This window comes from Marinobacter oulmenensis (genome assembly GCF_014201735.1).
GTDB classification, from domain to species: Bacteria; Pseudomonadota; Gammaproteobacteria; order Pseudomonadales; family Oleiphilaceae; genus Marinobacter; species Marinobacter oulmenensis.
Map to the genome: position 1 here is coordinate 57672 of NZ_JACHFE010000009.1, position 57671 is coordinate 115342.

The following is a 57671-nucleotide window of genomic DNA, read 5'->3' on the forward strand; positions in this document are numbered from 1 at the left end:
GTGTATTCCAGCGATAATAATACCGAGTGGATGACGCCAGAGCAGTTGCAGGCGTGGATTGATCAGTACTACAGCGAACTTGGTGAGCTTTGATGTCATCAGACCGTTCACGCCCCTGTTCTGAGAAGCTGGAATGATTCCCTACGGTCGTCATCAGGTTTCATCGGCGGACGTTGACGCCGTGGTGGACGTGCTGGAAAACCAGTTCCTGACCCAGGGAGAACAGGTTCCCCTTTTTGAGCAGGCCTTGTGTGGCTATGCCGGTGCCTCTTATGCCGTGGCGCTCAATAGCGGAACCTCGGCCTTGCATGTTGCCTGTCTGGCTTTGGGGGTCGGGCCCGGTGATACGGTCTGGACCTCAACAAACTCTTTTGTTGCTTCTGCCAACTGCGCCCGGTATTGCGGCGCGGACGTTGGCTTTGTGGATATTGACCCTGTCACCCGGAACATCAGCCTGGAGGCGCTTGCTGCCAAGCTGGACCAGGCCCGGCGGCAGGGGACGCTTCCTAAAGTCCTTGTTGTGGTTCACTACGGTGGGCTTAGCTGTGATATGGAATCCATCAGGCAACTGACGCACGCGGACGGCATTCGCCTGATTGAGGACGCCAGCCACGCGCTGGGAGGGAAGTATCAGGGCAGGGCTGTGGGCGACAGTTCCTGGTCGGATGCGACGATCTTCAGTTTTCATCCGGTCAAATCAATCACCTCGGCTGAGGGCGGGGCGGTGCTCACCCGGGATTCTGAACTGGCCCGGCGGGCCCGTCTTTATGCCAGCCATGGCGTGACCCGTGACACCGACCTGATGGAAGGCGAGTCCGAAGGTCCCTGGTACTATCAGCAGGTGGCGCTGGGCTATAACTACCGCCTCAGCGATCTCCATGCGGCCCTGGGCCGTTCCCAACTGAATCGCGTTGATCATTTCATTCAGGCCCGGGCTGAGCGGGCGCGGCGATATACCGAAGCGCTGGAACATTTGCCGCTGCGTCTCCCTCGGGAGCCCGTGTATGCACGAAGCGCCTGGCATCTTTATCCGGTTGAGCTGATGGAGCATGACCGGGCCCGGGTTTATGACGCGATGATAGCCCGGGGCATTGGCGTGAATGTTCATTACATTCCGATACACCTGCAGCCTTACTATCGTCGCCTCGGGTTCCAGGTTGGGGATTTCCCCGTCGCCGAAGCGTTTTACCAGCGAGTGCTGACGCTGCCTTTATTTCCAGAGCTGTCTGCCGATGAACAGGAACAGGTGATTCACGCGCTGACAGAGAGTCTGAGTTGAATATAGCGATTATTCCCGCCCGGGGCGGAAGCAAGCGTATCCCCCGGAAAAACATCCGCCCCTTTTGTGGCAAGCCGATGCTGGCGTGGTCCATCGAGACGGCCATGGCCAGCGGTTGTTTTGATCGGGTCATCATTAGCACGGATGACCCGGAAATCGCGTCCGTCGCTACGGAATATGGCGCCGAGGTTCCGTTTCTGCGTCCTGCCGAGCTGGCGGACGACTGGGCGGGGACAGCCCCTGTCGTCCGGCACGCGCTGGAGTCCGTGATAGCGGCAGGTGAGAGCCCCCACTATGTCTGTTGTCTGTATGCCACGGCCCCGCTTCTTCAGCCTGAGAGCCTGTCGGCTGGTCTCGAGAGACTCAAAGGTGCCCCGGAAAAACAGTTCGCTTTCTCGGTAACCAGCTTTCCCTTTCCTGTGCAGAGGGCATTGAGTGTGATGCCGGGGGCGCAGGGCGTTGCGCCAATGTTCCCGGAGATGATCGGTCAGCGGTCCCAGGACCTGGAAGAGGCCTTTCATGATGCTGGCCAGTTTTACTGGGGGCGAGCCGACGCCTGGCTCAGCCGGCTGACTATGTTTGACAAGCACAGTATTCCGATCGTACTCCCGCGATACCGGGTCCAGGATATCGATACCGAAGAAGACTGGCTCACTGCGGAACTGGTCTTTCAGGCGCTGGAGCGCCGGGACTGATGGCTCTGGAGGTGCTATTCCGGGCCGATGCCTCGCGGCTCATGGGGACCGGGCACGTGATGCGGTGCCTGACGCTGGCCGATGCACTGGTCCGGAAAGGTTGGCATTGCGGGTTTGTGTGTCGTGAACAGGATGGCGACATGGCGGACTGGATCCGGGCCAGAGGGCATGATCTCTGGTTGTTGCCCCCCTTTGGAACCGGGGGGTCTTCAGACTCTGACTATGATGGCCCGCCTCACGCTGCCTGGCTCGGAGTGCCCTGGCTGCAGGATGCTGAAGAGACCCGTGCCATTGCGGCGGAGGTGGCGCCCCGGTGGCTGGTGGTTGATCACTACGCTCTGGATGCCCGGTGGGAGCGCGTTCTGGCGCCAGAAGTCGGTAGCCTGATGGTTATTGATGATCTGGCCGACCGGGATCATGACTGCCAGTTGCTATTGGACCAGAACCCCGGACGCGTGCCGGAACGCTACTCGGCGTGGGTTCCCGGTGCCTGTGTCACTCTGACCGGAACCCGGTATGCCTTGTTACGGGATGAATTCAGGCAATGGCGCGAGCGTCGTCCGCCGGCGAGCCGGACCGCTCGGGTTGGTCGAATACTGGTGACCCTCGGGGGATCCGATCCCGATAATGTCACCGGGAAAGTGCTTTCGGCTCTCGGTGACTGCCAGTTGCCGGCCGATACCCAGGTGGACGTGGTCATGGGGCCTTCGGCATCGTGCCTGGCGGCTGTGCATGAGCAGGTTCGGGCGTTGCCGTTCAAGGCCACAGTGACTGTCGGTGCGACGAATATGGCCGAACGTATGGCGCTATCCGACCTGGCGATTGGTGCCGCGGGCGCCACAAGCTGGGAAAGGTGTTGCCTGGGCCTGCCATCCCTGGTTGTGGCCATTGCTGATAATCAGCGAGGTGTGCTTCAGACCATGACCGAGCAGGGGCTTGCGGAGGTGGCGGATCTGCCTGATCTTGCGCAGGCGGTGAAGAGCTTTGTGGACTCCATGCAGGCGGATCCCGGGCGTTATTTCAGGATGGTCGAACGTGCAGCCGCTGCGGTGGACGGCCTGGGTGCGGACCGTGTTGCCGACAGGATGATGGCGGAACACCGGGAGGCGGAACATGCTGCGAGGTTTGATTGAGTTGTTTAGCAAGGAGCCGAAGAGATGGAAACGGTAACGATTGATGGTGTCGCCATTGGCCCGGGCCATCCGCCCTATATCGTGGCCGAGCTGTCAGCCAATCACAACGGTTCTCTTGAACGCGCGCTTGCCACCATTGATGAAGCCAAGCGGCGCGGGGCCCATGCTATCAAACTGCAGACCTACACCGCCGACACCATGACCCTCGACAGCGACCGGCCGGAATTCCGGATCACAGGCGGGCTGTGGGATGGCTATCGCCTTTACGACCTGTTTCAGTGGGCGCATACGCCCTTCGAGTGGCATCAGGCCCTGTTCGACCATGCCCGCCAGTTGGGGCTCACCGTGTTTTCAACGCCTTTCGATGAGACGGCTGTTGACCTGCTGGAAGACCTTGACGCTCCGGCCTACAAAATCGCTTCATTCGAGCTTACGGACCTGCCTCTGGTAGCCTACGTTGCGCGGACCGGCAAGCCCATGATCATGTCGACCGGTATGGCCAGTGAGCAGGAGATTGCCGATGCAGTGGCAACGGCCAGAGGCGCTGGCTGCAAGCAACTGGTTCTTTTGCACTGTGTCAGCAGTTACCCGGCTCCTATGGAACAGGCGAACCTGGCTCAGGTCCCGGAGTTGGGCAAGCGGTTTGATGTGGTGCCAGGGCTGTCCGACCACACGCTGGGAACCACGGCTTCGGTGGCAGCCGTGGCGCTGGGCGCGTGTCTGATCGAGAAACACTTTATGCTCAGTCGGGAGGATCAGAGCCCTGACAGCGGGTTTTCCATCGAGCCGGAGGAGCTGGAGCGCCTGTGCCGCGAGACGCGGGATGCCTGGTTGGCGGTTGGAACGCCGGGGTTCGAGAGAGTCTCGGCCGAGGACAGTAACCGGAGCTTTCGCCGTTCCATCTATTTCGTGCGGGACCTCAAGGCCGGGCATCGTATAACGGAGGGCGACGTTCGCCGTATTCGACCAGGGGCCGGACTGCCCCCGCGATACTACGAGGATCTGATGGGGCGGCGCCTGAGTCAGGATGTTACCCGGGGAACACCCACAGACTGGGGGTATTTTGATGACTGACCGGGAGGTGAAGCCGCCCGTCACACTTTCTGGCTATCAGGTCACGCTGCGCGATGTCGCGCGGGACGATCTGGAAATGATCAGAAACTGGCGAAACGATCCCGAAACCCGGCAACATATGCTGTCGCAGGAGACGATCTCCCCTGAGCAGCAAAGCGCCTGGTTTGACCGGCTGCAGTCGGATCCCTGTCAGCGACAATGGCTTATCCTGTATCGCGACAAGCCCATTGGTGTGGCCTCTATCAAGTCGGTGGACGAGGGAGTGCCTCTGGATGCCGCCAGTCGGGTGGAGCCCGGGCTTTACATTGCAGATCTTGCGTATCGGGGCAATATCCTGGCCTTTGCGCCCACGCTTCTGATGAACGATTACTGCTTTGGCCAGCTTGGGGCGAGCGAATTGCAGGCAACCGTCAAGGAGGACAATGAGGCCGCACTGCGTTACAACCGGAAACTGGGGTATCGTGAAGTTGAGCACCAGTCCGGCCTGGTCCGGATCGCGCTTGGTCCTGAAGATTATGAGGTGTCGTCGGCGCCCATCAAGGCCTTTCTGAGCCGTCCCGTGCGCCGCTGATATCGCGAATTGTCATTTAAAAAGGTAACGAATGAGCAGCAACCAGCAAGTACTCGTCGATGGTTTCGCCACGGCTTTGGCCATTCCGGCGGAGCAGGTGACCGATACTCTGGCTTACAACAGCATTCCGCAGTGGGACTCCATCGCTCACATGACACTGGTAGCGGAGCTGGAAAGCCGGTTTGATGTGATGATGGATACCGATGACATCATTGATATGAGCAGTGTTGCCAAGGCGAGAGAGATACTCGGCAAATACGGGGTGACGTTTGACTGATTTCGGGATGGAACTGTCGGATAAACGAATCCTGATCACCGGTGCGTCCGGTGGCATCGGTGCTGCTGTGGCAAGGTTATGCCACCAGGCTGGTGGCACGGTCATTCTGGCGGGCCGGCAGCAGGAGAGGCTGGATGCTTTGGCGTCCGAACTCGGATCACGCGCAGAGGTCATGAATTACGACGTCACGGACGAAAGTGCGGTCAGGTCAGCGTTCCGGGAGTTGCAGTCTGATGGCATGGATGGGCTGGTCAACGGCGCCGGGGTTATGGCGGAAGGCGCCCTGGCGATGACCCGGCTGGCGGATGTCCGGCAACAGTTCGAGGTGAACAGTCTGGCCGCTTTCCTGCATCTGCAGTTGGCCAGCAGGCTGATGATGCGTCACAGGTCGGGCAGTATTGTCAATCTGGCATCCCAGGTGGGCGAGCAGGGCAGCGCCGGCCAGGCCGCCTATGCCATGAGTAAAGGCGCGGTGAGTTCGCTGACGCGTTCGGCGGCGCGGGAACTGGCGAGTTTCAATATACGGGTGAACGCGGTTGCGCCCGGGTTTATTGATACGGCCATGACGGCAGGGTACGAGGACGCAAGGCGGGAGCAGGTGCTTGGTCACACACTCCTCAATCGAGCGGGTACAGCCGACGAAGTGGCCGACATGGTGATATTTCTGCTCTCTCCACGGGCCTCTTATACCACGGGCCAGATCCTGTCGGTCGACGGTGGCTTGCGGCTTTAGGAGACAGCATGTTTTTTGAAAACCTCTCCTCATTTGGCGCACGCACCGCACTGATTGATGATCAGCGGTCGTTGTCCTATCGGCAACTCGATGAGGCGGTTTTGCGTCTCCAGTCGGAACTGCCAGGCTGGAAATCTCTCATCCTGATCCAGGCCGATAATACCCTGGACACGGTGGTGGCATACCTGGCAGCCCTCAGCGGCGGGCACTGTGCGCTGCTGGTGGACCAGGGACTATCGGCGGAATATCTGGAAGCCCTGATATCACTGTATCAGCCCAATGTGTTGATCCGTGAAGCGCTGGTCACGCATTGCCATGATCGCCAGTTGACGCTGGCTGAAAATCTGGCGGTCCTGTTGTCGACTTCCGGTTCAACCGGGTCGCCCAAGCAGGTGGCGCTGTCCTTCGGCAACCTCGACGCCAATGCGGCTTCCATCTGTGATTATCTGCCCATTCGCGCCACGGACACGGCGATCACGACCCTGCCGTTTCAGTATTCCTATGGCCTTTCGATAGTTAACAGTCATCTCCGATCCGGAGCCTGCATTGTGCTCAACAGGGATTCTGTGATCAGCCGGGATTTCTGGGACCGTTTTCGACAGCATGGCGTCACCAGCCTGGCCGGTGTCCCTTTCACCTGGGAGATGCTTCTGCGTCTGCGTTTTACGTCCATGGAACTGCCTTCCCTGCGGTACTGCACCCAGGCTGGCGGCAGGCTGGCGGCGGACAAGGTCGAGACCCTGGCGTCGTGGGCGCAGGAGACGGGGCGGCAGTTCTTTGTCATGTACGGGCAGACAGAAGCGACCGCCCGGATGGCCTACAATGATCACGCTCACATCAAGCCGGGCGCTATAGGGTGCGCCATCCCGGAAGGCGAGTTCCGGCTGTGCCGCGACGATGGCTCGGACATCGGCACACCCGGCGAGGAAGGGGAATTGTACTATCGGGGGCCGAACGTGATGCTGGGATACGCAGAGTCTGTTTCGGACCTGGCTGAATTCCCGCGGATGTCCTGGCTGTCGACCGGGGATCTGGCCTGGTTTGATGACGAAGGGGATTTCCACGTCAGTGGGCGCATTCGTCGTTTCATCAAACTGTTCGGTCAGCGTATTGCTCTGGACGATGTGGAACAGATTCTTTCCGCTAACGGGTACAGGGCCTACGCCGTTGGCTCAGATGAAGGGCTGAAGGTCGCGCTTGTGGCTGACGGTATCGGAGATGTCTCTGAGCACAGGGCATGGCTGGCCAATACCCTCGGGTTGAATGCCTCCGTCGTGACGGTGTTGACGGTTGCCGACCTTCCGACTCATGCCAATGGCAAACCGGATTATCCGGCTGTGGAGCGTCTGTTTGATGAGTGATACCACTTTCGAAGACGGGGAAACTTTTGACAGAGGCCTGGAGGCGCTCTGGTCTGCCGACCCCTATGTTCTGAGTCAGGCGGACAAACAAGCGCTGATCATACCGTTGTTGTCCTGGCTGGATCGGCATCATCGGTCTGCCTGCCCGGAATACGAACGGGTTGCGCGGCAGGGGTTTGATTCGGAACCTGCTTCCGGGCTTGAGGATCTTCCGTATCTCGCGGTACGGCTCTTCAAGCTTCTGTCGCTCAAAAGCGTGGATGATGGTGAGATCTTCAAAACGCTTCAGTCGTCGGGTACGACGGGGCAGTCGCCTGCGCGCGTCTTCCTGGATCGGCGGACCAGCCAGTTACAGTCCAAGGGACTGGTAAAGATTCTCCAGGGCGTTGTCGGCAAGGCCCGTTTGCCCATGCTGATTGTGGACAGCCCGGCCGTGTTGAAGGATCGCAGTCTATACACGGCCCGGGGGGCGGGGATTCAGGGCCTGTCTTTCTTCGGCCGGGATCATACCTACGCCCTGGATGAAACCATGCAGCCTGACTGGGAGGCCATTGACGGGTTTCTGGAGAAATATGCCGGGCAGCCGGTGCTGGTTTTCGGTTTCACCTATATCGTCTGGCTGCACCTGATATTGGCATTGGAGGCGGAGGGACGAAGCCTGGGGCTTGCCGAGGGCGTCCTGCTGCACAGTGGTGGCTGGAAGAAACTGGAAGACCAGAAAGTCGGGCACGATGAATTCAGAAACCGGACACAGCGGTCGTTGGGCGTGCAGCAGGTGACAAATTTCTACGGCATGGCCGAACAGGTCGGGTCCATTTTTGTGGAATGCGAGCAGGGTCACCTCCATGCCCCGGTGTTTGCCGATGTCGTGGTGCGAAGCACAGAGGGCCTTGGCCCTTTGCCGGTGGGCCAGCCTGGCTTGCTGCAGGTCTTGTCGGTGTTGCCATTCAGCTATCCCGGCCACAGCCTGCTTACTGAGGACCGTGGGGTGCTTCTGGGCGAGGATGATTGTCCCTGCGGGCGTAAAGGTCGTTACTTTCAGGTTCTTGGGCGCTTGCCCCGGGCCGAGGTGAGAGGGTGCAGTGACACCCATCAGGGAGGCCTGTGATGGCACTGATGTTATTGGCTGGCCAGCACCCGGACACGCTGGACGACAATAACCTGTCCGGATGTTTTGATCCGGGCCGGCTGGCTTTTTGCCGGGATCTGTCCGGTGCTTTGCTGCGCCATCCGATGGCGAGGCAGCACCCGGAGTTGGTGGCGCTGGGGTTCTGGCTTCGGGACAGTCATCTAAAGCAGCTTGAACAGAGATCTGATGCCGGTTCGCCGGGTGTCGTGCGACGTGCTCTGGGGTTGGTGATGCATTTCGCGCCGGCGAACGTGGACACTCTGTTTGTCTACAGTTGGGTGTGCTCGCTGCTGATGGGCAATGCCAATGTCGTGCGTCTCTCCACTCAGTCCACTGATGTGACCGACATACTTCTGGAGTTATTGAACGAACAGTTTGCGAGGCCGGAGTATCAATCGATCAAGAAACAGAACGCGTTCGTGACCTTTCCCCACGATGACCCGGCGGCCTCGTTCCTCAGCCTGCGTGCCGATGCACGGATCATCTGGGGCGGCGACGACGCTGTTCAGGCGATCCGGCGTTTGCCATGTAAGCCCCGTTGTCGTGATATCCCATTCGCGGATCGCTACTCTGCGGCGGTTATTGACGGTGATCACCTGAGCGCCGCCGATCTCAGCACGCTGGCGGAAAGGTTATGGCGGGACATTCAAAGCTATTCCCAGATGGCCTGTTCGTCACCACGGATCCTGTTCTGGCTTGGCTCGACCGCAAACCGTGAAGCGCTCTGGTCTGCTGTTGGGGCGCTTGCTGATCGTGAAACCTGGCCATCAGGCCGGCAGAATGAACACCTGGTGGTCGCGCAATGGTTACAGGCAACCGGAGCATGCGATGCTCCCGTACGTCTGGGGAGCTTCAACATCCTGCCTCTGTCCGGCGCCATCCCGGAGGCACTGAACCACCACCCCGGGCAAGGGCTGTGCTATCTGGTGGATATCGACGATCTGGAGGAACTGACGGTTCTGGATAGTCGTTGCCAGACCTTGGGTTACTGGGGCATTGAGCGGGAACGGCTGTTAAACCTTATGAATACTGCGCCGATAAGGGGTATGGAGCGTGTTGTTCCTGTCGGGACCGCGCTCGACTTTTCAACCTGGTGGGATGGTATGGATCTGTTTGCTCACTTGTCGTCCTTTACAGTCATTCAGTGAATGTTATCCGGCCTTTTCCTGTTGAACTGAGCCATCTGGTTACTGTGCGTTAAACATTAGACCTTGTCCTGGAGGAGGGGCAGAACGAGTGGCGGCTTTGGATTTTGACGGCATACCGGAGGAGCGAACCATCATCGGCCGGTGGCCGGAAGGCGCCGCGCCTAAGGTTTCGATCGCGTGCATCGCATACAATCACGGCTCTTTCATTGAGCAAACCCTTCACGGATTCCTGGCTCAGAAAACGAGCTTTCCCTATCGCATTTTTTGCTATGACGATTGCTCCACCGACGACACGCGGGCTGTTCTGCGCGCCTACCAGGAGCGCTACCCCAACCTGATTCGGTTAATACTGCCGGAGGAGAACCAGCGATCACAGGGGAGGCGTCCGTATGTGGATTACCTGCACGGGGAGATGGTGGGGGACTACATTACCCGGTGTGAGGGAGACGACTACTGGACTGATCCGGATAAGCTTGAAAAACAGGTGAGTTTCCTGGAAGCCCATCCTGATTTTGTGCTGACGACTCATGATATCCACACCATAGATACGAAAGGGCAGCTCCTGTCCACGACCCACTTGCCTGAATATTACAAACGCGACTTTTCCGCCCGTGAGTTACGATGTGGATGGGCGGGTCCCGTTACACAGTCGGTATTATTCCGTAATGTCCTGAAGGAGTTCCCACCAGAACTTAAGAAGGTTCATCTCGGCGATGTATTTCTGGCTTCAATGTTGGGGCAGTATGGGGCCTCGGCCTATATTAAGGATATCAAGCCCTCTATGTATCGGTTGCACCCGGGCGGTATTTTTTCCCCTCTGCATGAATCGGACAAGCTGGATGAACAAAGTAACTCGTTTTTCTGGCTCTATAAGTATTACAAGCGCATCGGGCATCAGGATGAAGCAAAGGTCTTCAAGTTGAAGCTTCTGGAAAAGCATTTGCGGGAAATCAGTCTAAAGGAGTGGTTTCAGCTTGCGGCTGTCCGGTTTTTTGGGGCCAACCTGAAGCGTCGGATAGACCGCCTGCTTGGCTGACCTTTTGGTCAGCTCCAAACCTTAGGGAAGACCCGGCAGCTCGCATTTTTACCTGTTTCGAAGGCTCAGTTCAGTGCCGCTTTTACGATCTCGGAAATGCGTTTGACCTCAGCAAGTTCCAGATCTGGATATAGTGGCAGGCAAAGGATGCGCCGCGCGACATCGCTGGCTACTGGACATTGGCTTCCGTCACCGAATTCACGGGTTTCGTGAAGGGCCGGACTGAAGTAGCGCCTGGCGTGGATACTGGATGCCTCAAGTGCCGCAATGACGTTTTTGGTACACTCCTCAGAGGGAAGCAGGACAGGGCAATAGGATACATTGTCTTGATCTTCGGGCACCGAAAAAACAAGGTCCTGAGACAGAAGTCTGCGGTATTCCAAGTTGATGGCCTGTCGTCGCTGGATGATCTGATCAATAACGTCCAGGTTGGCCAGGCCGAAGGCAGCGTGGATTTCGCTCATTTTTCCGTTGATGCCCAAGGCGTCCACGTCGCTCCGGTTTGGGGTGGCGTCACCAAAGTTGATGCTCTTCCGAGCTCGTTCGAAGATATCGCGATCCCGGAAGGTAATGGCTCCTCCTTCGACGGTGTGGAACAGCTTTGTCGCATGGAAACTCATTGTTGCGGCGTCGCCCAGCGCCATAAGGCTTCGTCCACCGTGGCGGGCGCCAAAGGTGTGAGAGGCATCGTAGATCAGCTTGAGCCGGTATTCTCGTGCAATTTGCTCGAGTCTGTTGTGGTGGCAAGGGAGGCCGTACACGTTAACGGGTACAATAGCGCTGGTCTTTGGAGAAATGGCAGCCGCAACACAGGACGGGTCCAGGGTCAGGGATTGTCGGTCAATGTCGGCAAACCGGGGGGTGATGCCTTGCCATTTCAGCGCGCTGGCCGTAGCAACGAAGGTAAACGGTGTAGTGATAGCCTCGCCCTGGATGGCGAGGGCCTTGAAAGCCACCTGCAGGGCGATGGTGCCGTTGGCGACCAGCAGGAGGTTTCGAACCGCCAGAAAGTCCTCCAGGCGTTCGGTTAGTTCCGCTACCAGCGGGCCATTGTTGGTCAGCCACGCGCTATCGCACGCCTTATCCAGATAGTGCTGCAGTCTGCGCCGATCGGGAATGAACGGGCGGGTTACTGTAATCATGCTTCTTCCGCCAGGTCTTTTAGATATTGTCCGTAGACAGTGTTCTCCAGACTGCTGGCCGCGGCAAGCAACTGTTCCCGAGTGATCCAGCTTTTCTGAAAGGCAATTTCTTCGAGGCAGGCGATCTTATAGCCCTGGCGCTTTTCTATGGTTTCAACAAACTGTGCAGCTTCCAGCAGGCTTTCATGCGTACCTGTGTCCAGCCAGGCGAATCCCCTGCCAAGAATCTCAATGGTCAGGGCGTTTTGGGCCAGGTAGGCTTTGTTGATTGCTGTGATTTCCAGTTCCCCCCTTATTGACGGTGCAACTTCCCGGGCAACCTCAACAACATCATTGTCATAGAAGTAGAGCCCCGTGATGGCGTAGTGGGATTTTGGCACTGCAGGTTTTTCTTCCAGGGAGATGACCTTTCGGTCCTGATCAAACTCGACCACACCAAATCGCTCTGGATCCTTTACCTGATAGCCGAAAATGGTTGCTCCCGATTGAAGCGCCGCTGCTTTGAGAAGTTTTGGAGAGAACCCCTGACCATAGAAAATATTGTCGCCCAAGATCAGGCAGACCGGAGAATTGCCAATGAAGTCTGCTCCGATTTGGAAAGCCTGGGCAATGCCGGCCGGCCTGGCTTGTTCCGCATAAGTCAGGTTCAGGCCGAATTGTTCCCCTGTGCCCAGCAAGCGTTGAAATGCCGCCTGGTCATCCGGTGTGGTTATGATCAGAATGTCCCTGATACCGGCAAGCATCAGGACCGACAAGGGATAGTAGATCATGGGCTTGTCATAGATAGGCAGCAACTGCTTGGACACGCTTTTGGTAATCGGATGAAGTCGGCTACCTGTGCCCCCTGCGAGAATGATCCCCTTCATTTTCCCTCTCGATCTATGTCCAGAATACCGCCATACATTTCAACGTCTTTGATAATTTGGTGCCATCGGCTGAGTTCCTGATACCAATTTAGCGTGATGGTCTGATCTGTACTCTTGAGTTTACCGGAACTGAGCTTTTCCACGATTTCACGGCATCCTTGTGCCGCATTCATGCGGGCATGCCAGCCCAGCGTTTTTTCAACCTTCCCAAAACTGACCTGGTAGCTTCGGCAATCCGGTTCGCCGTACCACTCGACATCAACTGGAGCATCAATTAACTCAGAGACGGTAGCGGCGATCTCTTTTCCAAGTTTTCCAAGCTGGTAGGTGTTGTCAGTGCTCCCCACATTGAAAATTTCGCCGTTGATCAGTCTGGGGGCCGCGCCGAGCAGGAGCAGCATGAGATCGGTCGTGTCTTGCACATGAACCATTGGCCGGTACTGGGTGCCATCACGCATCAGCGGCAAGCGGCGATTGGCAAACGCGCCATACGTCATGCCGTTAATAGCGAGGTCAAACCGCATTCTAGGACTGAAGCCGAATACTGTGGCCTGTCGCAGTACGGTCACCACAAACCGGTCACTTGCCAGCTTGAGGGTATCACGCTCGGCACATTCATTTGCACGGGCATAGACGGTCAGTGGGTTTGTCGGTGAGGATTCGTCGACGGTCTGGCTTTGAAAGCCATAGATGCTGCAACTGGACGGGAGTATATACCGGTCTACTCCGGCCTCACGGGCGAGTCGAGCTGTTCGCGCGCGCCCTGCGTGGTTGATCTGCCAGGTGGCAGCCTCATACAGTTCCCCGGATGGGTCGTTCGATATGGCAACCAGGTCGATCACAGCGTCAACGTGTCGGAAGTGCTCTTCGGACAAGTGACGGGAATCTTCCCGAATGATCTCAAGGTGTGGAGCCTCGGTCAGTACATCTATGCCAAAAAAGAAACGGTCAACGGCTCGCACGGCGAAACCATTTTCCAGTAGTTTGGGGACTAGAACGCTACCAATATAACCACCAGCGCCGGTGACAAGAACTCGTTTCATGGTTTGACTATGGCTCGTTGTTAACAGGTAGAATGGCTCATTGTTAACAGGTAGAGAGGGTTGATGAGCGTTGCTGCTGGTCTTAAGATGCTCAAAAAGATAAGCAGAGCCCCTTTTGGAACCCGGTCATAATACGAAAAATGACGACTCCTGTCAGGCTTGATAGCTGTAGTAGCTTCAGCCCAAAGGAAAGTCGCTCATCAGCGCCACTGGATAGCTTCATAGCATGTTCTCCAATGCCGATATGTACCTTGCGGGATTTTTCAGGGTGAAACCGCTAAGAATTCTGGGGTGAGGCCAGCAGAGATTAGACTGGCACGGTTTCGATGCTTTCAGTCTTACTCAACGTGGCACCTTGGTGGGGATGATTTCGGCGCTAGCCCGGTCTCCTGCAACAGGACTATCTCGTTTTCACAATAGGACTTTTCGTCCCCGGTCAGGTTAATATTTGGAGGGATAGTTGCATCGGATTAGGAAAACGGGCTGAGACCAGACCATGAAACGACTGGCAAAGCGGCCAACGGAAAGCCCGATTTTGATCTTGGCTTTGGTCCAGGCGGCAACCACCTTCTTGCGAAACGGCCTGGCGAATGCGCTGGACCTGCCAGTTTGCCGGCGTGTGTCGGGCGGCGTCTGGAATCAGTACGAGGTACTCTCCCCGGTGGCTTTGGGCAGCATGCGTGATGACTGCGCAGTGGCCTACTCGCATGCACACCCGGACGCGCTCAATGTCAGGATTCTGAATGCTGCGCTCGACAAGGTTGTTGTCAACGTCCGCGATCCGCGCCAGGTCGTTGTTTCGTTGGTTCACTTTATCGACAATCATGTTGCCGGCAACCCGTCCTATTTTCGGGCCCATGGCTTACCCGATGATTACCTTAATCAACCGTTTGCCTGGAAGCTGGCTTATCACCTTGAGCATACATACCCTATGTTGGTGGACTGGGTCCGCGGATGGACTGATATCGCCGATAGGGGGTGCGGGGATACCCGCTTCCTGGTGATCCAGCATAGCGAAATGAAAGCGGACCGGGTTGCTTTCTTCCGCCGAATTTACCGGTTTTACAATGTCTCCGATGTCGATGAGATTGAGGTGCCACCCGAACACGATGGGAAGAACCACAACTATTTTCGCTCGGGTCGAAACGATGAATGGCGGGATATCTTGTCCAGGCCACAGATTCAGTGGGTCAACGATGGCTTGCCTGAATCGCTGATGGAGCGGTTCCAGTGGGCGCGTTGATCTCTATACAGAGTGAGAACAAATGAATTTTTTTGTTGTTTGTACTCGCGGATGCACCGCGTCCCGTTGGTTGTCGAGAAGTCTGGAAAAACTGGAAGGTTTTGAGTGCTCGCATGGAACCAACAGCCTGACCGACTATGAGTCCAGCGAGTATTCGCGGGACGAGCTGATTGAATGCATCCACCGGGAATGGTTTGAACGCCAGTCCACGTCCGTTGAGGGCTTTCTTCGATCCAACGTAAGAGATAATGCCAAGTGCTATTCTGGCAACGTCCATCGCTATCAGGTGGCCAGGCATGCCGCTCTCTTCGATCAGGCTCCCCATATTCCGGTGGCCAACGTTGTCAGGCATCCGGTGACATGGCTGGATTCCCGCACGGCGTTGTTCCGGTTTCTCATGGAGTTCGTTCCGCATATCGGGCAGCAGTTGCACTACACTATTGTGTCAAATTTCGATGACCTGTGGCCATTCAGCAAGGAGTTCGGGGTTTCACTGACGGATCCGGAGGTGATGGCATTCGTGGCCAGTGTCGGAGCGCTGTATGAGCTCGAAAAAGACGCCCGTCTGATGCATCGCTACCCAACCTTCGCCATGGAGGATGTCTGCGGCGACAGTGGGAGTTTCTCCCGCCTGGTGTCCGTGATTTCCAAGGGTGACCGACTGCCGTCAGAAGACGAACTGGCAGCGATATTCGGTTCAGGTCGCCTGCACCAGCACCGGTCCGCACCGGATCAAACCGAGGGGGAAACCTTTCGGGCGTGGCCAAGCTGGAAGCAGCGGTTGTCTGCGTGCATGTTTGTCAAGACAGGGTTACCCGAGCTTTATCATTCACTGGGGTACGACTGGTCGTTTTTGGATGCGGTTCCGGATTATGCGCAAGCCCCGGCGCTTGTCAGGCCCATGGCACCCTTTGGTCCTTACTGGATCTCCACTGATGACTAGTGGTGACCGGTTCAATGCAGACCATCTGGGACTGTCACTCACTCAGGCGGAACGTCTGTATTTCCAGATGCGTCTGATCCGGGAGTTTGAAACCACGCTGCTGGATCTGTTCTCCCAGAATGCGGTGTTTGGAACCACCCATACCTGTCTGGGGCAGGAGGCCAACGCGGTAGCCATCATGGAGGCGCTCGACCGGAACATCGATACGGTCTGGAGCAACCACCGCTGTCACGGCCATTTCCTCGCCTATTGCGGTAAGGTCGCGGAGCTTTTCGCTGAGATTATGGGACGAGAACTGGGTGTGTGTGCCGGGCGTGGCGGCAGCCAGCACATCTGCTGGCACCGCTTTCACAGCAATGGAGTTCAGGGTGGCATCGTCCCGCTGGCGCTTGGTACGGCCATGGCCGGGAAGGCGGAAGGGGCGGTGACGGTCGTTTTCCTTGGTGATGGTACCCTCGGCCAGGGCGTTGTGTACGAATGCCTTAATCTGGCAGCTTTGTGGCAACTACCGGTACTGTTTGTGCTTGAGGACAATGGGGTAGCCCAGACAACGCCTTCGGAACTGGTCTTTTCAGGGAATGCACAGGCAAGAGCAGAGGCCTTCGGCCTTGAAAGCGCTTACTCGGACACCTCCGAGGTTATGGCCTTGCACGCCACGGCCAGTGACTTGATATCACGCATTCGTAACGGTGGCTCTCCCTGTTTCTGGCACATCCGGTCCGTGCGGCTGGGACCGCACAGCAAAGGTGATGATACCCGCAGCCCCGAGCAGATGGCGGCACTGCAGCAACGAGACCCTGTGAGACTTAACGAACGGCTGGTGGATACGCCCCTACGCCTGGAGCAACGATGCAAGACGATTATCAGGGAGGCCCTGGCGCAGGCCGAGGCCTCCCCCGTAAACGACGGGTCATTGACTGCCTGAACTCGGCTTTAGCGGAAATGATGGCCGCCGATGATCGGATCATGTTCTGGGGGGAGGACATCCTTGACCCATACGGCGGTGCCTTCAAGGTTAGCCGCGGCCTGAGCAAGCGATTTGGCGAACGGGTGCTGACCACCCCCATTAGTGAGGCCGCGATTGTGGGTATTGCCGCGGGCAGGGCTATGCGGGGGCTGCCGACCGTGGTGGAGATCATGTTTGGGGATTTCGTGACATTGTGCGCGGACCAGATTGTTAATCACGCGACCAAGCTGCCTTGGGTCTATAACAACCAGGTGCAGGTTCCCCTGGTCATTCGCACACCCATGGGAGGGTACAGGGGGTATGGGGCGACCCACTCCCAGAGCCTTGAAAAGATGTTCTGTGGTGTTCCAGGGCTTACGGTGCTGGCGGTTAATTCATACACTGATCCGGGAGCATTGCTTCGCGAGGCGTTTGCCCTGGAAACGCCGGTACTGTTTGTCGAGCAGAAAATACTTTACGCGCGCTTCGTGGATGCCTTGCCTGTCGCCCCCGAGAAGCCTGACGTCGCCCTGGTGTGCTATGGCACAATGGTCGAGTTTTCTGTGCAGGCTGCGCACAGGCTGTCCCAGGAGGAAGAGGTCTATTGCAAGGTCGTCCCGGTGCAGCAGATCTGGCCTCTAGACGAGATGTCACTGGTTCGTGAATTGCAGTCAGCCGAGAGAGTCCTGGTCATTGAAGAAGGCACTAACGGCTACGGATTCGGTGGAGAGTGTGCCCGTTTGTTGGCGCGCCTGGGGAAACCCATGGGGTTCGTAGCCGCCAACCCCCACCCCATCCCCAATTCCCGGGTCTATGAGGACCGTGCGCTGCCATCGGTAGATCGAATCGTCGAAAAGGCGATCCAGTTGTTTGAGCAAACCTAAAAGGCGGGAACGTGACGAAAACGATCGATGTGGTCATTCCCAGGGCAAACACCAATGACGACCAGGCCAGAGTGGTTGAGGTGTGCGTCGAAAACGGCCAACGGGTGAGTGAGGGGGATCTACTTTTCACCATTGAGACCACCAAGTCGACGATTGATATTGAAGCCGAAGTCACCGGCACCATTCGGGATCTCTCGTTAGCGGCAGATGGTGTGGTGTCGGTCGGTCAGGTCGTGGCCAGTCTTTGGGTTGAGGGTGTCGGTGAGGCTGCTGGCAGGCCACCGTCGCCGGAGTCTGACGCTTCCGTCACTGGTCAATGGAGGATCACAGCCCGGGCACGAAAACGCGCGAAGCAGTTGGGCGTCAAGCTCGAGGACCTGGAAGCTTCGGGCGTGACTGATGTGGCCTCTGTCGAACGATATTTTGCGCAGCAGCAATTGTCGAAAGCGCCCGATCAGGACCTGCCGCACTTTGACCGAAATGACTATCTATACCGCCTGGCTGGAAGGGAAGCCATCGTTTTTGGTGGTGGAGGCCACTCAGCGGTGGTCATGGATGCGCTGGCCCAGTTGGGCGTGAGTGTCGTGGGAGCGATTGATGATGTCCTTGACCTGGGGACGGAAGTATTGCCCGGCCGGCATGTAGTGGACCGAGTTGCCAGGCTGGCGGACTTTCTCTATTCGCCGGACTCGGAGGTGCCCCGCCTTGCCTTTGTCGGTGTTGGCGGACAGACAGATAACCGGCCACGGGAACGGGTAGTCAACTTGCTCCAGGAAACAGGGTTCGAGTTACCGCCCCTGGTGCATCCCTCTGCAATTATCGGCGAGGCTGTGTCTATAGGCGCAGCAACCTGCGTGCTGGCGGGCTCTGTGATCGGTCCCCGCTGCCGCGTGGGGACCGGCGTGATTGTCAACCAGGCAGCCCAGCTTTGCCATGACGGTCAGGTAGCGGATTTTGCCCATCTCGCGCCCGGAGCGTTGGTGGCTGGGTGGTGTGGTATCGGTCGCAGGACTACCGTCGGTATGGGGGCGACGGTGATGGATCACATTAAGTTGGGTGAGGAGTGCTTGGTCCACAATGGCGCGGCCGTCACCGGCACGCTCGCCGATGGCCAAGAGTTGAGCCGCGGCGGCGAGCGTCGGCGGAGAGTATATGGGGGATAGCTTTGTGACCGGTACCGATGCGACCGTTTCTCCTGGCAGGGTTATCTGGATTACCGGCCTGTCTGGCGCTGGCAAGTCGACCGTGGCGCAGGCGCTGTGTGATCGTCTACTTTGGGCGGGTGTCAGCGTCACCCTGCTTGATGGCGATGAGTTGCGCGAGGTGTTCCAACCTCTGACAGCCCGCGGGGCGGGCTATGATATGGAAGGGCGACGCGCGCTTGCGTTGACCTACGCCCGTCTGTGTCAGCTCATGGCCCGTCAAGGGCAGACCGTCATCATCGCCACCATATCCCTTTTTGAAGAGGTCCACCGGTGGAATCGGGAAAATCTGCCAGGGTATCTGGAGGTTTTCCTCGATGTGCCGTTAAACGAACTGGAGCGGCGCGATCCCAAGTCGATCTATCGGAGCTACCGGTCGGGAGAGCTTACGCAGGTAGCGGGTCTGGATCTGGATGTGGATCTGCCGAAAGCCCCTGATCTTCATGTCACCGAAGAAGACTATCCAGCCGTGGACTCCATTGTCGGTGCCATTATTCGGCACATTGAAGCGAGGTAGGAATGACCGGACTGCTAAAACCGGGTGAGTTTACTGGATTGGCCAAGAACTACTCATTGTACCGTCCAGATTACTGTCCTTCCGTGCTGGATGGGCTTTTGGGGCTGATGGATAAACCGGTTTCAGAGCTGGATGCGGCCGATGTCGGGGCAGGGACCGGCATCTGGTCCCGTCAGGTGTTCAGGCAGGGGGTTCGTTCTCTGACCGCCGTGGAGCCCAATGAGGATATGCGCTTCCATGGAGAGGCTGACTCCCAGGGGCTCCCCATACAGTGGTTGGAGGGCAGTGCCGAAAACGTGCCACTGACTGATAACAGTTGCGACTGGCTGAGTATGGCATCGAGTTTCCACTGGGCCGATTTTGACCGTGCGACGGCGGAGTTTCATCGTGTGCTGCGCCCTGGGGGCCGGTTTGTTGCTATCTGGAACCCGAGGCTGATTGAGGTGAATCCGCTTCTGGTGGAGATCGAGGACTATTTGAAATCCCTGAAACCGGATCTCAAGCGCAAGTCCTCCGGACGCTCCGGCATCACGGAGGGCCTGACCCAGCGACTCTGGGATTCGCCCTACTTTAACGATGTGGTTTATCTGGAAGGTCGTCACGTTATTGAGATGAGCCCGGAAAGCTACATCGGTGTTTGGAAGTCCGTGAACGATTTACGGGTTCAGTTGGGGGAGGCGGGTTTCGCCCGCTTCCTGGCCTTTGTCGAGGAGCGGATCCAGGATGAGACCATGATCTCCGCTACTTACCTGACGCGGGCCTGGTCTGCTCGAAACCGGGGGCAGTAACACAATGACGCTTCGGTTCGGGACCAAGGCCGAGACGTTGGAGCGACTGCGCTCCCGAATCAGAACGGCGTATGTGGCACCGCTGGTGTACTTCACCGTGGACCAATGGCGGCTGGACGCCGCAGCCTGTCGGCGGCGGGTAGTGAGCACACTGGGTGACGAACCCTGGATTGTGCGTTCCAGCAGTCTGTCCGAGGACGGTGAGGGATCTTCGCTGGCGGGAGCCTATCTGTCCGTCAAGGATGTCCGCGCCGATTCTCTGGAGCCGGCGGTGGAGGCGGTCATTCGGTCGTATGGCGAGCCCGACGGGAATGATCAGATACTGATTCAGCCCATGCTGAAAGAGGTCATTCGTGCAGGCGTAGTCTTTAGTCATGATCCGAATACCTGCTCTCCGTACCGGGTCATCAACTGGATGGAGGGAGCCTCTACCGACGCGGTGACTGGTGGTCAGGGAGGCCTGGTCTGGCAGCAAGCGGCGTTGTGCTGTCGGCACACGCCGGATGAACTGCGGCCTGTCATCGTGCTGGTGGAGGAGGTGCTGGCGTTAATGGGCCAGACAGCGGTGGATTGCGAGTTTGCAATCAGCCGTTCCGGGGATGGAGCGGAACTCGTGTGGCTCCTGCAGGCCAGGCCCCTTGCACTCGCAGTCGCGCCCGAGTCCCCTGATCAACAGAAAGAGCGCCTGGAGTGGATCGCCCAGAAGGTGGCCCGTGGGGTGGGTAGGCACCCTCATTTGATTGGGAGCCGGTCCGTATTCGGGGTGATGCCGGACTGGAACCCGGCGGAGATCATTGGTATCCGTCCCAGGCCGCTTGCGCTGTCCCTCTACCGGGAGCTGGTCACCGATTCGATCTGGGCGTACCAACGACACAACTACGGCTACCGTAACCTGCGCAGCTTCCCACTGATTCAGCACTTTTATGGCATGCCCTACGTGGACGTCCGGGTGTCCTTCAATTCTTTCATTCCCGCCGAACTGGACGATGGCCTGGCCGATCGTTTGGTTGACTATTACATTGACCGGCTGGAGGGGGAACCGACCCTGCATGACAAAGTCGAGTTCGAGATTGTCTATTCCTGCTATACGCTGGATTTGCCCGATCGCCTGCAAAAGCTGCGCGCCCACGGCTTTTCACGACCGGACTGTGACGCCCTGGCTAGAAGCCTGAGGACGCTGACCAATCGGGTTCTGGACCCCTCGGATGGGCTCTGGAAAAAGGACGCCGCCAAACTGGAGACCCTGAACCGACGGAGGGAGGCGCTGTACGCATCAGACGCGGATCCGGTCGAACGCATCTACTGGCTTTTGGAAGATGCAAAACGCTATGGCACCCTGCCATTTGCGGGCCTGGCAAGGGCCGGTTTTATCGCTGTCCAGATGCTGCGTTCGCTGGTGACCGTCGGAATCCTGACCCAGCGCGATTACGATACGTTTTTGGCGAGCGTATCGACCGTGAGCGGGCAGATGGCAAGGGACCGCGCGGTGCTGGATCGCGCCACCTTCCTGTCCCGGTACGGGCACCTTAGGCCAGGCACCTACGACATCCAGTCGGCACGTTATGACGAAGCGCCCGAGCGGTATTTCGATTGGTCACAGGATATTGCAGTGCCGCCGCCATCGCAGCCGTTTTCCCTGACCCTTCCCCAAATGCGTCAGCTACGCGAGCTGCTGATTGAGCATGGCCTTGGGATCGAGCCGGTAGAGCTTTTCGATTTCCTTGAGGCGGGCATCGAGTTGCGGGAGTTGGCCAAGTTCCAGTTCAGCCGGAATCTGTCCGACGCTCTTGCGCTTATCGGTCGCTACGGAGAGCAGCTGGGTTTCTCAAGGGACGACATGGCGTTTGTCGATCTGGGGGTATTCCGGGAACTCTATGTTGGTGCCATGGACCCGGTCGGGCTGATTGGGGCCAGTATTTCTCAGGGCCGAAAACGGTATGAGGACACACTGAGAACGTCTTTGCCACCAGTGATTAGCGCTAGTGAGGACGTCTGGGGATTCCAGTGGCCGGATTCTTCCCCGAACTTCATCACCCAGAAGTCGGTGACCGCCCCTGTGAAGGCTGAGGCAGGCCGCGATGCCCTGGAGGGCGTAATCGTGTGCATACCAAATGCGGATCCCGGGTTCGATTGGTTATTTGCCTACCCCATCGCTGGCCTGATCACCGCGTGGGGTGGTGTCAATTCCCATATGGCGATCCGGGCAGGAGAGCAGGGTATACCCGCCATCATCGGGGCGGGGGAAAGCCTGTATCGAAAATGGGCCGGAGCGAGACGGCTGCATATCGACTGCGCCTGCCGGCAGGTCGAGGTGCTGGCATGAAGCCACTGGCGGTAAGTCAGCGGGTGGATGTCGTCACGGCCCGTGGGGAGCGTCGCGATGCGCTGGATCAGCGCTTGGTTGCGTTCCTTCGGCGCGCCGGCTTCCAGCCTTTCCCGGTGCCCAATGGCCTCGCCAACTGTCAGTTTGACGCGCTCTCGGAGTGGCTCAACGCTATCACCCCGGCAGGTATCGTATTGTCTGGCGGTAATGACATCGGCGACTGTCCTGAGCGGGATGACACAGAGAGAACCCTGTGTCTTTACGCAGAACGCCGCCGCCTACCTGTCTTGGGGATTTGTCGTGGCATGCAGTTTCTCGGCGTGCTCAGGGGAGGAACCCTGGTTCCCGTCGAAGGCCATGTAGCGACGCGGCACAGGGTGTCCGGACCCTATAGTGGGGAAGTGAATAGCTACCATAACCTGGGGTTTGTGACATTGCCGGAGGAATTTCATATGTTGGCCCGGGCGGATGACGGTCTGATCGAGGCAATCCGCCACAAGGAAATGCCCTGGGAGGGTTGGATGTGGCACCCGGAGCGGGAGCCTGAATTCCGTCAGGAAGATCTGGCGCGTATTCAAGCGTTGCTCAATCAGCAAGATGTGAGGCAGTCATGAGAGCGATCATTCTCGCGGCGGGGCAGGGAACCCGACTGCGTCCACTCACGGATTCCCGGCCGAAATGCCTGGTGGAACTGGCCGGACAGCCAATGGTTCATTGGCAGTTGGAGGTGCTATCCCAGGCTGGTATTTCGGACGTCCACCTGGTGGGCGGGTATCGCTCGGAGACCCTGACGGATTTGCCGGTCACTCTGCACCATAATGCGCGTTTCGAGCAGACCAACATGGTACACACCCTGTTCTGTGCTTTAGAAGCGATGCAAGGGGACAGCGATTTGCTGATTGCCTATGGCGACATCGTGTATGAACCTCGGGTACTGGCAAAGGTGCTTGCCTGTGATGCCCCGGTTTGCGTGGCGGCGGACAGGGCCTGGCATGACTACTGGTTGGCCCGAATGGATGACCCTCTGTCGGATGCCGAGAGCTTTCGTATGGACGACAACGGCCGGATCACGGAGCTTGGCCGTGTGCCAGGATCCGTGGAAGAGGTCCAGGCCCAATACTTGGGGTTGATCAAGGTTCGAAAAGACCGAGTGCAGGATTTTGTCCAGTTCTGGAAGGGGCTGGAACCGAATGTGAGCTATGCGGGCGAGTGCAGGGACACCATGTACATGACAACCTTTCTGCAACTGCTGATCAACGGTGGGTGGGAGGTGAAGGCCGCGCTTACTGATAACGGCTGGCTCGAGGTTGATGAGCCCTCGGATCTCCAACTGGCGGATTCGACGTTCTGGCGGCCGACGTCCAGGCTTTAGGCGCCGGCCGGGAGCATCGTGATCATCTCATTGTCACTGATGCTTCAGGAATGAAAAAAGGGCCCCTTGTGGAGCCCTTAGACAATTCAAAAACGTTGTTTTTCAGGTCTTACCCCTGCAGCAACTGCAACACCTGCTGCGGCCGGGCATTGGCCTGGGACAACACAGACAGGCCTGCCTGCTGGAGGACCTGGGTCCGGGCCAGTTCTGCCGTTTCAGCGGCAAAATCGGCGTCCCGGATGCGGCTATTGGATGCCGACAGGTTTTCCGAGGTTGTGCTCAGGTTCTGGATGGTGGATTCGAATCGGTTCTGTACCGCACCCAGCTCCGCCCGGAAACCGTTGATGGCGTCGATGGCGTAGTCAACGGCAATCATCGCCCGGTCCGCCCCTTCTTTTGTGGAAACATCCAGGAAATCTGCAGACAGGGTATCCGTATCTTTATCCCCTTCGACGGTGATGTCGATCGGGTTGCCACCTGCATCACCGGTTATCGCCACGTTGAACGAGGTATCGAACTGGGATGAGAAAATGATGTTGGTGTTGCTGGAATCCAGGTTGGCCGAGACACCGGTCCGGTTGGACTCCGCGTTAACCTGAGCAACGATGTCATTAATAGAGGTGGCATCGCGCACTTCTATGCCCACCGATTCGCCGGTATCGGGATTGGTGATGTCCACATCGAAGGTAATGGTGTTACCTTCCTCGAAGTATTCTTCGATGGTTGTGGAGTTGCTGGCCCCGCTCACCGCCATGTTATTGAAAGCCGTGTTGAAGGTCGACGAGTTCAGGGTGTAACCATCGTCAAGGCTGTTTCCGATGGTGAAGCCTGTAGCAGATCCGGAGACCGGCTCAATGGTGAGTCCATTGATGTCCGGGTTGTTGCGGACCTGCTCACGGAACTGGGAGATAAAATCATCCCGGCTCTGAGCATTGTCGATATAGATGCGTCCCACGCCTTCCGGGCTGGCACCACTGCCGATAGAGACTTCAATTTCGCCAGAAACGCCGCCATCAAATGCGGTGGCGGCAAAGTTGCTTGTAGCAGAAGCCGGCCCCAGTGCCAGTTCAGAGAATAGTTGCGTCTGGTCGATGACCGCGCCGATCTGGCTGCCGCGGGTATCCAGGCCACTAACGCCAATGGTTTCCCCGGTGTTGGCACCGACCTGGAAGGTTTGGGTCCGGAAGGTTCCGTCCAGAACCTTCAGTCCGTTAAAGGACGTTTGTGAGGCGATCCTATTAATCTCTTCGAGACGCTGCTGCACTTCCTGGTTCAGTGCATCACGGTCCGAGTTGCTGTTCGTGGCGTTGGCAGACTGGACCGCCAGTTCCCGGATTCGCTGCAGGTTATTGGCAACTTCGTCCAGAGCCCCCTCAGCCGTCTGGGAAAGGGAGATGCCGTCATTGGCATTCCGTTGCGCCATCTGTAGACCCGTAATCTGGGACTGGAACCGTTCGGAGATGGCCAGCCCGGCCGCGTCATCCTTGGCAGAATTGATCCTGAGGCCGGAAGAAAGACGCTGAAGGGCAACGTTAGCGTCTCCCTGTGAGGCATTCAGGTTCCGTTGTGCATTCAGGGATGCGATGTTGGTGTTGATGATTTGAGGCATTGCCTTTCCTCCTGCGTCATGGCGCGAGCTGTTCGAATTGCTGTTGCCATCCGAATTCACGTTTGAGCAAGCTAAAGCGAAAGGTGTGCCACTATTTGTTTTTTATATTTAAAAGCAGTGACTTAAGTTTGTTTTTTCTGGTTTGGTGTCGGTTGATGGTGTTTTCGGGCGTCAAAATTCCGCTGTGGCGGTAAATGTTTGCCGCCTGCCGGCCGATGAATGGCAAGCGGGGGCTGTGGCAGAATAGGCCGTTGTTACCAAAAATGGGAGAAACTGGATGGGTAAGAAAAGACAGGACGCCGATGGCACTGACCAGACGGAACAACTGATGCGCCGAATGCAGGCGAACCTCAGTTATTTCCAGAAGAACCATCCAGCCGTGTATCAGATGTTGGCCACCATCAACCTCGAGAACGTGGAGCTCGTAGTCACTCCGGGCCAGAACGACGTGGATATGATCGCCTACGGGAAATCCTGCTACCGTGGGCTGGCCAGGGAATTTTCCCTGGACGAAGCGAAGGGGGTCTTAAGGGAAAACCCGGAGGAACGCCGGATCCAGACGTTTGCTCCCCCAAGTGCGGACAACTATCGCAAGAAGACCTTCGTCAACAGGCTTCTGCAGGATACGATTCTCGCCAGCCCTATCGGTGGCCGGGCTTTTACCGGCTACATTCGTGGGAACTTCTTTCCTTCCATTGTGTTTCTTGGGGTGGGGCTGGGCTACCACATTGACTGGCTGACGAAAAACGCTCCGATTATTAATGGGATCGTAATTGAGCGAGAACCGGAGAAATTTGCCGTCAGCCTATACACCGTGGACTGGGCGGCAATCTGCTCCAGGTTCGCTCGCAAGGGGCGCTCGCTGACCTTCGCGATTGGGAAGGCCGACAGTCAGGAAGAGGTGCGTGAGCTTGTGTCCCGGTCAATGACCAAGGACGTGCCCTTCTATCCGTTCTTCTCTACCTATTACAACCATCTGGCTGATGTGGAAATTGCGCGCGGTGTGCTGGATACCGCGAAAGACCTATCCGTGGTCTCCACGAACTGGATCGACTATGACAACGAACTGATACGCCTTAAAAACACGTCCCACAACTTTAACGCCGGGGGCGCCTATGTAGCCCGGGCCCCCGGCAAGGTCATCAATAAGCCGGTTATTGTCGTTGGTAGTGGGCCGTCAATAGACAAACGCATCGACGATATCAAAAAGATAAGAGACCAGGTCACGGTTATTAGTGCCGGGACAGGTCTTGGCGGCCTACTGGGCGCAGGTATCATTCCTGATTTTCAGGTTGAGCTTGATCCCGGCCATGTTGTGTATCGTTTCCACTCTGCGTTCGACCAGGAGCTTTTAAAGCAGATTACTCTGCTGGCTGTGAATGAGGTTAACCCGAAAGTGCCCACGCTTTTTGGTGACACGTTCTATTTCTTCAAGTTTGATAACGGGTTGCCCTATGCGCTGGGTCTGGAAAAATCGACGTTCAATGGTTGCAACCCTACGGTAACCAACGCGGCACTGGCGATTTCTCATGCTATGGGAGTTCGGGAAGTCTATCTGTTCGGGACCGATTACGGGTTTGAAAGTGAAGACCATGATCATGCCGACCACTCCATTTACGGCCGTAAAAACGAGTCCGATATAGCCCAGAGGATACGAGAGAACGCTAAAAACCCGGCGAAAAGCATCAACAGGAAAAAGACATTCGAGGTTCCTGCCGTTAATGGCGGTACGGTGCTGACCCGCGGTGACTACTACTCGGCGAAACGCTCCGTCGAGGACCTGATCCACAGTCTGAAAGTCGGGAATCGCCCGTTTGATGTGTTTAACTGCGCTGAAGGGGCGGTTATTGCGGGAGTGGAATGGTTGCCGAGCGAGGATTTACAGGCACGCTTCGACTGTTTGGGCGAAGTGGCCGGTTCGACCGGTTTCGACCACGACATGATCAAAGAAGTTTCAGAGACTCTCCCCGAAAGCTTGCTTGAGCAGGTCCTGCCTGGACTTCATCGTGAACTGTCCAGAATGTGTAACCAGTTTGAACGGCTGCTGCGGAGTGCCCGGCTTAACGGGCGCCGTGACCTCTGCGAGGTTGTCAATGAGATCCGGCAACAGGTGTCCGAGATCCGGCCTCCGAAAGGAGAGGCTGCGAGTAGGGCCTTCGTATATGCACATCAGTTGCTTTCGGGGAGTGTAAAGCATTTTCTCTATGTGGGGCTTTGTCATGGGATGGCCTGTGAGAACAAGGAACTGAATGCGTTTCTCCAGAAATGGAAAGAGAACTTTAAGGCGTTTCTGGTTGAACTTCCGGCTCATTTTGAGCGTGTCATGTTCAGTAAGCTGCCGGTAAGCGAGGATCCATGGGCGTTGCGGACACTCTATAATCCGGACCCCGAGTTTACTGGAGAGATGCCGCTGGACTCCCGCGGGGCCAAATAGCGGCTGTTACGCGCTGTTACATTTTTTCTGGAATAAACTCTAAAGATACCCGAGGGGGCGCCGTTAAGTCAGATAACAGGGCGCGGCACCCCCTCTCCGAAACCGGGGCGCAGGCCTTCACCAAGCAAAACTCGTAGTTTTTAAGGAGAAGCACTATGGCTCTCGGTATCAATACAAACGTCGCATCAATCTCTGCTCAGAACCAGCTGAACAAGTCTCAGTCCATGAACGACCAGGCGCTTCAACGTCTGTCTTCCGGCCTGCGCATCAACTCAGCAAAAGATGACGCTGCTGGTCTGGCTATCTCCACTCGTTTTCAGGCCCAGATCACCGGTCAGAACGTTGCAACCCGTAACGCCAACGACGGTATCTCTCTGGCCCAGACCACTGAAGGCGCGCTGGACGAAATCACCAACAACCTTCAGCGAATCCGTGAGCTGGCTGTGCAGGCAGCGAACGCTTCCAACAGCTCATCTGACCGTGCTGCACTGAATGATGAAGTTGAGCAGCGTGTGGCTGAGATTGACCGCATCGCCGCCCAGACTTCCTTCAACGGCCAGAAAGTACTGGACGGTAACTTCGGCAAGCAGACCTTCCAGGTAGGTGCCAACGCCGGCGAAACCATCAGTGTCGACCTCAGTGATGGTTCACGCTCTTCTCAGATTGGCGACGTTGTTTCTTCTGCGCAGTCTGTCAGCGCGTTTGGTGCAGCTACTGATGCCAGTGGTTTTGCCGCCTTCAGTGTTGGCGGTTCCGATCCGGTTGTGGTGACGTTCGAAGCCATGGATGATGCGATTGGTACCGGCGCAACGGCTACCGAGCAGGCTCAATATGTGGCAGACCAAATCAATGGTGCAGGCATTGGGGGGCTTTACGCGGAGGTTGACGACAGCGACAACGTCAAGATTACCGCTTCAGGCGATTACATTCAGGAGCTGGACGCCGCCAATGCGTCTGCTGCAAGCACCGCCGTTGAGACCGCTATTGAGTCTGAAACATACAATATGACACTGGAAGACGATGGCTCTGGCAGCCTGGACGACCTGAGCGTCAACACCGTATCTGATGCAAACAACGCCATCATGCGGATTGACTCAGCCCTGGGCAGCGTCAACGAAATTCGGAGTCAGCTGGGTGCGGTTCAGAACCGGTTTGAGTCTACAATCAATAACTTGCAGACTTCCGTAGAGAACCTCAGCGCCTCCAATAGCCGAATCCTGGACGCTGACTTTGCCTCCGAGACCGCCAAGCTGGCCAAGTCTCAGGTGCTGCAGCAGGCCGGTATCTCCGTACTGGCCCAGGCTAACGCCCGGCCGCAGCAGGTTCTGTCCCTCCTGCAGTAAGGGGCACGCGGTAATAGCCGGAACCTCAGGGTTCCGGCTTTCCGCCGTTAGAGTAGCGAGGTAAAGCTATGAATGACGTTAACCTGAACAATCCGGACCTACGGCTGATCCGCTCCGGCGGTCAGTCTCCGGCGAGGGCACTGTCGTCATCTCAGGCCGAAGGCAGGATTGCCTCCGACCCTGCAGCTTCATCTCCGGGAGCCCGCCAGGTTGAGAGTCCCCGTGCGGCCAGCGAAACATCCAGGGCCGAACAACTGAAAGATCGCAGTGAGGATCAGAGGGAAGACCTTGGTGAAGCGGTGAGTCAACTGAATGATTTCGTGCAGAACGTGCAGCGGGACCTTCAGTTTGAGGTGGATAACGAGCTGGGGCAGACTATCGTTAAGGTAGTGGATCAGCAGACCCAGGAAGTGATTCGCCAGATTCCGGATGAAGTGGCTTTGAGGTTGGCAGAAAAATTGCAGCAGGATGAACCGCTGACGTTGTTCAACATTAAAGTGTAAAAGCTTGCCGCTTGAGCGGTTATGTTATCAACGGTATTTCAGCACCGCCGCCTCCTCGGGAGCCGGCGGTGTTTCTGGTTTTGGGGATAGGTACGGATTTTTACGGACGGCGGTAAAGTTTTGCCGCTTCCTGTCGTTAAACGGGTTAGTAAAGAGATTCGCCCCCTTGAGGAGGCTTGGTTATGGCAGGTATTTCATCGTTGGGAATCGGGTCCGGGGTTTTGAATTCGGATCTTGTGGACCAGTTGGTCGCTGCCGAGCGCAAACCGACGGAAGAGCGGCTGGCGGGCAAGACGCAGAAAGCCGAGGCGATGCTGTCCGCCTATGGACAGCTACGTAGCGCCGTAACGGAACTTCGGCTACCGATGCGTCAACTGAGTTCTGCCGATAACCTCAAGGCCTTCTCTGCCTCCTCCTCCAATGAAGACATCGGCGTATCGGTGGATAGCTCCAGGGCCAGCCGGGGCACTTATACCGTCGATGTCACCAGTTTGGCGTCAGCTCAGGCACTGGCCTCCCGTGATGTGTTTGCTGACCGGGACTCCACAAGTGTCGGTCAGGGTACGCTCGAACTGTCTGTGGGTGACAAGGTCACCAGCATCACCATTGACTCGAGTAACGACACGCTACAGGGCCTGGCCAATGCGATTAACGAGGCTAATGCAGGTGTGTCTGCCGGTGTCATTGACACAGGGAATGGGTTCCAGCTTGTCATGTCAGCGGATGAAACAGGGACCGCCAATGCGGTCAGTATCTCTGTTACTGATGACGATGGTGGTACCAATACGGATAACCTGGGCCTGTCCCGTTTTGCTTTCAATAGCGGTATGGATGCGGATTCCGGGCTGACAGAAACCATCGCCGCCAGTGACGCGGTGATGGAGATCAACGGTATTCAGGTCACCCGGTCCAGTAATACCTTTGAGAATGTGATTGATGGTCTGACGTTTGATATCACCGCGGAAGGAACCTCGACGGTCAAGGTGACTCAGGATTTTGGTGCGGTGAGCGATCGGGTTCAGAGCTTTGTTGAACAGTTCAACGCTCTTCAGTCCACCATTGATGGCCTGGCTGGTTACGATGCCGAGTCCGGTGTTGGCGGATTGCTGACGGGTGATTCCACCGTCCGCAACATCCAGAATGAGTTGCGAAGCATTTTGACCCGTGTGGTGCCGGGCATGGAAAATGCCAGGGTTCGCAGTCTTGCTGATGTGGGGATCACGACCGACTGGGAGACCGGTGGGCTTGAGTTTGACCGCGCCCAGTTTGAAAAGATGCTCAAAGCATACCCGGACGATGTGACCGCACTGTTCGCCGAGCAAGGGCGAACCAGCGATGGTCAGGTGGAATTTGTTCGCAGTGGCCTGGATACCGAAGCGGGTACATACGATATCAATGTTACCCAGGCCGCCACTCGTGGTCAGCTTACGGCCGGTGCTGCCCTTGGCGATGACTTCTCAATCAGTGATGCCAATGACGAGCTCTCGCTCAAGGTCAATGGCAACCTGTCAGTCGACCTGAAACTGACGCAGGGAACCAATATTTCCCAGCAGGCATTGCTGGATGATATTCAGGCGCAACTGGATGGCAATAATGCATTGAATGCGGCAGGCGTCTCAGTCCAGGCAGCGCTTGATGATGACGGCAATCTGACGTTTACCTCCTCCCGGTACGGTTCTGAATCGAGTGTGGTGCTGGAATCGGCGGAAGACGCAGCTACGTTTGGATTGGGGAGTAATACCAGCACTGACGGCGTAGATATAGCCGGTACGATTGATGGTCGCGTCGCAAGAGGGGATGGCCAGGTTCTGTTCCTGAATTCCGGTGAGGGCGGCGCTTCCGGCCTGCAGGTCCGGATTCTTGGAGACCAGACGGGGGATCGGGGTTCCATTACCTTCGTTGAAGGGGTTGGTGAGCGCACGGTTGATACGGTAACCCGAATGGTTGGTAGCGAGGGTGTGTTTTCCTCGCGGACCGAGAGTCTGAACCGTGATCTGGAGGAAATCCAGGAAAACCAGGCCCGGCTTGAAGAGCGTATCGCGGCTTATCGTGAGCGGTTGGTCAGTCAGTTCAGTTCAGCGGACTCGTTGATCTCACAGCTTAACAGCACACGGGATTATGTCAGTCAGCAACTGGCATCATTGGCACCGAGCAACAGCGAATAAAGTTATCAGCTTTCCGGGCCGGCGAGTTCGGGGACAAAGAAAACCGGTAACACGGTAAAAGAGGTTAGTTATGAACGGATTGCAGGCATATCAGCGTGTTAATACCCAGACCAGCATCACCGATGCGGATCCGCACAAGCTGATTCAGCTTCTGTATAACGGTGCCATTGAGCGCATTAATATGGCCAAGGCCCGGATGCAGGCGAAGGATTATGCGGGCAAGGCCCAACTGATCAACAAAGCCATCGAAATCATCGGCGGCCTGCGTGCCTTCCTCGATTTCGAAAAGGGGGGTGAGTTGTCGCCACGGCTGGAAGCGCTTTACGACTACATGGAGCGCACCCTGCTGGATGCCAGCGTCAAGAACGATGTCGCCAAGCTGGATGAGGTTCTGGACCTGCTGCGTTCGGTCAAGGAAGGCTGGGACGGCATCCGTGAGGAAGCGGTTAACAGCCAGGCCCAGCAGGCAGCTGTTTAATCCTTCTGTTTCTCACTCTCCTGCCGCCTGCGCAGGAGGGTGAGGGGATTCCCCCGATAGCCAATCCCCCCGTACTCCCGTACAATACCGCCCTTATTTTCAATACATCCATTCTGTTCAGTCTGGAGCAAGGGCATGTCTGATATCAAAAAGGTGGTTCTGGCCTATTCCGGTGGCCTGGATACTTCCGTCATCGTACGGTGGTTGCAGGATACCTACGATTGTGAGGTGGTGACCTTCACCGCTGACATCGGCCAGGGTGAGGAAGTGGAGCCGGCGCGGGCGAAAGCCGAGGCGCTGGGTGTCAAGGAAATCTACATCGAGGACCTGCGCGAGGAATACGTTCGCGACTATGTATTCCCGATGTTCCGCGCCAATGCCATCTATGAGGGCGAGTACCTGCTGGGTACCTCTATTGCCCGCCCGCTGATCTCCCGCCGACTGATCGAGATTGCCAACGAAACCGGCGCTGACGCTATTTCCCACGGCGCCACCGGCAAGGGTAACGACCAGGTCCGTTTCGAGCTGGGTGCCTACGCACTGAAGCCGGGTGTCAAGGTGATTGCGCCGTGGCGTGAGTGGGACCTGAACTCCCGCGAAAAGCTCATGGCCTACTGTGATGAGCGCAATATCCCGGTGGAGAAAAAGAAAGGCAAGAGCCCGTACTCCATGGATGCCAACCTGCTGCACATCTCCTACGAGGGCATCAACCTGGAGGATCCCTGGGCCGAAGCCGAGGAAGACATGTGGCGCTGGAGTGTCTCTCCGGAGCAGGCGCCGGATGAGCCCACCTACATTGAGCTCTCCTACAAAAAAGGCGACATCGTGGCCGTTGATGGCCAGGACATGAAGCCTCACGAGGTGCTGGAACACCTGAACAAGGTGGCCGGAGCCAACGGTATTGGCCGGATCGATATTGTCGAGAACCGTTACGTGGGCATGAAGTCCCGTGGCTGTTACGAAACGCCGGGCGGCACCATCATGCTGCGTGCACACAGGGCTATTGAGTCCATCACCCTGGACCGGGAAGTGGCCCACCTGAAGGACAGCATCATGCCGCGCTACGCCGAGGTGATCTACAACGGTTACTGGTGGTCACCGGAGCGTGAGGCTCTGCAGGCGCTGATTGATACCACCCAGGAATACGTGAATGGCACCGTTCGGCTGAAACTGTACAAGGGCAACGTTGAAGTGGTTGGCCGTAAGTCTGACGATTCGCTGTTTGACGAGAAGATCGCCACTTTCGAGGAAGATGAAGGTGCGTACGATCAGAAAGACGCGGAAGGCTTCATCAAGCTCAACGCCCTGCGCCTTCGGATTGCGGCGAGCAAGGGCCGCAAGCTTTAAACCGCAAAGGCTATAACCCCCCTTTCCTCAGGAAAGGGGGCGCTTTATGAAACGCCCGGCAGATGCTGGGCGTTTCTGTTTTAATCATGCGATACTGCCCCGCATTGCGACGGGCTCTTCTGGAGATTGAACGACCATGCCTTCCTTCGACATCGTATCCGAAACCGACATGCACGAAGTCACCAACGCGGTGGACCAGGCCAAGCGGGACCTGGGCAATCGCTGGGATTTCAAGAACGTGGACGCCGACTTCGAGTTGAGCGACAAGACCATCACGGTCAGCGCTGAGCAGGAGTTCCAGCTGGAACAGCTTAAAGAAATGCTGCGGATGGCCTTCGCCAAACGCCAGATTGACCCACGTGCCCTGGCTGAGGAAGGCGACAGCAAGGCCGGCAAACTGATCAAGCAGCATTACACCCTCAAGCAGGGCATCGAAACCGACATGGCCAAGAAAATCGTGAAGATGATCAAGGACCAGAAGATGAAGGTTCAGGCCAGCATCCAGGGCGACAAGGTGCGGGTAACTGGCAAAAAGCGCGACGACCTGCAGCAGGCCATCGCCATGCTGAGAGAAGCCGAGCTGGATATTCCGCTGCAGTTCAACAACTTCCGCGATTAATTCCGGAGGCCTGATATTTTCTCCCCTGACCGCCTGGCCCTGTTGAAAGAGACGCTCTACGTCTACACCCGGTGGCAGGTGATTGCCCTGCTGTTTCTGGGGTTCTCCGCCGGGCTGCCGTTTCTTCTGGTGTTCTCCACGCTCAATGCCCGGCTGGCCGACGTCGGCGTGGAGACGGCCACCATCGGATTTTTCAGTTGGCTGGGTATTACCTACTCGATCAAGGTGTTCTGGGCGCCCGTTGTCGATCGACTGAAACTCCCGGTCCTGGACCGACTGTTTGGCAAGCGGCGCAGCTGGATCCTGCTGGCGCAGTCGGGTATTGCCACCGGGCTTTACCTGATGGCGACGGTGGATCCGGTCAGCGCGACGGAAACCCTCGCGCTCTGTGGTCTGTTGGTGGCGTTTTCTTCCGCGACTCAGGATGTGGCTATTGATGCCTATCGAATCGAGATTGCCGAAGAGCGGCTGCAGGCGGCGTTGGCGGCCACCTATATTTTTGGCTACCGCCTGGCGTTGCTGGTAGCTGGCGCCGGGGCCTTGTACCTGGCCGAGTATTTCTCCTGGACGGTGTCCTATCAGGTGATGGCTGCGTTGGTCGGAGTCGGGGCACTGACGGTTCTGGTGTCGCGGGAACCCGCGGTGAATCACTTTGCCGCCGCCAGTGATATTGCCGAAAAAGTGAAAGCCGAAGCTGACCGGCGGGCTCACCTTCCACCTGCTCTGGCCCGGTTTGCGGGCTGGTTCTATGCTGCCATTGCCGGGCCCTTCCTGGATTTTTTCCGCCGGTATCGGGAGCTGGCCATTAACATTCTGGTGCTGGTGGCGGTCTATCGGATATCCGACATTGCGATGGGTGTGATGGCCAACCCCTTCTATCTGGATTTCATGGGCTTCTCCAAAACCCAGGTTGCCAATGTCACCAAAATCTTCGGCTTCTTCATGACCATCGCCGGCTCGTTACTGGGTGGCGTGCTGGTGGTGCGTTACGGGGTGCGCAAGATCCTGCTGGCCGGCGCCATCATGACGGCCGCTACCAACCTGTTGTTCGTTGTTCTGGCCCAGTACCCACCGGATGTGGCGACGCTTGCGGTGGTGGTCAGCGCCGATAATCTATCCGGCGGCATTGCCAATGTCGCGCTGATTGCCTGGCTCTCCAGTATGACCAGCGCTTCGTTCACCGCTACGCAGTACGCGCTGTTCAGCTCACTGATGACCTTGCCGGGCAAATTCCTGGGTGGCTTTTCGGGGATTGTCGTGGCCGATTTTGGCTACGCCGAGTTTTTTGCTCTTGCCGGTTTGATGGGCGTTCCCGCAATCCTGCTCGTACTGTTCATGATGAAGCACGGCGCCCGGCTGGATGCCCTGGCGCCGCCCAAAGATGACGATGCACTGGTCAGGACGAACAGCTGATGTTCAGGTGCTTGCCCCATTCCGGGGGCAGCGCCGCGTAGTGTTCGAACTCTGGCTGTTCGTCAAACGGCTTCTCAAGTACAGCAATTAGTTCTTTCATTGGGCCGTAGTCGCCGTTGGCCGCTTCCATGATGACCTGCTGGGCCAGGTAGTTGCGCAGGATGTACTTCGGGTTTACCCCGCGCATGGCGTATTCGCGCTCGTCGTGGGCGCGGTTTTCCCGGGTCAGTCTTTCCTCATAACGTTCAAGCCACTCGTCCGCGACGCTGCGGTCGATGAACAGATCCCGCACGGGTGATGTGCCGTGGCGATGGAGGTTGGACAGGGCCCGGAAGAACCGGGTGTAGTCCACGCTGTGTTCATGCAGCATGGTCAGGGTATCCATGATCAGCCGCAGGTCATTGTCCTCCGGCTCCGCCAGGCCCAGCTTGTCCCGCATGTTCTGTTCGAACCGCTGGTTGTAGGCCGCTTCGTACTGCTTCAGTCCTTCCCGGACTTTGTCCTCACCCATTGCCGGTAACAGGGCGTTGGCCAGGTACTGGCAGTTGGTGAAGCCCACCTGGGGTTGGCGGTTGTAGGCGTAGCGGCCTTCGTGATCGCTATGATTGCAGACAAATCCGGCGTCGAAATCGTCCAGGAAAGCATAGGGGCCGTAGTCGAAGGTATCGCCGATGATGGACATGTTGTCGCTGTTCATCACTCCGTGGCAGAAGCCGACGGTCTGCCAGTCGGCAATCAGCCGGGCGGTGCGCTCAACGACTTCTGCAAACCAGCGCTGGTGTCGCTGTTCCCGGGGTAGCTCAATCAGGTGAGGGTAGTGCAGGGCGATGACGTGTTCGATGAGGGTTTCGATGGCGTTCGGGCCCTCATGGTAAGCGGCGAACTCGAAATGCCCGAAACGGATATGACTGTGAGCCACTCTCATGAGCGTGGCCGCGGTTTCAATGGATTCCCGCCGGACCGGGTCTGTGGCACTGACCATAAACAGGGCGCGGGTGGTGGCAATGCCCAGGCCGTTCATGGCTTCGGAACACAGGTATTCGCGGATCGTGGAGCGCAGAACGGCCCGGCCATCGCCGAAGCGGGAATAGGGCGTTGTGCCGGCCCCCTTCAAGTGCCAGTCCCATCGGGTGCCGTCCGGTCCGACGGTTTCCCAGAGCAGCAGCCCCCGGCCGTCACCCAGCTCCGGGTTGTACATGCCAAACTGGTGTCCGGTGTATTTCATGGCAACCGGTTCCATGCCTTCAAGCAGTTCTCTGCCGGCGCCGACACCGGCCCAGTCCTGTTCGTTGCGGACATGAAATCCCATGGTGTCGGCCAGCTTGTGATTGAAGCAGACGACCCGGGCACCACTCACGGGCTTTGGTGGCTGGACGGTGTAGAAGCTGTCCGGCAACTCCAGGTACCGATGTTCTATCCTGAATGTGTCGGGGGTCATACTCTGGCCTGTTTCTTGAATCATACTGTAGTAACTCAGGTTGAAGGGCAGGCTGGTCAAATGCAACCACGTCTCATTGTTTTCACGGATCTGGATGGCACCCTTCTGGATCATCACAGCTACAGTTGGCGGGCGGCTATGCCGGCTGTATCCCGGCTGTGTGGCCATGGCATTCCGCTGATACTGAACTCCAGCAAAACTGCGGCAGAGATATCGGAATTGCAGCGAACGATGGGGCTAAGAGCCCCGTTTATTGTCGAGAATGGTGCAGCGGTGGTGATTCCCCAGGGATGTCTGGGCAATGACGACGACGAAGTGGTTCATTTCGGTGCCAGCCACGAGGAAGTTATTCGCTCACTTTTGGTGCGCAGAGAGGCGGGCGCTCATTTTCGGTGCTTTCACGATATGTCGGTTGACGAACTCGTACAACTGACCGGCCTTTCCGCCCACGGGGCCGAGCAGGCGAAACAGCGGCTCGGGACAGAGCCGCTGCTATGGGAAGGATCCGATGAGGAACTGGTCGATTTCCGGACCGCGCTGAAGGGGGATGGCCTCCGACTGGTGCAGGGTGGTCGGTTCCTGCACGCCATGGGGCGCTTTGACAAGGCAGACGGTGCCCGTTTCCTGCTTGAACGATACCGCGAACATTATGGCGATACACCACTGGTGTCCATCGCCCTGGGTGACAGCCCGAATGACCAGCGTATGCTGGAAGAAGCGGACATCCCGGTGGTCATCCGGGGCGTCAACAGCGACCAGCTTGAACTGCCGGCTTCAAGCCGGCCCATGCGTTCGCTCAAGCCCGGCCCCGAGGGCTGGAATGAATGTGTACTGAACCTGTTGTTCGAGTACGGCTACTGACAAAGGAGAGCCGCCATGGGCGACTTTTACCAGAACGGCATCATAACCACCCTGCACAACCTGGTCCGGCGCCCCGTCGGGGATCTGGAACAGGACCTGATGAAATTCCGCAAGTCCCGCCCCATGTCGCTGGTGCTGCCCTCCCTGTTTTCCGAACTGGAAGGGCCGGCTTTGAAAAACATCGTTCAGGAGCTGGCCCAGGTGCCTTACCTGGATGAGGTCGTGATCGGGCTCGATAAAGCCAACGAGCGCGAATACCGCTATGCGCTGGAGTACTTCTCCGAGCTTCCCCAGCCGTTCCGTGTGCTCTGGAATGACGGACCACGACTGCGCAAACTGGACATGACCCTTCGGGAGCAGGGGCTGGCTCCGACGGAAATGGGGAAAGGGCGTAATGTCTGGTACTGCTTCGGTTATGTCCTGGCTTCCGGGGTGAGTGAGTCGGTGGCCCTGCACGATTGCGACATCGTGACCTATTCCAGAGACCTGTTGGCCCGGCTGATCTACCCGGTGGCCCATCCCGGGTTCAACTATCAGTTCTGCAAGGGTTATTACGCGCGCGTGGCGGACCAGAAAATGAACGGCCGGGTCAGCCGGCTGCTGGTAACGCCCCTGATCCGGGCCCTGAAGAAAGTCTGCGGCCCCAGTGACTTCCTCGATTATCTGGACAGCTACCGTTACCCGCTGGCCGGTGAATTCTCCTTTCGGACCGACGTGATCAACGACCTGCGGATTCCCAGCGACTGGGGGCTGGAGATCGGCGTGCTTTCCGAGATGAAGCGCAACTACGCCACCAATCGTCTGTGCCAGGTCGACATTGCCGATGTATACGACCACAAGCATCAGGATCTGTCGCCGGCGGATGCCTCCAAGGGCCTGTCCAAAATGAGCGTGGACATCTCCAAGGCCCTGTTCAGGAAACTGGCCACCAATGGTGAGGTGTTCTCCAATGAGAAATTCCGCACCCTCAAGGCAACCTACTTCCGCATGGCCCTGGATTTCGTCGAGACTTACGAGAACGATGCCATCATGAACGGCCTGTCCTTTGATCGGCATAAAGAGGAAAAGGCGGTGGAACTCTTTGCCCAGAACGTCATGAGGGCCGGCGCCTACTTTCTCGAACATCCGATGGATACGCCCTTTATCCCCAGTTGGAATCGCGTGACCAGTGCCTTACCGGATATCCGGGAGCAACTGCTGGAGGCCGTAGAACTGGACAACGAGGAATACCGCCCATGACCCGCACGCTGCATGACAAGCTTCAGGCCATGCTGGATGTCGTGTATCCGGCCCTGGATTGCGACTATCTCGCCGGCAGAATCCTCGACAGGTTGGACCTGGCGCCCGATGCGGAGACGCCCCCGGCGCATCAGAATCTCTGGAATGAAGCCGATGTCCTTCTGATCACCTACGCCGATACGGTTCAGCAGGCCGGGGAAAAGCCGCTGGTTACCCTCAAGCGCTTTCTGGATGACTGCCTGCGGGACACCTTGTCGATGGTGCATGTTCTGCCGTTTTTTCCGTACAGCTCGGACGATGGCTTTGCCGTCATGGATTACATGGCGGTCAACGAATCCCATGGGGACTGGGATGACATCCGGGCCATTGCCCGGGACTACACGCTGATGTCGGACCTTGTGATCAATCATGTCTCATCCCGTAGTCGGTGGTTTGAGAACTTTCGCAAGCGGGTGAATCCGGGCAGGGACTATTTTTTTGAGGCGGACCCGAAAACCGATGTGAGCATGGTCGTTCGGCCACGGACATCGCCGCTGTTGACGCCTGTTCAAACCGAGGACGGCGAACGCTGGGTCTGGTGTACCTTCAGTGAAGACCAGGTGGACCTGAACTTCGCCAACCCGGAGGTGCTTCTGGAGTTTGTGGGCATTATCCGCCATTACATGGATTGTGGGGTCCGAATCTTCCGGATGGATGCGGTGGCCTTCCTCTGGAAGGAAATTGGCACCTCCTGTATCCATCTGCAACAGACCCATGAGCTGATCAAGATCCTCCGGTTGCTGATCGAGGAGTACGCCCCGGGCGCCATGGTGATTACGGAAACCAACGTGCCCAACCGGGAAAACCTGACCTACTTCGGTAACGCCAACGAAGCCCATGCCATCTACAATTTTTCCCTGCCGCCGCTGCTGTTGAACACGCTGGTCACCGGCAACTGCCGTCACCTGAAAACCTGGCTGATGAGCATGCCTCCGGCACAGATGGGGACCACTTATCTGAACTTCATCGCGTCCCATGATGGCATCGGACTGCGTCCCACGGACGGTCTGCTGACCGAGGACGAGAAACAGCGTCTGATCAATACCATGGAATCCTTTGGCGGTCGGGTCTCCTACCGGCGTGCGCCCGACGGGCGGGATCAGGCTTATGAAATCAACATCACACTCTGGGATGCCCTCAAGGGCACGGCAGAAGGTGGTTCCGACCACTGGCAGTTGCAGCGTTTCCTCTGTGCCCATACCGTCATGCTCGCCCTGGAAGGGATCCCGGCGTTTTACATTCACAGTCTGCTCGGGACCGAGAATGATCAGGTCCGGGTGGAGCACACCGGCCGTTTGCGTTCCATTAACCGCAGTCAGTGGCAGATCGATACCCTGGAATCGACGCTGGATGATCCGCTCAGCCACCACGGCAAGGTGTTCCATGAGCTTAAACGGCTGATTGGCATTCGTCGTGACCAGCCAGCGTTCCACCCCAATGCCACGCAGTTTACCCTGCATCTGGGTCTGCAGATTTTCGGGTTCTGGCGCCAGAGCATGCGGCGGGAACAGTCCATTTTCTGTATTCACAACATCAGCGGCGAGGTGCAGCAGGTGGCACTCGGGGATATCAACCTAATTGGCACCGATCAGTGGCGGGACCTGATTTCCGGACTGCAGATTGATGACCTATCCGGTGTGCTTACGCTAAAGCCTTACCAATGCATCTGGTTGACGAATACACCGGAATAGCCCCCTGACCGCCTCCGCCCGGAGGGTGTAAACTGGACCGAAATTCCTGACGGAGGCATTCATGCAATATCTGCACACCATGATTCGGGTCAGTAATCTCGATGAGACGCTGCATTTTTTCTGTGACCTGCTGGGCATGGTGGAGATCAGCCGAAAAAGCAGTGACAAGGGGCGCTTCACCCTCGTTTTCCTGGCTGCGCCGGAGGATGAGGCTCGTGCCCGGGAAGATAGGGCGCCCATGATCGAGTTGACCTACAACTGGGATCCGGAAGAGTACACGGGTGGCCGCAACTTCGGGCACCTGGCCTACCGGGTGGACGACATCTATGCCCTGTGCGAAAAACTCCAGGCCAATGGAGTGACCATTAATCGCCCGCCTCGGGACGGTCACATGGCGTTTGTCCGCACCCCGGACAACATTTCCATCGAACTGCTCCAGAAAGGGGATGCCCTCGAACCGAGGGAGCCCTGGGTGAGCATGGAGAATACCGGGACCTGGTAATGCCAAAAGCTCTGCCACCGGCAAATAGCATTGCCGGGGTGGGGCTTTCGTTCTAGAATCCGCTCAGTCAAAGACGCCTCTGAATGGCGAGCGTTCAGGGCTCATTACCCACGGCATCAGGACGATGTCCCTTCGAAGACTCATGGATGAGGAGTAGTTCATGGAAGACTGGCAGGCATGTCTGGCGCCGGAGTGCCAGGCTGCGCTCCGGCAGGCGCGTGAGAGCGTGTTGCATCGGGGTGGCGCGGTGGTGACGGTAGAGGACTTTCTGCTGGCCCTGCTTGATACCGCCCCGGGAATCATCCCTTTTCTGCGCAGCGAGTCGGTGGATATCGACGAGCTGGTTCGTACCATCCAGGGCGAGCAGCCGTTGGTCACCGAGGTACACAACGAAGGGCAGCTGTCCTCCCAGTTGCTGTACTGGATCTCCCGGGCCAGAGAGATTACCGGCGCCGAGTGGCTTAACTGGCTGAACATGCTCAGAACCCTGGCCTGCTGCTGTGAACGCTTGCAGGACAAAGCCTATGTGGCGGTTCTGGAACTGGTGCAGTCCTGGCCAGAGAAACCCGCTAGTATGTTACCGGAAGCCCCGGACACTGTTCCGATCGCATTGACCGACCCCGCCTGGTTGATGCTCGCTGAAGATCTGGCCGTGACACTGACCAGTGATCCCTCGGTTCTGGTCTGGGTCACTGGCCCGGAAGGCAGTGGCAAGACCAGTTGGCTTCAGGTGCTGCGTTCTGCCCCCGGTTTTGACAGCGTGTCAGTCAATCCCCGTCATGACACGTCCGTTCGCGACTGCGTTGCCCGCTATGTGGAGTCTGGTGAAGGCGTTGGTCACTGGCCGGTACTGGTGCTGGACCAGGTATCGCCTTCGGACCTGCTGGAATTGATGGTGTGGCCTGGCAGTGCCATTGCCCGGCTGCTCGCTCAATGGGGTGGCCCGGTGCTGGCGCTGGGGCGGCATGGTTTTGCCCGGGAAGCGGATTATCTTCGACTGGCCCGGATGACCGGGCGGCAGCCTGAAATCATTCCATTGCCTTCCAGCAGCCGGATGCAGTGCCGGTCCATTCTGAGTCTGCATCAACCCGTGATTGAAAAGCGCTGGAATCTGCAACTGCGCCCGGACCTGCTGGATCATGTGGCGGCAGTGGCTCGAGACCGCGGAATGACGCCCGGTATCATGCTGAAATGGCTGTGCCGGGCGGCGGCGCGGCATGGATGGCTGGTGGTGCATGGCACCTCCCAGAGCCAGATGCTGGAGGCTCGTCATCGTGAAGCCGATCGTCAGGCACTGGTCGCCCTGGCCCGGGGTGCTACCGTTCAGCACGAGCCCCTGTCGGAACGGCGCCCGGAGCAACTGGAAGGTCAGCGGACAGAAGAGCCGGACACCCTGTCTCTGGCGGATCTGGAGGAGGAACTCCAGCGACTGCTTGCAGCGGGCCCCCACCCGGTCCACTATGACGGCTTTGACGATCAGGAGCAGGGAGATACCTCGGGTGCAGGATCTGGAAATCTATATTCGTGATCTGGAGTCAGGTGATGTCTCAGGCTGGCTATCCGGCCAGCTGGACCATCTGGAGCTGAATGACAGTGACCTGAATGGGGTTGTGAAGGGGGCAGGCCGGTATGGCAGCGAGCGTCTGCGTATCACTCTCTACCCGGGCGCGTTTGGTAAGCGCTTCACGTCGGTTGTGCTGGAGGGCGAACGGTTGCCGTGGCATAGCGATCTGGAATGTGCGCGGAGCGCCTGGCGTGTGCTGGACCGTGAAGTGCGTTGCAGTCCGGGGGACTGGCAGGAGGGTGATCCGGTCGAGGATGAAAAATGGTGGCGCTTGGACCACCGGGGGGAACAGAAAGTGGTCTGGAACTGAGCTGGATCTGATCTCCTAAGTGTTGCAAGTGATTAAATTTGAGATCTGGTTGGTTTGGCTATCTTTGTAGGTCGATATACTATGGCTTGGCGGCCAAGGCAGGCTGTCTGAGAACAAAACTCTAAGGATGGAAAGTGCTCATGGAAGAGTCAGGTACGCTCCCTCATTCTCTCTCGGACATTTTCAACACCGAACTCTCTCAGTCCCAGCGCCTGCTGCGCCTGTCGGTCGGCGCGCCGTTGTTGCCCCACCGCCTCATAGGCGAACAGCGCGTCAGCGAACCCTTTCGCTACACTCTGGACTGCTTCTCCCAGCAGGGCGATATTGAACTCAAAACTCTGATGGCCCAGCCGGCCCGCCTGTCGGTTTTACAGGCCGATGGCGGCTACCGCCACCTGCACGGGCTGGTCTCCGAAGCCGCCCTACTGGGTGAAGACGGCGGCGTGACCTACTACCAGCTCACCCTGGTGCCCTGGCTCGAGATGCTCAAGCTCGGGCGCAACAGCCGCATCTTCCAGAACCGCTCGGTGGTGGACATCCTCAGCCAGGTCTTTGACGGCCACGACCTGGCCCGGGGCGGCTACCGCTTCGACCTGCGAAGAGAGTACCCGGCCCGCAGCTACTGCGTGCAGTACCGGGAAAGCGACTTCCAGTTCGTCAGCCGCCTGATGGAAGAAGAAGGCCTGTGGTACTACTTCGAGCACTCCGGTAATGGGAGCGGCGAAGACAATGAAGATCAGGAATCGAACCACTTCGACGGCCACCGCCTGGTCATCACCGACGACGTCGACACCACCGCCCCGGTCCAGCCCCGGGTTATCCGCTTCCACCGCCAGGCCGCTACCGAACAAGAAGATGCCCTCACCCAGTGGGGCGGCGTACGCCAGCAGCAGCCCACCCGCGTCAGTATCGGCACCTTCGACTACAAACAACCGTCCCTGACCAAACGCACCGGCCTGAGCACCCTGCATGACCAGGGCAACCTGCCGGACGCCGAAGTCTACGACTACGCCGGCGAATACTATTACTACGGCCACGACCGCGGCGAACGCCTGAGTGCCAACCGCCTCGAAGCCCACGAATCCCAGGCCAAACGCTTCCGGGGTGCCGGCGGTGTCCGGCAACTCGACGCCGGGCGCTGGTTCGAACTCAGCCAGCACCCCCGCCACGACACCGGTGGCGAAGCCGAACGCCAGTTCCTGATACTCGGCGTCACCGTCCACGCCGAGAACGCCCTGCCGGTCTCGGCCCACCTGAACACCTTACCCGGCAGCCTCAAGCCCCAAATCGACGCCGCCAAGCGGGCCCAGGGCCTGGATAACGACAGCCCGGACGACATCAACAACGCCGGCAGCGGCCACTTCCTGGTGGAACTGCAGGCCCAACGCCGCACCCAGCCCTACCGTTCGCCCATACTCCACAAACGCCCGGTGATCGGCGGCCCCCAGACCGCCACCGTGGTCGGCCCCGAAGGCGAAGAAATTCACACCGACGCCCTCAACCGCGTCCGTGTACAGTTCCACTGGGACCGCCAGGGCCAGCACAACGAACAGGCCGGCGTCTGGCTACGGGTGGCCCAGCCCAACGCCGGCCCCGGCTGGGGTGGCGTGTTCGTGCCCCGCATCGGCCAGGAAGTCATCGTCGACTTCCTCGAAGGCGACGCCGACCGCCCCCTGATCACCGGCCGGGTCTACAACGGCGAACAGCAACCCGACTGGCACAGCCACGGCCTGCTCTCCGGGTTCAAAAGCAAAACCTACAAGGGCAGCCAGTACAACGAACTGGTCTTTGACGACGCCACCGACCAGGAACGGGTGCGCCTGAACTCCGAAAACGAAAAGAGCCAGCTCAACCTGGGCTACCTGATCCACCAGAACGGCAACCACCGGGGCGGCTTCCGGGGCACCGGCTTTGAACTGCGCACCGACGCCTACGGCGCCATCCGGGCCAACGAAGGCCTGTACCTGACCAGTTGGGGCCAGATCGGTGCCAGCGGCGACCAACTTGATCTTACTCCAGCCCGACAGCAGATCCAGAGCGCCTGGCAACTGAGCGACAGCCTCAGCCAGAGTGCAGCTGACCACAACGCCGAGGCCCTAAACGCCACCGCCTACCTCAAACAGGCCGGAGACGACGCCGACGACACCTACGGCACCAGCGAACAACTCACCGACAGCGACCAGAGCAGCGCCGCCGGCGCCAGCGACAGCGGCGGACGGGGTGAAGCGGCCAGAATGAAAGCCCCCTGGCTGCACATGGCCTCACCGGCGGGCATCACAATGAGCACCCCGGAATCCAGCCACCTGGCCCAGGGCAAATCCCTGAGCGTGGCCTCGGGCGAAGACGTCAACATCGCCACCGGCAAAAGCCTGGTGGCTTCCATCTCCGAAGCCCTGTCGCTGTTCGTGCAAAAGGCCGGCATCAAGCTGTTTGCGGCCCGGGGCAAGGTGCAGGTACAGGCCCAATCCGACAACCTGGAAACCACCGCCCGCAAAGACCTGAACATCACCTCCAGCGAGGACAAAATCGACCTGGCCGCCGCCAAGGAAATCCTGCTGGTCAGCGGCGGCGCCTATGTGCGGATCAAGGATGGCAATATCGAGCTTCATGCCCCGGGCAAGGTGAACGTGAAAGGGGCGATGAAGAGCTTTGGCGGGCCGACCCAGTTGAGCGTTTCAATGCCTCAAATGCCTGAAAGCATCTGTGTCGAATGTCTGTTGAAAAACCTTTCAAACGGAACGCCTGTTGTCAGCGTAGGTTGAACCCCATGCAGCTAATAGATCAGTACCCTCCTGACTGGGAAGCTCAGACTATATCGTCAATCAAGCACTGGCTTGGCTCTGGCGATGATGCAAATGTCTATTTATTAGTCGATGCGGCTTTTCGATATAACACCGCACTTGCGATGGTCAGATCTCTATTTAACAACACGCAATGGCTGTCACTCTATCAGGACGCCCCCAACACCAGTGAACGGGTATTGGCGGTCTCTCCGCTGCTGCTGCGTATTACCGAGGACAAACTCCAGACTGTTCAGCAGTTGCGGAAAGAAACCGAGGGTAATCCAATGCTCAGCATGATTGTTTCAAAAGAATCGATGGAAGGTCTTTGGCAAAGGCTGGCTGCCTTTCGTTTTATCACAATCCAAAAAGAGCGTTATCTGCTACGCCTGTCCGATAACCGAAGGCTTCCGCAGGTTATGGCCATGCTTACACCAGCCCAAAAAGCCCATTTAACCGGAGGTATGTTGAATTGGAGCTATGTTGCGCGGGATGGCTTATGGTACACATTGGATCTGGGACCACACACTGAAACACCCACTCCTCCCTTACCCGGCTCTCTCGAACTCAACGAACATCAGGTGTCGACCTTGCTCGATATGAACCGGATTGATGCCCTCGCTGATGGTCTTCGACGTAACGAGCCAGCAATCTTCCAGAGTTTTGATAAACCCTCAGAGCTTTATGGCTGGATCGAAGAGACACTGGACAAAACAGCATTACCTGTTGACACCTACGCCCAGCAGTTAGAGTGTTGTCGGCAGGCCGCCTATCGGCCAGGACACCATCATGAAACCTGAAGCCTTGCCGCTATCCCGTCGTTATTATCCAGAGACAAGGAACTGTTCATCCCATACCCAGAGACAACAAGGAGTGTGTCCCAATGCATTTTAACCTACGCCGGATCTTTGCAATGGTGGCCATCCTCGTTCTCTCTGGTTGTGGCCCAAGCGAGAGCGGGAACGCCGTCACTCTGAACGTTACAGGTGTTGACTATGCTGGCAAGGGTATCAGTGCCTTCGCGGTTGAAGATCCCAGCAACCCCGAAAACCGGGGCACCGGCATGTCCATCACCCCGTACAGTGCCGGTGGTATCCAGTGCTGTTATCAGGTTCCCGAAAAATGGCACGAAGGCATGACCGTCAACGTCATTGTCCGCTATCCGCTGGAGGGCGAAACCACCGACGAACGTTCGGCCAACCTTGCCAAACGCCAGGCCGAGGGCACCGTCAAACACACCATTTCCGTTAACATTCCGGAATACGAGACACCCGCCCGCGGCACACTGTGGGTGCAGTTCCTGCCCGAGAAACAGGCGAAGGTGGTCGTCAGCGACCTGGACCCACCCCATGAAGATTTTCCCGGCGACGTAAAAGGGTGGCCGGAGCCTTCGGATGAATACCGAAGAAAAATCATAGACAGGGATCTTCAACTGGTAAGAGAACGACTCGGTCGCAATCAAGAAGCTTTAGATGAACTGAGCGAAAACCCCATAGAAACTCGGAAGACTTACTGGGGAGTATTCAAGCGAACAAGAACCAAAGACTTGGATCAGTATTCTGGGCCCGAAGACCCTCAATTCCACGAACTGCTCCAAAACTACCTCGTGCGTTACATTGAAAACGACAAAAAGGAGATTCGTATTCTTGAGGAGGCCAGACCATGAACTCAACACTGGCCAAAACAATAAGTGAAGGATATAGAAACCCTGCTAACAGAAGCTCCTTCTTTTCACATTTAGAAATTAAGGATTTAGATAATCTCTATGAGCAAAGAGAAACGACCTCTTCTGCCCTATCCCCCTGCGACACCAACCTCTTCATCGGCACCTTCTTTGATGGTACCGGCAACAATTACGGCGACAGCATCAGCCGCAATGATCACAGCGAGTCCAATGTTGCCAGACTCTACAATACCTTCCCTGGCATGAGCGTGCCTGGCGTACTGCCACCAGAGACCGACTGGCAGGCCAACCTGGCCGACTACGATAACTTTTTCCGTATCTACACACCTGGTGTCGGCACGGCATTCAGTCAGGTCGGAGATTCCGGAGAAGGTTTTTTCGACAAGACTCTCGGAGGTGGCACGGGGCGTCTGGGGGAAGTGCGCATTCTTTGGGGATTGGCCCAGGTCATCAATGCCGTACACCGTTACTTCCTCAAATCGATGCTGATCGACAACCAGGAAGTCCAGCGAGTGAGCGACTCAGGCAACCTGGATGCGAGCGCCCTGCAAAGTGATCCGCTGGCCCGGACTTCCTATAACAAGTACGGGATTCAACAACAGCAACAGACGATTCCGCTGACCCTCGCAAGCTGGCTCAGGCGGCTACACCGTGCCATTGCCAATCATATGAGTGATGGATTCAGCGCGCCTGCCAACAAAGAGCCCGGCATCGTCAAAAACGTGTATCTGTCTGCGTTCGGGTTTTCCCGTGGCGCCGCCGAAGCCCGAACCTTCTCCAACTGGCTGGTCAAGCTCTGTGAACTGGATGCCAGTCTGACCGGAAAGGCGAGCCAGGGGCTAACCCTCGGAGGCTTCCCGGCGACCTTCGATTTTCTGGGCATCTTCGATACGGTGGCATCAGTCGGCATCGCCAACATGGTGCCCACCGCTGATGGTCATGGCGCCTGGGCAGACGCCGAGATTTCACTGGCCATTCCACCGAATGTAGCCCAGTGCGTTCATCTGGTTTCTGCGCATGAGAACCGCCAGTCCTTCCCGCTGGACTCCATATACAATGATCATTCCATTGCCAGCAATGGCGAGGAAATCGTCTTCCCCGGTGTGCATTCGGACATCGGCGGGGGCTACAGTCCCGGCGAACAGGGCAAAGGCACCGATAACATCGGGCGGGATATGATCTCCCGTATTCCGCTGGCAGTGATGTACCGGAAAGCCCGCTTGGCGGGTGTTCCGCTGAAACTGGAACAGGCGTTATCTGACGATCAGGACGGCTTTAAAATCGCCCCGGAGACCATCCGAGACTTCAACGCCTACATCAACCAATGCCAGGTGAAGTCCGGCGAAACCGGGACTATTGTCCGTGAACATTGGCGCCGGGCCATAGAATGGCGTCTGAACAACCATCGGGCCGGAGGTGTGACTACTCTGAGAAGCTATCGGCTTGCCTCCCAGTACGACCGGAACAACCTTGCCTCCGGTTATCGCAAGTTCCAGGAGGAACTGGAGCGGTTTTCGGAGTGGCAGGAAATACGCGAAAAACGCCGTCGTTACAGTAGAGGGAACCCGGGAGACGAGGCTGACTGGATCATTCTGAAAACCGGCGGCGATCCCTCCGCCGCCAAGGATTGGCGACGAATCGATGAATTCTACCCTGAACTTGGCACGCCACCCGAGCCCGTTGCAGTAATGATGGATGAATACGTCCACGACTCAATCGCCGGCTTCCTGCCGGAGTGGGCAGGAGAAGCGGAGGTGATCGCTTATCTCCGGGAGTTGGTGGCCAAGAAGCATATTCTGGATGACAGCATCTTCTGGGAGGATAAACGGGGTATTCATCTGACCGATGAGGAACGCGAACGAGCCGAGTACTATGAGCGCACCGGACGCATCCCTCCGATGTCAGACCTGGACGTCGGCGAGCACTACCTGCTCGGTGGTGGCTACCTGCGCTTCCGGCTGATCTATGCCGGGGCGGATGACCAGATACTCACACGCCTGCAACTGAAAACCGGGAAAGCCAGCCCCCAACTGGCATTCGCCGGCGGCAGGGGCTCAGAGAGCGCCGCACGACCCAGTGCCTAGCGGATGATCCAGTTCACTACACTACACGATTGGCCGGCCGCCAGATATCTTCAGTCAGCAGCGCAGAATTGTGTTGGAACTTTCGGGGTATCGGTGGCTAGGAGGTATTTCACTCCTAGCCTAGTCGTTGGACTATTGGGGCAGGAAGCGACGATCAGTCGCTCAGTATGGACACGTTGTTGGCCTGCAGGCCTTTCTCCGCCTCCACCACATCGAAGCGCACCAGTTGTCCCTGGCGCAGCACACGACGGCCGCGGCCGCGAATGGCACGGAAGTGCACGAAGACCTCGTCGCCCCCGTCGCGGACGATAAAGCCAAAGCCTTTCTTGACATTGAACCACTTGACGGTGCCCTCTTCATCACCCTCAGGGGAGTCATCGTCCAGATCGTCGTCCTCGGGCTGGTTATTGCGTGGTTGACGATTCTGGCGAGGTGCCTGGTTACGGCTCTGGTTACTGGAGGCTGCTGTCTGTTTGCCAGCCACGAGGATGGACAGGACACCGACGATGGCAAAAATGACCACGGCAAAGACATAGGCCGCGATACCGCTGCCACTGCCCAGTGCCTCAAGGGGCTCGCCAAGGGCCAGCAGGCGAAGGGCGTCCGGCGTGGATGTAAGCAGAACGCCGAGGACAAGAGGTGCCGGAATTGCGATCAGGACGGAAACAAGGATCGCCTTGGCTGGATTACGCATTGGATGAATAGTCTCCATGGTTTGACGCTAACGATAAACAGCCGGACATCAGGTAACATGGGCGTCCGGCCGGTGATGACCTCCGGGCAACAAGGATGCCCGGCGGCAAAAGGCGGCATGATACCAGATTGCATAAAGGGCTGACCAAACCCCATGAGTAAAAAGACGCTTGAAGACAGGCTGGCAGAACTGGAAACCCGGTTGGCGTTCCAGGATGACGTCATCCATACGCTCAGTGAGCAGGTGGCGCAGCAGGAGTTGGACATCCGGGAGTTGTGGCACGCCAAGCAATTGCTGCACAAGCAGTTGAAGGACATTTCCCCGTCCAATGTAAAAAAAGAGGAGGATGAAACACCTCCTCCTCATTACTGAACGTTTTATTCCCCTCACGGGATGAGGGGGAAGCCGTGGCTAAGCCAACAGGTTCACCAGGATGCGCTCATAGATCTCTGAAAGCGTGTCCAGGTCCTCGGCTTTCACGCACTCGTCCACTTTGTGGATGGTGGCATTCAGGGGGCCGAGTTCGACCACCTGTGCGCCGGTGGGCGCGATGAATCGGCCATCGGACGTCCCGCCGGACGTGGACAGCTCCGTCTCCCGGCCGGTTACCGTGCGGATGGCATCCTGACTGGCTGACACCAAAGCCCCCTTGTCGGTCAGGAAAGGGCGGCCGCTCAGATGCCATTGCAGGTCGTACTTCAGATTGTGGCGATCCAGTATGGCCACAACCCGTTCCTCAAGGCTTTCCGCCGTGTTTTCCGTGCAGTAGCGGAAATTGAAATGCACCAGGCACTCGCCGGGAATCACATTGCTGCCCATGCCGGACTCAATCCGCGTCACCTGAAAGGTTGTGGGCGGGAAAAAGTCATTGCCGCTGTCCCAGAATTCCCGGGCCAGGGCATCCAGGGCAGGTGCCACGAGATGCACCGGGTTCTCAGCCAGGTGCGGGTAGGCCACATGGCCCTGAGTACCATGGACCGTGAGGTAGCCGTGCAGGGAGCCGCGTCGACCGTTCTTGATGGTGTCGCCCACTTCGTGAGTTGATGACGGTTCACCGATCAGGCACCAGTCGATCTTCTCATTGCGCGCCTCCAGGGTCTCCACCACCCTGACTGTGCCGTCCTTTGCCGGGCCTTCTTCATCGCTGGTAATCAGCAGGGCAATGGAGCCCCGTGGCTGGTGTTTGGCCAGAAAGCGCTCGCAGGCGGTGATAAAGGCCGCCAGGCTGCCTTTCATGTCTGCTGCGCCCCGGCCATAGAGGTAGCCGTCGCGGAACGTGGGGTCAAACGGCGGATGCGCCCAGTTGCCCTCGGGACCGGTGGGCACCACGTCGGTGTGGCCGGCGAAGGCCAGTACCGGCCCCTCGGAGCCCTTTCGGGCCCAGAGGTTGTCGACGTCACCGAACCGCAGGTTCTCACCGTTAAAGCCCAGGGGGGCCAGGCGAGACATCATCAGCTCCTGGCAGCCCGCATCGTCCGGTGTTACCGAACGCCGGCTGATCAGATCACGGGCAAGTTCCAGGGTCGGGGATAGGGTCATGGGCGTCATCAGTTGTTGGCGTGCAGTTCGTCGTTCAGTTCAATGGCAGTCTTGTTGGTTTTGCATTCCACCGCACCTGTCTGGCTGTTGCGACGGAACAGCAGGTCGTCCTTGCCAGCCAGATCGCGGGCCTTGACCAGTTCCACCAGCTGATTGTGGTCGTCCAGCAGGGCGACCTTGGTGCCGGCGGTCAGGTACAGGCCGGCTTCCACGGTGCAACGATCTCCGAGAGGAATGCCGATGCCGGCGTTGGCGCCGAGCAGGCAGTTTTCACCCACGGATATGATGATGTTGCCGCCACCGGACAGGGTGCCCATGGTGGAGCAGCCACCGCCCAGGTCGGAGCCCTTGCCGATCAGGACGCCGGCTGAAATACGGCCTTCGATCATGGAGGTGCCTTCGGTGCCGGCGTTGAAGTTAATGAAGCCCTCGTGCATCACGGTTGTCCCTTCGCCCACATAGGCGCCCAGGCGGACACGGGCAGTATCGGCGATGCGCACGCCCTTGGGCACGACGTAATCGGTCATCTGCGGGAACTTGTCCACGGATTTGACTTCCAGCGTGCGGCCCTCAATCCGTGCCTGCAGTTGGCGCTCGGACAATTCGTTCAGGTCGATGGCGCCTTCGCTGGTCCACGCCAGGTTCGGCAGCAGGCCGAAAATGCCGTCCAGCTTGAGGCCGTGGGGCTTGGCCTGTCGGTGGGAGATCAGGTGCAGCTTGAGGTAAACCTCCGGCGTACTGGAGGCGGTATCGTCCGTGGCCAGGATGGTCACCACGACCGGGCGCTTGCTGCCTGCAGCAGCCTCTGCCAGACGGGCCTGGTCGGTTTCGCCAACCTGGCGCAGGCTGGTGGCCAGTTGGTTCAGTTGATCGGCGGAGGCGCTGATGGCCTGGTTGCCACCCTGGTATCCGACGGTGCTTTCAAGCACGTCAACCAGTGCCTTGTCCGGGGTCATGACAGGCTGCTGGTAAAAGACTTCCAGCCATTCGCCCTGATTATTCTGGGTGCCGATACCAATGCCGAATGCAAAACTCATCGGGTGCTTGCTCCTGTTCAAGTTGAATCTGAAATTGGATGTGACGGGCGTGTTCAGTGGGTCCACTTTGCCCATGTGTCTGCGTTAAAGCCCACGGAGATGGCGTTGTCTGCGCGTTCGACAACTGGCCGCTTGATGATGGAGGGATTCTCCAGCATGACCTGGTGTGCCGTGTCTGCGTCCATGCTATCACGCACCTCCTCCGGCAGTTTGCGCCAGGTGGTTCCGCGCCGGTTAACGAGAGTTTCCCAGCCAACGGCCTGTTCCCACTGACGGAGCTGGTCGTCGCTCAGACCGTCTTTTTTGAAATCGTGGAATTCATAGTCAATGCCGTTTTCTTCCAGCCACTTCCGGGCTTTTTTCACGGTGTCGCAGTTTCTGATGCCGTACAGTTTCATGGGCCGTTTTTCTGCTCTCAGGCGTTTTGGGATTTAACGAAAGTCACGATGCGTCTTGCGGCTTCCACGCATTCCTCCAGTGGTGCAACCAGGGCCATGCGGACGCGGTTTTCGCCGGGATTGTGGCCGTCCACCGTTCTTGAAAGGTAGCGGCCGGGCAGTACGTGTACGTTCTGTTGGGCGGACAGTTCACGGGCGAAGGTCTCGTCGCTCATCGGTGTTTCCGGCCAGAGGTAGAAGCCGGCGTCCGGGTAATCCACATTCATGACTTCCCGCAGGATGGGCACCACGGCTTCGAATTTGTCGCGGTAGGCCGCGCGGTTCTCCCGGACGTGGTCTTCGTCGTTCCAGGCGGCAATGCTGGCCAGTTGATTGTGGACCGGCATGGCGCAGCCGTGGTAGGTCCGGTATTTCAGGTAACCGGCGAGCAGGTCCGCGTCCCCGGCCACAAAGCCGGAACGCAGTCCCGGCAGATTGCTGCGTTTGGACAGGCTGTGGAATACCAGGCAGCGCCGGAAATCGTACCGGCCGATAGCTGCGCAGGTCTGCAACAGTCCCTCCGGAGGCTGGCTCTCATCCGGGTAAAGCTCCGAATAGCATTCATCGGAGGCAATGATGAAGTCGTGCCTGTCCGCGAGTTCGATCACCCGGGTCAGTGTTTCCCGGGGAATGACCGCGCCACTCGGATTGCCCGGTGAGCACAGGAACAGAATCTGACAATCCTGCCAGATGCTGTCTGGAACCGCGTCAAAGTCCGGGATGAAACCGTTATCGGCATCGCAGGACAGATAGACCGGATCGGCGCCGGCCAGGAACGCCGCGCCTTCATAGATCTGGTAGAACGGATTGGGGCTGACCACCTTGGCGGCTGGCCTGCTGTTGTCCACCAGTGCCTGTACCAGTGCAAAAATGGCCTCCCGCGTGCCGTTGACCGGAACCACGTGGCGTGCCGGGTCAAGGGTGCCCGGCGTCAGACTGAAGCGACGGCTTGCCCAGCCGGCAATGGCTTCTCTAAGTTCGTCAGTACCCCGGGTTGTGGGATAGTTGGCGAGCTTGTCCAGGTTGTCAGCAATGACCTGTTTTACGAAAGCCGGTGACGGATGTTTCGGCTCACCAATACCCAGTGATATGGGCGCCAGATGTTCCGGTTCCTGGATGCCAGCCTTGAGTCTGGCCAGCTTTTCGAACGGGTAGGGATGGAGTCGGTCCAGGTTCCGGTTCATTGAATATCGTCCAGCATTTTGCAGAGGTCCTGTTGCAGATCCCGGCAGATACCCGGATCCCGAAGCTGTCCACCGTGCTCGTCGGTGATAAAGAATACGTCCTCGACGCGTTCCCCCAGCGTGGCGATTTTTGCGTTAGTGAGCCTGACCCGATGCTCCAGCAGAACCTGGCCGATGCGTGCCAGAAGACCCGGGCGGTCGGGGGTGACCACTTCCATGACCGTCCGCTGGTTGACCGTGTCGTTGGAGAAGGTGACTTCCGTCGGGAAGGCAAAGTGTTTGAGCTGCCTCGGGGTGCGCCGGTGAATGATGTCCGGGTAGTCATCCGGATCATCCAGTTCCTCGATGAGCCGGCTCCTGACGCGCTCCTTGCGGTCAGGGTCGACGCCCAGGGGCTGTCCCTGTTCGTCCAGAACCACGTAGGAACTGATGGAGTAGGGGCCGTCCTCGGTTGCGCTGATCCGGGCATCCACGATGTTGAGGTTAAGCTGTTCAAGCACCGCGGTTGTGGCTGCAAACAGCGCAACCCGGTCTTTCATATAGATGATGATCTGGGAGTAGCCGTCGGTCGGGCCGCCCCGGGTATCGCGAATCAGGACCAGCGGGTCCGGGTCATCGCCGTGGCGGATGATGGCCGCTGTCTGCCAGGCGATGTCCACGGTGGAATCCTGCAGAAAGTATTCGTCATCCACGGTATTCCAGACCCGGTCAATCTGCTCATCGGTCATATTCTGGGCAAGCAGGATTTCCCTCGCCTCTTCTCTTGTCGCCCGGATCCAGTCCTGACGGTTGACGGGGGTATCGGTGCCCCGGCGCAGTGCCCGCTTGGTCTCGATATAGAGCTGGCGTAGAAGCGACGCTCGCCAAGTGTTCCAGAGCTTCGGGTTGGTGGCGCTGATGTCGCAGACGGTCAGGATATACAGGTAATCCAGGTGTGCCTGACTGGGTACGGCGCGAGCGAAGGCCTGGATGATGTCCGGATCAGAGATGTCCTTGCGCTGGGCGGTCATGGACATCAGCAGGTGGTTTTCCACCAGCCAGGACACCAGTTGGGTGTCGCGCTCACTCAGGTGATGGCGCTGGCAGAACGCCTCGGCGTCAATGGCGCCCAGTTCCGAATGGTCTCCGCCCCGGCCTTTGGCGACGTCGTGGTACAGGCCGGCAATGAACAGGGTTTCCAGTTTCGGCAGGCGGTGTATCAGCCGGGACGCCAGCGGGTACTCGGGGCTGGCCTCACCACTGTTCAGCCGCACCATGTTTCGGATCACCCGCATGGTGTGGGCGTCCACCGTAAAAATATGGAACAGGTCGTGCTGCATCTGGCCGATAATCTGCCCGAATTCCGGCAGATAGCGCCCCAGAACATTGTACTTCTTCATTGCAGACAGGCTCTGGTCCAGCGCGTGGGGCGTGCGTAGCAGTTCCATAAACAGGGTGGTGACCGCCAGATCCGAGCGGAAGGCGTCATCGATGAGGTGGCGGTGCGCCCGCAGCGAACGGATCGTGGTTGCCCGGATCCCCTTGATCTCGGGGTGCTGGGCCATCAGCACGAAGATTTCCATGATCGCGTAGGGCGCGTAGGCAAAGACCTGGTTGTTGACCGCTTCAATGTAGCGATTGCGGATCTGGAAGCGCTTGTTCAGCGGTCGGATTTCGTCTTCATCGCCGGCACCTAGGATGGCTTCGTCGTAGTACTGCAGGATGACATCCGTCAGCTCTGCCAGGGCGAGGACGCTGCGGTAGTACTGCTGCATCATCAACTCGACTGCCAGGCGCTCATCCTCATCCCGGTAACCCAGCATATCGGCCAGGGCCCGCTGGTGGTCGAACAGCAGGCGGTTTTCGTTGCGGTCGGCGATCAGTTGCAGACCGTAGCGCAGGCGCCAGAGGAAAGTTTCGCCCCGGTGCAGGATGTCATGTTCTTCCTGGGTCAGGATGCTGAAGCTGGTAAGGTCGGCAATGTTCTGCAGGCCGAAATGGCGTTTGGTGATCCAGCCGATGGTCTGGATGTCACGCAGTGCCCCCGGCGACCCTTTAACGTTGGGCTCCAGGTTGTATTCGGTGTCACCGTACTTGCGGTGACGCTGCTGCTGTTCGTCCCGTTTGGCCAGGAAGTAATCGTGATCCGACATGACCTCGTCGGAATAGACTTTCCCGCCGAGCTCCGCACGCAGGGCGTCCGGGCCGGCAATCGTCCGGGTTTCCAGCAGGTTGGTCAGAATGGTGATGTCGTCCCGGGCTGCTGCAATGGATTCGGCCAGGCTGCGCACGCTGTGACCAATATCCAGCTTGAGGTCCCACAGAAGGGTGACAAAGGCTCTCAGGTCTTCCTGCCAGGCTTCCTCTATACCGTTACGGGTGAGAATCAGCAGGTCGATATCGGAATGTGGGTGCAGTTCGCCGCGGCCATAGCCCCCCACGGCGACCAGAGCGACATCAGGGGAGTTGGCGAAAGGATAGCGATTCCAGACCAGCCGAAGAACCGTATCGACAGTGTCTGCCCGGGCCTGCACCAGCGCTCGGACATCTGCGCCCTGGCGGAAGGCCTCGGCATCGGCGTTGTAGCTTTCCCGGAGCAATTCCCGCGCGGCCAGAACCGGGGAAACGTCGTTGCTGATCCGGGATTCCAGCTCGCTTCGGTCCACTTAGAAAGACTCTTCCGATCGTTTGGTCAGCACTTCATAGCCGTCGGCAGTGACCAGAATGGTGTGTTCCCACTGGGCCGACAGTTTGTGGTCCTTGGTCACCGCGGTCCAGCCATCGCCGAGCACCTTGGTCTGGTATTTGCCCTGGTTGATCATCGGCTCAATGGTGAAAGTCATGCCTTCCTTGAGTTCGAAGCCGGTGCCTGCCTTGCCGTAGTGCATGACCTGGGGGTCCTCATGGAAGCCCTTGCCGATGCCATGCCCGCAGAAGTCCCGGACCACGGAATAGCGATGTTTTTCGGCGTGCTCCTGGATTACGTGGCCAAT

53 protein-coding genes (2 of these 53 cut by a window edge) are annotated in these 57671 nt (G+C 58.0%); 41 read left to right on the forward strand and 12 right to left on the reverse strand.

The window, feature by feature from the left end:
- The 12 genes from pseB to HNR38_RS15205 all read left to right on the forward strand — a co-directional run.
- A protein-coding gene (gene pseB / locus HNR38_RS15150) for a UDP-N-acetylglucosamine 4,6-dehydratase (inverting) (RefSeq protein ID WP_183705834.1) crosses the window boundary here: on the forward strand, positions 1-93 show its 3' portion. 906 nt of this gene lie to the left of the window's left edge; only the last 93 of its 999 coding nucleotides appear in the window; its start codon lies off the left edge, out of view; the stop codon is at positions 91-93.
- Between the two features lie 40 nt (positions 94-133).
- Positions 134-1279 carry a UDP-4-amino-4,6-dideoxy-N-acetyl-beta-L-altrosamine transaminase gene (gene pseC / locus HNR38_RS15155; protein WP_183705836.1) on the forward strand — a complete coding sequence of 382 codons (1146 nt, stop codon included), beginning with the start codon at positions 134-136 and terminating at the stop codon, positions 1277-1279.
- Complete coding sequence (gene pseF, locus HNR38_RS15160) at positions 1276-1974, forward strand: pseudaminic acid cytidylyltransferase (RefSeq protein WP_183705839.1); 699 nt, start codon at positions 1276-1278, stop codon at positions 1972-1974. The genes pseC and pseF overlap by 4 nt, the downstream gene beginning before the upstream one ends.
- Positions 1974-3107: a UDP-2,4-diacetamido-2,4,6-trideoxy-beta-L-altropyranose hydrolase gene (gene pseG, locus HNR38_RS15165; RefSeq protein WP_246362739.1), complete on the forward strand. Its 1134-nt coding sequence runs from the start codon at positions 1974-1976 to the stop codon at positions 3105-3107. Before pseF ends, pseG begins: the two co-directional genes overlap by 1 nt.
- Before the next feature lie 24 nt (positions 3108-3131).
- Positions 3132-4181, forward strand: a complete 1050-nt coding sequence (gene pseI, locus HNR38_RS15170) for a pseudaminic acid synthase (RefSeq protein ID WP_183705841.1) — start codon at positions 3132-3134, stop codon at positions 4179-4181.
- Positions 4174-4752: a GNAT family N-acetyltransferase gene (locus HNR38_RS15175; protein ID WP_183705843.1), complete on the forward strand. Its 579-nt coding sequence runs from the start codon at positions 4174-4176 to the stop codon at positions 4750-4752. The genes pseI and HNR38_RS15175 overlap by 8 nt, the downstream gene beginning before the upstream one ends.
- 31 nt (positions 4753-4783) lie before the next feature.
- Complete coding sequence (locus tag HNR38_RS15180; protein WP_221275852.1) at positions 4784-5029, forward strand: acyl carrier protein; 246 nt, start codon at positions 4784-4786, stop codon at positions 5027-5029.
- Entirely contained in the window at positions 5022-5762 is a 741-nt protein-coding gene (locus HNR38_RS15185; protein ID WP_183705845.1) for an SDR family NAD(P)-dependent oxidoreductase, read from the forward strand. The genes HNR38_RS15180 and HNR38_RS15185 overlap by 8 nt, the downstream gene beginning before the upstream one ends.
- Before the next feature lie 8 nt (positions 5763-5770).
- Positions 5771-7123: an AMP-binding protein gene (locus HNR38_RS15190; RefSeq protein ID WP_183705847.1), complete on the forward strand. Its 1353-nt coding sequence runs from the start codon at positions 5771-5773 to the stop codon at positions 7121-7123.
- Positions 7116-8231 (forward strand): LuxE/PaaK family acyltransferase, encoded by a 1116-nt coding sequence (locus HNR38_RS15195; protein WP_221275853.1) that lies wholly within the window; start codon positions 7116-7118, stop codon positions 8229-8231. The genes HNR38_RS15190 and HNR38_RS15195 overlap by 8 nt, the downstream gene beginning before the upstream one ends.
- The gene (locus tag HNR38_RS15200) at positions 8231-9400 is read left to right on the forward strand and encodes an acyl-CoA reductase (RefSeq protein WP_183705849.1); all 1170 of its coding nucleotides are present in this window, start codon (positions 8231-8233) and stop codon (positions 9398-9400) included. The genes HNR38_RS15195 and HNR38_RS15200 overlap by 1 nt, the downstream gene beginning before the upstream one ends.
- 88 nt (positions 9401-9488) lie before the next feature.
- Positions 9489-10436: a glycosyltransferase gene (locus HNR38_RS15205; protein ID WP_183705851.1), complete on the forward strand. Its 948-nt coding sequence runs from the start codon at positions 9489-9491 to the stop codon at positions 10434-10436.
- Positions 10437-10501: 65 nt separating this feature from the next.
- Here the strand turns inward: HNR38_RS15205 and HNR38_RS15210 are convergent, their stop codons facing one another.
- Genes HNR38_RS15210 through HNR38_RS15220 form a run of 3 tightly spaced genes read right to left on the reverse strand, consistent with a single transcriptional unit; the run spans position 10502 to position 13487 of the window.
- The gene (locus HNR38_RS15210) at positions 10502-11578 is read right to left on the reverse strand and encodes a DegT/DnrJ/EryC1/StrS family aminotransferase (RefSeq protein WP_183705853.1); all 1077 of its coding nucleotides are present in this window, start codon (positions 11576-11578) and stop codon (positions 10502-10504) included.
- Positions 11575-12444 carry a glucose-1-phosphate thymidylyltransferase RfbA gene (rfbA, locus tag HNR38_RS15215; RefSeq protein ID WP_183705855.1) on the reverse strand — a complete coding sequence of 290 codons (870 nt, stop codon included), beginning with the start codon at positions 12442-12444 and terminating at the stop codon, positions 11575-11577. Before rfbA ends, HNR38_RS15210 begins: the two co-directional genes overlap by 4 nt.
- The gene (locus tag HNR38_RS15220) at positions 12441-13487 is read right to left on the reverse strand and encodes an NAD-dependent epimerase/dehydratase family protein (RefSeq protein ID WP_183705857.1); all 1047 of its coding nucleotides are present in this window, start codon (positions 13485-13487) and stop codon (positions 12441-12443) included. The genes rfbA and HNR38_RS15220 overlap by 4 nt, the downstream gene beginning before the upstream one ends.
- Positions 13488-13983: 496 nt before the next feature.
- Between HNR38_RS15220 and HNR38_RS15225 the strand changes: the two genes are divergently transcribed.
- The 10 genes from HNR38_RS15225 to HNR38_RS15270 all read left to right on the forward strand — a co-directional run bounded on the left by HNR38_RS15225 (position 13984) and on the right by HNR38_RS15270 (position 23705).
- The gene (locus HNR38_RS15225) at positions 13984-14730 is read left to right on the forward strand and encodes a sulfotransferase domain-containing protein (RefSeq protein ID WP_183705859.1); all 747 of its coding nucleotides are present in this window, start codon (positions 13984-13986) and stop codon (positions 14728-14730) included.
- Positions 14731-14800: 70 nt separating this feature from the next.
- Positions 14801-15673, forward strand: a complete 873-nt coding sequence (locus tag HNR38_RS15230) for a hypothetical protein (RefSeq protein ID WP_183705861.1) — start codon at positions 14801-14803, stop codon at positions 15671-15673.
- Positions 15666-16598 carry a thiamine pyrophosphate-dependent dehydrogenase E1 component subunit alpha gene (locus HNR38_RS15235; protein ID WP_183705863.1) on the forward strand — a complete coding sequence of 311 codons (933 nt, stop codon included), beginning with the start codon at positions 15666-15668 and terminating at the stop codon, positions 16596-16598. The genes HNR38_RS15230 and HNR38_RS15235 overlap by 8 nt, the downstream gene beginning before the upstream one ends.
- Complete coding sequence (locus HNR38_RS15240) at positions 16523-17503, forward strand: alpha-ketoacid dehydrogenase subunit beta (protein ID WP_183705865.1); 981 nt, start codon at positions 16523-16525, stop codon at positions 17501-17503. The genes HNR38_RS15235 and HNR38_RS15240 overlap by 76 nt, the downstream gene beginning before the upstream one ends.
- An 11-nt stretch (positions 17504-17514) precedes the next feature.
- Entirely contained in the window at positions 17515-18666 is a 1152-nt protein-coding gene (locus HNR38_RS17580; protein WP_183705867.1) for a biotin/lipoyl-containing protein, read from the forward strand.
- Positions 18656-19222: an adenylyl-sulfate kinase gene (locus HNR38_RS15250; protein WP_183705869.1), complete on the forward strand. Its 567-nt coding sequence runs from the start codon at positions 18656-18658 to the stop codon at positions 19220-19222. Before HNR38_RS17580 ends, HNR38_RS15250 begins: the two co-directional genes overlap by 11 nt.
- Before the next feature lie 107 nt (positions 19223-19329).
- Positions 19330-20010 (forward strand): class I SAM-dependent methyltransferase, encoded by a 681-nt coding sequence (locus HNR38_RS15255; protein ID WP_221275854.1) that lies wholly within the window; start codon positions 19330-19332, stop codon positions 20008-20010.
- 4 nt (positions 20011-20014) lie between these two features.
- Positions 20015-22333, forward strand: a complete 2319-nt coding sequence (locus HNR38_RS15260) for a PEP-utilizing enzyme (protein ID WP_183705874.1) — start codon at positions 20015-20017, stop codon at positions 22331-22333.
- Positions 22330-22947 carry a gamma-glutamyl-gamma-aminobutyrate hydrolase family protein gene (locus HNR38_RS15265; RefSeq protein ID WP_183705876.1) on the forward strand — a complete coding sequence of 206 codons (618 nt, stop codon included), beginning with the start codon at positions 22330-22332 and terminating at the stop codon, positions 22945-22947. The genes HNR38_RS15260 and HNR38_RS15265 overlap by 4 nt, the downstream gene beginning before the upstream one ends.
- Positions 22944-23705, forward strand: coding sequence for a phosphocholine cytidylyltransferase family protein (locus HNR38_RS15270; RefSeq protein WP_183705878.1), 762 nt, complete (start codon positions 22944-22946; stop codon positions 23703-23705). The genes HNR38_RS15265 and HNR38_RS15270 overlap by 4 nt, the downstream gene beginning before the upstream one ends.
- Positions 23706-23814: 109 nt before the next feature.
- Here the strand turns inward: HNR38_RS15270 and HNR38_RS15275 are convergent, their stop codons facing one another.
- Positions 23815-25314, reverse strand: a complete 1500-nt coding sequence (locus tag HNR38_RS15275; protein WP_183705880.1) for a flagellin N-terminal helical domain-containing protein — start codon at positions 25312-25314, stop codon at positions 23815-23817.
- A 277-nt stretch (positions 25315-25591) separates the two neighbouring features.
- On the opposite strand from HNR38_RS15275, the gene HNR38_RS15280 reads away from it, so the two are divergent.
- The 8 genes from HNR38_RS15280 to HNR38_RS15315 all read left to right on the forward strand — a co-directional run bounded on the left by HNR38_RS15280 (position 25592) and on the right by HNR38_RS15315 (position 35616).
- The gene (locus HNR38_RS15280) at positions 25592-27748 is read left to right on the forward strand and encodes a motility associated factor glycosyltransferase family protein (RefSeq protein WP_183705883.1); all 2157 of its coding nucleotides are present in this window, start codon (positions 25592-25594) and stop codon (positions 27746-27748) included.
- A gap of 155 nt (positions 27749-27903) precedes the next feature.
- Positions 27904-29091, forward strand: coding sequence for a flagellin (locus HNR38_RS15285; RefSeq protein WP_183705885.1), 1188 nt, complete (start codon positions 27904-27906; stop codon positions 29089-29091).
- Positions 29092-29159: 68 nt separating this feature from the next.
- Positions 29160-29594, forward strand: a complete 435-nt coding sequence (locus HNR38_RS15290) for a flagellar protein FlaG (RefSeq protein ID WP_183705887.1) — start codon at positions 29160-29162, stop codon at positions 29592-29594.
- Positions 29595-29776: 182 nt separating this feature from the next.
- Positions 29777-31759 (forward strand): flagellar filament capping protein FliD, encoded by a 1983-nt coding sequence (gene fliD, locus HNR38_RS15295; protein ID WP_183705889.1) that lies wholly within the window; start codon positions 29777-29779, stop codon positions 31757-31759.
- Positions 31760-31829: 70 nt separating this feature from the next.
- Positions 31830-32237 carry a flagellar export chaperone FliS gene (gene fliS, locus HNR38_RS15300; protein ID WP_183705891.1) on the forward strand — a complete coding sequence of 136 codons (408 nt, stop codon included), beginning with the start codon at positions 31830-31832 and terminating at the stop codon, positions 32235-32237.
- A 135-nt stretch (positions 32238-32372) separates the two neighbouring features.
- Positions 32373-33584 (forward strand): argininosuccinate synthase, encoded by a 1212-nt coding sequence (locus HNR38_RS15305; RefSeq protein WP_183705894.1) that lies wholly within the window; start codon positions 32373-32375, stop codon positions 33582-33584.
- Positions 33585-33720: 136 nt separating this feature from the next.
- On the forward strand, positions 33721-34203 hold the full coding sequence (locus HNR38_RS15310) for a YajQ family cyclic di-GMP-binding protein (RefSeq protein WP_183705896.1): 483 nt from the start codon (positions 33721-33723) through the stop codon (positions 34201-34203).
- Positions 34204-34245: 42 nt separating this feature from the next.
- Complete coding sequence (locus tag HNR38_RS15315; RefSeq protein WP_379919286.1) at positions 34246-35616, forward strand: AmpG family muropeptide MFS transporter; 1371 nt, start codon at positions 34246-34248, stop codon at positions 35614-35616.
- On the opposite strand, the gene HNR38_RS15320 is transcribed toward HNR38_RS15315, so the two are convergent.
- Positions 35600-37054, reverse strand: coding sequence for a protein adenylyltransferase SelO (locus HNR38_RS15320; protein WP_183705898.1), 1455 nt, complete (start codon positions 37052-37054; stop codon positions 35600-35602). The two genes, HNR38_RS15315 and HNR38_RS15320, sit on opposite strands and share 17 nt — an antisense overlap.
- Before the next feature lie 60 nt (positions 37055-37114).
- On the opposite strand from HNR38_RS15320, the gene HNR38_RS15325 reads away from it, so the two are divergent.
- The 10 genes from HNR38_RS15325 to HNR38_RS15370 all read left to right on the forward strand — a co-directional run bounded on the left by HNR38_RS15325 (position 37115) and on the right by HNR38_RS15370 (position 49808).
- Positions 37115-37915 carry an HAD-IIB family hydrolase gene (locus tag HNR38_RS15325; protein ID WP_183705900.1) on the forward strand — a complete coding sequence of 267 codons (801 nt, stop codon included), beginning with the start codon at positions 37115-37117 and terminating at the stop codon, positions 37913-37915.
- Positions 37916-37930: 15 nt separating this feature from the next.
- Positions 37931-39154 carry a glycosyltransferase family protein gene (locus HNR38_RS15330; protein WP_183705902.1) on the forward strand — a complete coding sequence of 408 codons (1224 nt, stop codon included), beginning with the start codon at positions 37931-37933 and terminating at the stop codon, positions 39152-39154.
- Positions 39151-40884 carry a sugar phosphorylase gene (locus HNR38_RS15335; protein WP_183705904.1) on the forward strand — a complete coding sequence of 578 codons (1734 nt, stop codon included), beginning with the start codon at positions 39151-39153 and terminating at the stop codon, positions 40882-40884. The genes HNR38_RS15330 and HNR38_RS15335 overlap by 4 nt, the downstream gene beginning before the upstream one ends.
- 61 nt (positions 40885-40945) lie before the next feature.
- Positions 40946-41386: a VOC family protein gene (locus tag HNR38_RS15340; protein WP_183705907.1), complete on the forward strand. Its 441-nt coding sequence runs from the start codon at positions 40946-40948 to the stop codon at positions 41384-41386.
- A 160-nt stretch (positions 41387-41546) separates the two neighbouring features.
- A complete protein-coding gene (locus tag HNR38_RS15345) occupies positions 41547-42914 on the forward strand; it encodes a hypothetical protein (protein WP_183705909.1) in 1368 nt (455 codons plus the stop codon).
- Complete coding sequence (locus tag HNR38_RS15350) at positions 42886-43260, forward strand: hypothetical protein (RefSeq protein ID WP_183705911.1); 375 nt, start codon at positions 42886-42888, stop codon at positions 43258-43260. Before HNR38_RS15345 ends, HNR38_RS15350 begins: the two co-directional genes overlap by 29 nt.
- 140 nt (positions 43261-43400) lie before the next feature.
- Positions 43401-46022, forward strand: coding sequence for a type VI secretion system Vgr family protein (locus HNR38_RS15355; protein WP_183705914.1), 2622 nt, complete (start codon positions 43401-43403; stop codon positions 46020-46022).
- Between the two features lie 5 nt (positions 46023-46027).
- Positions 46028-46840 carry a DUF4123 domain-containing protein gene (locus HNR38_RS15360; RefSeq protein ID WP_183705917.1) on the forward strand — a complete coding sequence of 271 codons (813 nt, stop codon included), beginning with the start codon at positions 46028-46030 and terminating at the stop codon, positions 46838-46840.
- An 83-nt stretch (positions 46841-46923) separates the two neighbouring features.
- Positions 46924-47706 carry a DUF3304 domain-containing protein gene (locus HNR38_RS15365; protein ID WP_183705919.1) on the forward strand — a complete coding sequence of 261 codons (783 nt, stop codon included), beginning with the start codon at positions 46924-46926 and terminating at the stop codon, positions 47704-47706.
- A gap of 260 nt (positions 47707-47966) precedes the next feature.
- Positions 47967-49808: a T6SS phospholipase effector Tle1-like catalytic domain-containing protein gene (locus HNR38_RS15370; RefSeq protein ID WP_343068344.1), complete on the forward strand. Its 1842-nt coding sequence runs from the start codon at positions 47967-47969 to the stop codon at positions 49806-49808.
- Positions 49809-49962: 154 nt separating this feature from the next.
- Here the strand turns inward: HNR38_RS15370 and HNR38_RS17535 are convergent, their stop codons facing one another.
- Positions 49963-50502, reverse strand: a complete 540-nt coding sequence (locus HNR38_RS17535; protein WP_183705923.1) for a cold-shock protein — start codon at positions 50500-50502, stop codon at positions 49963-49965.
- A 153-nt stretch (positions 50503-50655) separates the two neighbouring features.
- On the opposite strand from HNR38_RS17535, the gene HNR38_RS15380 reads away from it, so the two are divergent.
- Positions 50656-50874, forward strand: a complete 219-nt coding sequence (locus tag HNR38_RS15380; protein WP_183705925.1) for a SlyX family protein — start codon at positions 50656-50658, stop codon at positions 50872-50874.
- A 39-nt stretch (positions 50875-50913) separates the two neighbouring features.
- Here HNR38_RS15380 and dapE read toward each other — a convergent pair whose 3' ends face one another.
- The 6 genes in view from dapE to map are tightly spaced (at most 53 nt apart) and all read right to left on the reverse strand, a layout consistent with a single transcriptional unit that may run on beyond the window.
- Positions 50914-52041 carry a succinyl-diaminopimelate desuccinylase gene (dapE, locus tag HNR38_RS15385; protein ID WP_183705927.1) on the reverse strand — a complete coding sequence of 376 codons (1128 nt, stop codon included), beginning with the start codon at positions 52039-52041 and terminating at the stop codon, positions 50914-50916.
- Between the two features lie 8 nt (positions 52042-52049).
- Positions 52050-53078, reverse strand: coding sequence for a 2,3,4,5-tetrahydropyridine-2,6-dicarboxylate N-succinyltransferase (gene dapD, locus HNR38_RS15390; protein ID WP_183705929.1), 1029 nt, complete (start codon positions 53076-53078; stop codon positions 52050-52052).
- A gap of 53 nt (positions 53079-53131) precedes the next feature.
- Entirely contained in the window at positions 53132-53476 is a 345-nt protein-coding gene (locus HNR38_RS15395; RefSeq protein ID WP_183705931.1) for an ArsC family reductase, read from the reverse strand.
- A 17-nt stretch (positions 53477-53493) separates the two neighbouring features.
- Complete coding sequence (gene dapC / locus HNR38_RS15400) at positions 53494-54699, reverse strand: succinyldiaminopimelate transaminase (RefSeq protein WP_183705933.1); 1206 nt, start codon at positions 54697-54699, stop codon at positions 53494-53496.
- Positions 54696-57344, reverse strand: coding sequence for a [protein-PII] uridylyltransferase (locus tag HNR38_RS15405; RefSeq protein WP_183705935.1), 2649 nt, complete (start codon positions 57342-57344; stop codon positions 54696-54698). The genes dapC and HNR38_RS15405 overlap by 4 nt, the downstream gene beginning before the upstream one ends.
- Positions 57345-57671 carry the 3' portion of a type I methionyl aminopeptidase gene (gene map, locus HNR38_RS15410; protein WP_183705938.1) on the reverse strand. The gene runs 444 nt beyond the window's last position, so 327 of the gene's 771 nt are visible here — the last part of the coding sequence; its start codon lies off the right edge, out of view — the gene reads right to left on this strand; the stop codon is at positions 57345-57347.

Bases quoted from the DNA above. Each gene is read 5' to 3' on its own strand.
- pseC (WP_183705836.1), top strand. From the start codon at position 134: ATGATTCCCTACGGTCGTCATCAGGTTTCATCGGCGGACGTTGACGCC.
- pseG (WP_246362739.1), top strand. From the start codon at position 1,974: ATGGCTCTGGAGGTGCTATTCCGGGCCGATGCCTCGCGGCTCATGGGG.
- pseI (WP_183705841.1), top strand. From the start codon at position 3,132: ATGGAAACGGTAACGATTGATGGTGTCGCCATTGGCCCGGGCCATCCG.
- HNR38_RS15175 (WP_183705843.1), top strand. From the start codon at position 4,174: ATGACTGACCGGGAGGTGAAGCCGCCCGTCACACTTTCTGGCTATCAG.
- HNR38_RS15180 (WP_221275852.1), top strand. From the start codon at position 4,784: ATGAGCAGCAACCAGCAAGTACTCGTCGATGGTTTCGCCACGGCTTTG.
- HNR38_RS15190 (WP_183705847.1), top strand. From the start codon at position 5,771: ATGTTTTTTGAAAACCTCTCCTCATTTGGCGCACGCACCGCACTGATT.
- HNR38_RS15195 (WP_221275853.1), top strand. From the start codon at position 7,116: ATGAGTGATACCACTTTCGAAGACGGGGAAACTTTTGACAGAGGCCTG.
- HNR38_RS15200 (WP_183705849.1), top strand. From the start codon at position 8,231: ATGGCACTGATGTTATTGGCTGGCCAGCACCCGGACACGCTGGACGAC.
- HNR38_RS15210 (WP_183705853.1), bottom strand. From the start codon at position 11,578: ATGATTACAGTAACCCGCCCGTTCATTCCCGATCGGCGCAGACTGCAG.
- rfbA (WP_183705855.1), bottom strand. From the start codon at position 12,444: ATGAAGGGGATCATTCTCGCAGGGGGCACAGGTAGCCGACTTCATCCG.
- HNR38_RS15220 (WP_183705857.1), bottom strand. From the start codon at position 13,487: ATGAAACGAGTTCTTGTCACCGGCGCTGGTGGTTATATTGGTAGCGTT.
- HNR38_RS15225 (WP_183705859.1), top strand. From the start codon at position 13,984: ATGAAACGACTGGCAAAGCGGCCAACGGAAAGCCCGATTTTGATCTTG.
- HNR38_RS15235 (WP_183705863.1), top strand. From the start codon at position 15,666: ATGACTAGTGGTGACCGGTTCAATGCAGACCATCTGGGACTGTCACTC.
- HNR38_RS15240 (WP_183705865.1), top strand. From the start codon at position 16,523: ATGCAAGACGATTATCAGGGAGGCCCTGGCGCAGGCCGAGGCCTCCCC.
- HNR38_RS15250 (WP_183705869.1), top strand. From the start codon at position 18,656: ATGGGGGATAGCTTTGTGACCGGTACCGATGCGACCGTTTCTCCTGGC.
- HNR38_RS15255 (WP_221275854.1), top strand. From the start codon at position 19,330: ATGGATAAACCGGTTTCAGAGCTGGATGCGGCCGATGTCGGGGCAGGG.
- HNR38_RS15260 (WP_183705874.1), top strand. From the start codon at position 20,015: ATGACGCTTCGGTTCGGGACCAAGGCCGAGACGTTGGAGCGACTGCGC.
- HNR38_RS15265 (WP_183705876.1), top strand. From the start codon at position 22,330: ATGAAGCCACTGGCGGTAAGTCAGCGGGTGGATGTCGTCACGGCCCGT.
- HNR38_RS15270 (WP_183705878.1), top strand. From the start codon at position 22,944: ATGAGAGCGATCATTCTCGCGGCGGGGCAGGGAACCCGACTGCGTCCA.
- HNR38_RS15275 (WP_183705880.1), bottom strand. From the start codon at position 25,314: ATGCCTCAAATCATCAACACCAACATCGCATCCCTGAATGCACAACGG.
- HNR38_RS15280 (WP_183705883.1), top strand. From the start codon at position 25,592: ATGGGTAAGAAAAGACAGGACGCCGATGGCACTGACCAGACGGAACAA.
- HNR38_RS15285 (WP_183705885.1), top strand. From the start codon at position 27,904: ATGGCTCTCGGTATCAATACAAACGTCGCATCAATCTCTGCTCAGAAC.
- HNR38_RS15290 (WP_183705887.1), top strand. From the start codon at position 29,160: ATGAATGACGTTAACCTGAACAATCCGGACCTACGGCTGATCCGCTCC.
- fliD (WP_183705889.1), top strand. From the start codon at position 29,777: ATGGCAGGTATTTCATCGTTGGGAATCGGGTCCGGGGTTTTGAATTCG.
- fliS (WP_183705891.1), top strand. From the start codon at position 31,830: ATGAACGGATTGCAGGCATATCAGCGTGTTAATACCCAGACCAGCATC.
- HNR38_RS15305 (WP_183705894.1), top strand. From the start codon at position 32,373: ATGTCTGATATCAAAAAGGTGGTTCTGGCCTATTCCGGTGGCCTGGAT.
- HNR38_RS15310 (WP_183705896.1), top strand. From the start codon at position 33,721: ATGCCTTCCTTCGACATCGTATCCGAAACCGACATGCACGAAGTCACC.
- HNR38_RS15320 (WP_183705898.1), bottom strand. From the start codon at position 37,054: ATGACCCCCGACACATTCAGGATAGAACATCGGTACCTGGAGTTGCCG.
- HNR38_RS15325 (WP_183705900.1), top strand. From the start codon at position 37,115: ATGCAACCACGTCTCATTGTTTTCACGGATCTGGATGGCACCCTTCTG.
- HNR38_RS15330 (WP_183705902.1), top strand. From the start codon at position 37,931: ATGGGCGACTTTTACCAGAACGGCATCATAACCACCCTGCACAACCTG.
- HNR38_RS15335 (WP_183705904.1), top strand. From the start codon at position 39,151: ATGACCCGCACGCTGCATGACAAGCTTCAGGCCATGCTGGATGTCGTG.
- HNR38_RS15340 (WP_183705907.1), top strand. From the start codon at position 40,946: ATGCAATATCTGCACACCATGATTCGGGTCAGTAATCTCGATGAGACG.
- HNR38_RS15345 (WP_183705909.1), top strand. From the start codon at position 41,547: ATGGAAGACTGGCAGGCATGTCTGGCGCCGGAGTGCCAGGCTGCGCTC.
- HNR38_RS15355 (WP_183705914.1), top strand. From the start codon at position 43,401: ATGGAAGAGTCAGGTACGCTCCCTCATTCTCTCTCGGACATTTTCAAC.
- HNR38_RS15360 (WP_183705917.1), top strand. From the start codon at position 46,028: ATGCAGCTAATAGATCAGTACCCTCCTGACTGGGAAGCTCAGACTATA.
- HNR38_RS15365 (WP_183705919.1), top strand. From the start codon at position 46,924: ATGCATTTTAACCTACGCCGGATCTTTGCAATGGTGGCCATCCTCGTT.
- HNR38_RS15370 (WP_343068344.1), top strand. From the start codon at position 47,967: ATGAGCGTGCCTGGCGTACTGCCACCAGAGACCGACTGGCAGGCCAAC.
- HNR38_RS17535 (WP_183705923.1), bottom strand. From the start codon at position 50,502: ATGCGTAATCCAGCCAAGGCGATCCTTGTTTCCGTCCTGATCGCAATT.
- HNR38_RS15380 (WP_183705925.1), top strand. From the start codon at position 50,656: ATGAGTAAAAAGACGCTTGAAGACAGGCTGGCAGAACTGGAAACCCGG.
- dapE (WP_183705927.1), bottom strand. From the start codon at position 52,041: ATGACCCTATCCCCGACCCTGGAACTTGCCCGTGATCTGATCAGCCGG.
- dapD (WP_183705929.1), bottom strand. From the start codon at position 53,078: ATGAGTTTTGCATTCGGCATTGGTATCGGCACCCAGAATAATCAGGGC.
- HNR38_RS15395 (WP_183705931.1), bottom strand. From the start codon at position 53,476: ATGAAACTGTACGGCATCAGAAACTGCGACACCGTGAAAAAAGCCCGG.
- dapC (WP_183705933.1), bottom strand. From the start codon at position 54,699: ATGAACCGGAACCTGGACCGACTCCATCCCTACCCGTTCGAAAAGCTG.